Source organism: Schaalia odontolytica (assembly GCF_031191545.1).
GTDB lineage: Bacteria > Actinomycetota > Actinomycetes > Actinomycetales > Actinomycetaceae > Pauljensenia > Pauljensenia odontolytica.
Genome location: NZ_CP133472.1, coordinates 2,361,890 through 2,419,560, shown reverse-complemented (window position 1 = coordinate 2,419,560; position 57,671 = coordinate 2,361,890). Strand labels below are relative to the sequence as shown.

Here is a 57,671-nt window from a genome sequence, read left to right as displayed (position 1 = left end):
CGTGAGCGTGACGTCTCACGCAGCGTCGTGCGCATCCAGGGCATGGCGGGGCCGGACGCGCTGCTGGTGCCGCGCGTGCAGGGAGGATACGATCCGCGTAGCCGTGTCGTGATGGCCAGATGGGGCACTAAGCCCCGCCTGCGTCCGCGTGAGGGAGCGTGGGAGGGTTGCATATCCCAGCCTCCGGCAACGCTTTTCGATGTGCCTGTGCGGGTGAGGATTGTCAGCGCGTCGGGTGCGTTCGACAATGTGCGCGTAGACCAGAGGGGAGCACTGAGCGCGGCTCCCGCCTATCTAGTGGCTGAACATGACTGTTCGCTTTCCTCCTCAAGGAGGGGACGGCGCGTTGCAATCGTCCGTGTGGAGGGCCCCTGGCCGGTGGGGGGACGCTGGTGGGTCGAGGAACGTCCTCGCGCCTACATGAGGGCTTTGCTCGAGGATGGTCGGGACGTTCTCCTTGTCTGGAAGGATGGTGAATGGGCGATGGAAGGGTTGGCCCAGTGAGCCGGTGCCGGGCGACAGGGTGTGCCGTAGACTGAAAGGATGGTATCCCTGTCGCACGCGCTGGCCTCGATGTCGGATGACGACATGATGGCGCTCGTCGGACCAGCGACGTGGGCTAACGGCCTGCGCTTGGCCCGTAGTGGTGCCGTTCGGGAATTCTCTTGGGACGAGGACGGGCAGCAAGCACAGGCGCGCGTCAAGGAAGCCGGGCTGACCTATCGCGTGCGTATCACTGATGGAGCGCTGCGGCCGTCTCTGGCGTGCGGGTGCCCGCTGCGAGGGGACTGCCCACACGCGGTTGCGACCCTCATCGTCGGGCGCGAAGATGCGCGTGAAAAGCGCAGTAGCGTGCCCGAATGGAGTCGCATTCTGGCCCAGATGCTGGGCGCAGACCGCGATCGCATGGGTGAGCCGCTGGCACTCGTGATCGACGCTCATGATCCTGGCGAGGAGCCTTCTCTTATTCCGCTTCGCCGTGGCGTGTCATCTCGGTGGACGACGAAGAGGGCCTCATGGCTCGATCTGACGGCGACCCAGTGGGCGTCCGTGACAGACGGGCTCGATCCGACGCACGTCTCGCTGATGCGCGAGGGGTACCGCTTCTCGCGCGAATCGCGTTCGTGGCATTCGCGCACGGAAGTGACACTCACTTCGCTAGGCGAGCATGCTTACGTGTGGCTGGCGCGCCTCGTTCGGGCAGGTGTCGAACTCTACGCGTCGCCCGAGGCCGACGAGCAGGTGGTGCTGTCGCACGCGACGTGGGACGCAGACATCGATGTTCGCGCCGGTGACGACGGCCTCGAGGTCGGGGTCGTCGCACGCAACGGTGGCGACGTCATCGCGAAGCCTCGAATCGATCGGGACGCGAGCGTTTTGTTGCTGGATGGGGGACGAACGATCGCACGTATCGAGGGGCTTGGCGCTCTTGAGGGCTTTCCGCTGGATCACGGACTCCTTATTCCTGCGGCAGACGTCGCCGAGTTCCGGGGCACGTGGCTCCCGGCGCTACGCAGGCGTTTCTCGATGGCCTCCTGTGATGGGAGTTTTGACGCCGATGCGCGGCCCGAGGTTGGCCTCGTCGCGACGGTGCGCCGCGACAACGAATCGGTTGTGGTGCGATGGTGGGCTGAATATCAGCAGGGAGAGTCGCGCTCGCGCACTCCCGTTTCCCACTGCGCGCAGGACGAGGCCGTGGCAGCCATTGTTCGCCGTGTCGACTCGTGGGGGCGTGCGCGTGACGCGAGCCTGTGGACCGCCCCTCCGCACGCGGGTAGGCTCTCTCCGTGGCTCGTTCCGGCCTTCCTGGACCACTTCGTCGACCGTGAGGTCGTGGACGGCCTCGTGTGGGATGTTGCTCAGGATGTGCGCGGGATCGACGTGAACGATGATGGCTTTGATGTCGACCTGAACGTGGATCTTGCCCAGCGCGACTGGTTCGACTTGAAGATGCGGCTACGCCTCGGTGACGTCACGATCAGCGTTCGTGATGCGCTTGAAGCGATCGCCAACGGGCAAGACTACGTCGAGGTTGGGGGCGTGTGGGTGCGCCTGGATGGAGAACGCGTCCGATCGTTGGCTGTGCTCTTGGAAGAGGCTCGCACCCTGGTGCCTTGGGATGGCGATGGTATTCGACTGACACCCATGCAGGTCGGGATCGTTGATATGCTCGCGAGCGCATCCGACCGGGTGAGCCTGAGCGACGCCTGGCGTTCGCGTATCGCGCCTCTGCGAGGGGGTTCGACCGACACGGGGTTACCTCCCATCGCTTCGTTGAGTTCGATTCTGCGCCCGTACCAGCGTCGAGGACATGCGTGGCTGACGGCGCGTCTGGCGCGCGGTATCGGCGGGATCTTGGCGGACGACATGGGCCTGGGAAAGACCGTTCAGATCCTGTCGGCCGTGGCAGCCTTGCGCGCTGAGAAGTCCGAGGACGCGCGCGCACCGGTTCTCGTCGTCGCGCCGACATCCGTCGTTGGCGTGTGGATCGAACAGGCACGTCATTTCATGCCGGCGCTGAGCGTGCGTGCGGTGACTGAAACGGCCACCCGCCGCGGTACGACGATCGCGCAGGAGGTCATGGGCGCAGATATCGTCGTCACCTCCTACACGCTGGCACGCCTGGAAGCGCAGCAGTGGAACCGGGTGAGCCTCGGTGGCATCGTCATCGACGAGGCGCAGGCGGTGAAGAATCCTCGCACAGCCACCTACCGGGCACTGCGCGATCTCGAAGCACCGTGGAAACTGGCGGTGTCGGGCACCCCGATTGAAAACTCACTGAGCGACCTGTGGTCACTCCTGTCGCTCACCTGCCCGGGACTTCTTCCTCCGTGGGACGTATTCCAGCAGCGGGTGCGCAGGCCCATCGAAAACGGTGTGGACCCGTCGATGCTGGAGCGTCTCAGTGCCTACGTCGCGCCCTTCGTTTTGCGGCGCACGAAAGAGGAGGTCGCCCCCGATCTTCCCGACAAGATCGTCGACGTTGTGCGCGTCGATCTGGGCAAGGAACACCGTCACATCTACGATCAGTACCTCGTCCGCGAGCGCGCGCGGATCCTCGACCTGTTGCGCGACGTGGAAACGAATCGAATGACCGTGCTCGCCTCGATTACGAGGCTGCGGCAGCTGGCACTTGACCCGGCCCTCGTTGAAGAGTCGTTCGCGCACGTCGGCTCGGCGAAGATCGAGTACCTGGCGGACCGCCTGGATGAGATCGTGCCGCTGGGTCACCGGGCGCTGGTCTTCAGCCAGTTCACGTCGTTCCTGGCGCGCATTCGTCACGTGCTGGAGCGGCGCGGCATCTCGGTCGTTCAGCTGGATGGGTCCACGCGCGGCCGAGCCGAGGTCATTGAGAGGTTCCGGGTGGGGCAGGCTCAGGTGTTTTTGATTTCGCTCAAAGCTGGTGGCTCGGGCCTGACGCTGACGGAGGCCGACTACGTCTACGTCATGGATCCGTGGTGGAATCCTGCTGCCGAAGAACAGGCCATTGATCGAGCTCACCGCATCGGTCAGACGAAGAAAGTGAACGTCTATCGCATGGTCGCGTCGGATACAATCGAGGCGAAGGTCGTGGAGTTGCAGGACCGGAAGCGTCAGCTTATCTCGTCGGTCATGAACGGTACCGGAACGGGCGCTCGGCTCAGTGAGGCTGACCTGCGTGGCCTCCTCGACTAGTTGGCTGTTGCACCCTTGGGGCGTACGGCGATCTTGAGGCCTGCGCGCGTTCGCACGGCATCAAGAGCGCTACTGACCTGGGTGAGGGCGTACTCGTGCGTGATGAGCGCCGAGAGGTCAACGCGTCCGCTTGAGAGTGCTTCGACGGCGCCGGCGTAGTCGTCAAGTGTTGCGTTGGCGCTGCCGCTGATGGTCAGCTCGCGGTAGTGAACGAGGTTGGGGTCGATCGAGGCCACCGCGCCGGCGGGGAAGCCAGCGAAGAAGGAGATGTGGCCGCCGATGCGCGCGCACTGGGCCGCGATTGGGACGAGGCCGGGGTCGCCGACAGCGATGATGACGACGTCTGCTCCCATTCCGTTGCTCCACTCCAGGACCTCGTCGACGAGCGTGTCGCCCTGAGCGTCAGTCGTTACCTGCGCGCCCATTGTGCGCGCCGGCTCAAGGCGCGCCGCCCGACCGCACGCCATGACGTGGGCTCCCGCGTCAGCTGCGAGAGCGCAGTGGATCAGGCCGATGGGTCCGGTTCCCAGGATAAGAATGCGCGCATGCGAGTCGATGGGCAGACGGGTCGTGGCGCGCATGCAGCACGAGAGTGGCTCTGCCAGTGCGAGGAGGGGTGGGGCGATCTCGGCAGCGACGGGAGTGATGCATGCGAGGGCCGCTTCCGGCACGAGAATAAGGTCCGCAAGCCCGCCGTCAACTCCCGTTCCAAACAGGCGCATGTTCGCGCACACATTGGAGCGGCCACTGGCGCATGGCTCACAGTGCCCGCAGGCGATCTCCGGCGCGAGGCCGACTTGCGTTCCCGGCGCGGGGACGTCAATGTTCGCGGTAAGCCCGTCTCCCAGGCGCCAGACGCGGGCTGCGATTTCGTGGCCGAGGACGACTCCGCGGCGCACGCCGTTCGTCTTCTGTCCCGTCGCGATACGCAGGTCCGTGCCGCACAGGGTCGTCGCCTCGACGGAGAGGAGAACGTCGCGCGGGCCGAGCTTTGGGATTGGGCGTTCTTCGAGTGTGAGGGCACCGGGGGAGTGAAGAGACGCCGCGAGCATGGAGGTCATGCGTCCAGGATACGGCGTGCGTGTGGCGTGAGGGGTGCATCCTGGCGACGGATGCCCCCGCGAGGGTCGGTCGGGGCAGCGCGCCGCTGATCGAACACATGTTCTATATAATGGGTTGGTGAGCACGGAACGACGCTACGCAGAACTGCATGCGCACAGCGCTTTCACCTTCCTGGACGGGACCGATGAGCCCGCACGGATGGTGGAGGAGGCTGCACGCCTGGGCCTTGATGCCCTCGCGATTCTCGACGTCGATGGCATGTATTCGACGGTCCAGACGACCATGGCAGCTCGCGAGGTTGGGCTGCCGATCGTCTACGGGGCTGAGCTAACGCTCACGCCAGATGCTCTCGGGGGAGTAATCCCGGGCTCCTCTGCTGCTGGATGGGGACTCGAGAACGGATCGGAGTATCCGGGGATGCGCCTGCCCGTCTTGGCTGCCAGCCCCATCGGTTATGCGAACCTGGTGGGATCCATGAGCGAACGAGCGCTGTCCGTGCCGGGAGAGCGCAAACCTCGCCACAGCCTCGTCGATCTGAGCGAGGCCGGAGGGGATCTTGTCGTCCTGACCGGCGGGTGGCGTGGCCCGCTGATGCGCGCGTTACGAGCAGGAGGAACTGAGTCAGCGAGCCGAGTCCTCGACGCACTCGTGGACGCATTCGGGCGCGAGCGCGTCCTCGTCGAATGGCAGGCCGTGCGCGGAGACGATGCTGAGGTCGCAGATTCTCTTGCGGATCTCGCGCGCGCTAGTGGAACCCGGCTAGTGGCAACCACCGGAGCGCGCATGTCCTCGCCCTCGAAGCAAGCTCTCGGAGACATTTTGACGGCCACCCGCCTCGGCCTGTCGTTAGACGAGGCAGAAGCGCACCTCGGTGCTCATCGTTCATTCCTGCGCTCACCCGCCGAGATGACGAGACTGCACGGGGCTCACCCCCAGGCCCTCGACAATTCCTGCGAGGTCGCGGCCTCGTGTGCCTTTGATCTACGCCTTATTGCCCCGCGCCTGCCTCGCACCCGGGTGCCCGAGAGGCACACCCCGGATAGCTGGCTCGCGCATTGCGCATTCGAGGGTGCCCGCGAGCGCTATGGATCGCGCGCGCAACACCCCCGTGCGTGGGAGACGATTGACCGCGAACTGGGGATTATCGAGCGCCTTGGCTTTGCGGGCTACTTCCTCATCGTCAAAGAAATCGTCGACTTTTGCGGCCGCAACGGCATCCTGTGCCAGGGGCGGGGCAGCGCTGCTAACTCGGCGGTGTGCTACTGCCTGGGGATTACGGCAGTGGACGCGGTGCGTCATAATCTCCTATTCGAGCGTTTTCTCTCGGACGCGCGCTCGGGGCCACCTGACATCGACGTCGACATTGAAGTGTGCCGACGCGAAGAAGTCATCCAGTACGTCTATGAGACTTTTGGGAGGGAGCGTGCGGCGCAGGTCGCAAACGTCATCACGTACCGCCCGCGCTCTGCGATCCGTGACGTGGCGCGCGCCCTCGGATACCCGGCCGGCACTGCCACTGCCTGGTCCCAGGGCAGGGGGCAGGCACCCTCCCTCGTTGACGACGCGGCCCGAGCGCTCGCCCGCTTGCCCAGGCACATGGGGATCCACTCGGGAGGCATGGTGCTCACCGATCAACCGGTCTCGCGCATCTGCCCAGTTGGGTGGGCCGCGATGCCCGGGCGCACTGTCCTGCAGTGGGATAAGGAGGACTGCGCGGATGCGGGCCTTGTGAAGTTTGACTTGCTCTCCCTCGGAATCCTAACCGCGCTTCGCGTCGCTTTCGACGAACTTCAGGCGGATGATCCGAGGGTGTGCCTGCAGACGAAGAAACACCTGCGTGGCTGGGCAACACGAGTCGTCCACGGGCGCGGGGATCGCCCCCTGGGCTTGCACACCCTGCCGGAGGATGATCCGCGTGTCTACGACCTGTTGTGCGCAGCCGACACAGTCGGGGTCTTTCAGGTGGAGTCTCGCGCACAGATGAATACTCTCCCAAGGCTCAAGCCGCGCTGCTTCTACGACATCGTCGTGGAGGTGGCTCTGATTCGCCCCGGTCCGATCCAGGGGCGCTCCGTCAATCCGTATTTACGTCGCCGATCGGGACGCGAGGAAGTCACCTACCTGCACCCGCTCCTCGAACCTGCGCTGCGCCAGACGCTCGGCGTGCCGCTCTTTCAAGAGCAGCTCATGCGCATCGCGACGGACGTGGCAGGTTTGTCGGGCGCTCGCGCCGATCAACTGCGTCGCGCGATGGGCGCAAAACGTAGCCCAGAGCGCATGGAAGCCCTCAAGAAAGACCTGATGGAGGGGATGCGCGAGCGAGGAATCGACGCTCCCATCCGCGAGCGGATCTTCGAGCAGCTCAAGGGCTTCGCGGACTTTGGATTCCCGGAATCCCATTCCTTTTCCTTCGCGCACATTGTGTACGCGTCGTCGTGGCTCAAGGTGCATGCCCCCGAGCACTTTTACGCCGCGATTCTGGCATCGCAGCCAATGGGTTTCTACTCTCCGGCGACCCTTGTGCAGGACGCGCGCAGGCACGGGGTGCGCGTGGTGGGTCCTTCGGTGAACGATTCACTCATCGATGCGAGCGTGCAACGAGTGGGGGGTGGGGAAGCGGGGGAAGACTATCGCGAAGGGCGCGCCGACCCGCTTCCATCTCGCGGCGTTGTGCCCCTCGATGTTGATAGCGGACTTGTGGTGCGTATTGGCCTGGCTCAGGTGCGAGGCCTGGGTGCCACCGCTGCGCGCATCGTCGAGGCGAGGCGTGGGGGAGCGTTCACGAGTCAGGCGGACCTTGCTCGGCGAGCCCACGTGAGTGCCTCTGCCATGGAAAAGCTCGCGATGGCTGGTGCCCTCGAGTGCCTCGGCGTGGGGCGGCGCGAGGGGGCGTGGGCGGCCGCTGCACTCGCTCAGCCCAGTGCCAGGGCAGGGCAGTGGCAGCCGTTTCTTCCAGGGACAGAGGTCGGAGCCACTGTGCCCGAGCTGCCGTCGCTGTCGATTGCGGAGCTCATGGGTTCGGATGTTGCATCGACCGGACTGACCCCGGGGGAGCATCCTTTTGCCTACGTGCGCGACGCTTTACCTGAGTCTGTCCTGCGGTCCGGCGATCTGGGACAGCACCTGGCCGGATGCATCGTCGATATCGCCGGTATCGTGACACACCGACAGCGCCCTCACACGGGTGGAGGAATCACCTTTCTAAGCCTCGAAGACGAGACGGGTTTCGTCAACGTCTCCGTCTCGGTGGGGGCGTGGAAGAAATTCCGGCGCGTCTGTCTCGAGTCGAGCGCCCTGCTCGTGCGTGGAACGCTCGAGTGGGGCGACGGTGCGATTAACGTGCAAGCCTTTAGGATTGAGGCCGTCGGGCTGCCCGTTGAGGTAAAGTCCCGAGACTTCCGCTAGCTCCCGCTCTGGGACGCGTGGTGGGCCACCCCGTCGAGAATGAACGCGCGTAGTTCCTCGACCGTCGCGCACACGGCATCAGCATCGTCCAGGCCATCCTCGGTCGCATATCCCCAGCCCACTCCGATGACAGGAATACCGGCTTCCTTGGCTCCGCGCACGTCCCAGACGGAGTCACCAACGATAACGGGGTGGGATATGTCGGCCCCGAGCTCCTCCAGGCGCGCGAGCGCTTCGCGGATGACCGTCGCCTTGCTGGATGCCGGGTCGGGGGTTGCTCCGGCGATGACGTCGAAAATACTGGAGAGGCCCAGATGCTCCATCTGTGCCAGCGCCATCGGAGCCTGCTTCGACGTTGCGGTTGCCAGCGCAATGCCGGCACGGTCAAGGTCGTGAAGGAGATCGATGACGCCGGGGAAGGGCTTGGGATCAAGAAAGTGGGCTTGATATCGGGACCGGTAACCGGTGACGAGGCTGGAGAGCAGCTCACCCTCATATCCCAGGTCGCCGAAGGAATACCAGAGCGGAGGGCCGACATAGGTGCGAAGGCGCTGGTCGTCGGGGATCGGAAGATTGAAGTCTGACAGTGCGCAACGAAATGCGTCCATCACGGCTGGAGCGGAATCGACGATCGTTCCGTCGACGTCAAAAAGGACAACAGAAATAGATAAAGACACGTGGCTCCCCCGCGTTGTTGGTGCTTTCTTAGTCACTATGCCCTATTATCCCGGGAGAGGCATCCGACACGACCACGAAGGGGGAGACATGGAAACACGACCGCGTCTGACGCCAATTGTCCAGGCCAATAGCGCGCGCGCTGCCGCGTGGCGAGTCTTCTTCGAAGCGTCCGGGCGCCTGCAGGGCATTCTCGAGACGCGCCTCAAGCGCACCTACGGCGTCTCCATGCCCGACTACAATATTCTCCTGGCGCTGTGGGAAGCCCCCGCTCATCGCCTGCGCATGGGGGAGCTGGCCGAACGTGTCGTCTATTCGCCCTCGCGCGTGACCTACCTCGTGTCAAATCTGTCGCGCGATGGGTGGGTGGAACGCGTCCCGTCGGAGACAGACCGACGCGGCTATGACGCGTGTTTGACGACTCAGGGGATCGAAACTGTGCTTGCTGCCACAGAGCTGCATCAGCAGACCGTCAGTGAGTATCTCCTGGATGGCATGACGGATGACGATATCGACGCAATTGCAAAGGTTTTTGCGACTCTCGACTCGCGTCTGCGCGGTGGCGGAAAAGACTCCTAGTTTCGATTGGCGCGCATTGCCCGCATCGTGTTAAGCTTCTACTCGCTTGCGGATCGCAACGGTTCGCATCGCTCACCTGCGCGGGTGGCGGAATAGGCAGACGCGCTAGCTTGAGGTGCTAGTCCTCATTTTACGAGGGTGGGGGTTCAAGTCCCCCTCCGCGCACGAGATGCCCCGGGGCCGAAAGGCTCCGGGGTTTTTCATATCACCGACGAGGAGGCGCCGTGCGTATTGATATGTGGCTCGACACCTGCGACCCCTGGAGCTACCTGGGTCTGCGACACCTGCGTGCCGCTCTCGAGCAATTCGAGCACCGTGACGAGGTTGAGGTTTACCTGCACGCGTTTCTTCTCGAACCGGATATGGAAGCGTCTATCGACAAGCCTCGCATCGTCGCCCTGGTCGAGTCCGGTGCCGCAACGCTCGAGGAGGTGCGCGAGGCCGATGAGCGAATGCAGGCACTCGGCGCACGAGAAGGTATCCGTTTCGACTTCGACAGCCTCGTTATCGCACCGACATCGCGCGCGCACCGTGTAATTGCCGCCGCGCATGAAGCCGACATCGACGCAGATACCGTCACCGGCCCATCCTCGCTGCAGCTCAAGGTAGCCGAGGCCATCATGCGCGCTCACTTCGAGATGGGTCTGGACATCTCACACCCGGACGTTCTCATCGGGTGCGCGCAGGACATTGGAATGGAACCCGAACTCGCCGCGCACGCCGTCGGCGACGAAGAATGGGCCTCCCACGTCTATTCTGATTTCCAGGTGGCGATGCACATGGGCGTTGCCGCCGTGCCGACCTACGTCTTCGATGCTCAGTTCCTCGTCGACGGACACCAAACGACAACCGCATTCACCAACATTCTGGCAACCGCCTGGGAGCAGTCTCGAAAGGATCGCGCATGACCGACAAGGACACCACTACGTCGAACGCCGCCGGGGGGCCGCCCAGTCCGATGGAACTCGTGCGGGAGTTCCACCGCACGTACTCCGTGCCGATTCGTTCGTTCGACGATCCGACGCTGTCCTACGATCGCGTTGGGATGCGCATGAGCCTGATCGCCGAAGAGTTCGCCGAGCTTATGGGAGCCGTCTACGGCAAGCGCGCTCGAGCCATCATTGAGGAGGCCACCGCCGAGGCCGTCGCGTCGGACGACGGTGAACGCGACGTCATCGAGGCCGCCGACGCTCTGGCCGATCTCATCTACGTCATCTATGGCATGGCAATCGAGTCGGGCATGGACCTGGACTCCGTGCTTGCTGAGGTGCAGGCCTCGAACCTGTCGAAGCTCATGCCCGACGGCTCCGTCAAGCTCCGTGACGACGGCAAGGTACTCAAGGGGCCGAACTTCTTTCCACCGAATGTTGCCCGCGGCCTGGGAATCGACGAGAAGTAGGAGTTATTCAGCTCGGACTAAAGTCCCTAGCACGCGCGTTTGCGCCCGCTAGGTGACACAATAGACGCGGTCCAGTCATAAGGAGGAAAGACATGGCACGCGTCGCAGTCATTGGCGGAGGATACGGAGGCGTCACGGTCGCCAAGGGGCTCGATCCCCTCGCGGACGTTGTTCTCATCGAACAGAAGGACCAGTTCGTTCACCACGCGGCGGCTTTGCGCGCCGCAGTCGATACGGTCTGGGAGCATGCGATCTTCATGCCCTACACGAATCTCCTGACTCGCGGCGAGGTCGTGCGCGGCACGGTCTCGCGCGTCGATGGCACCACCGTCCACGTCTTCGGGCATGACCCGATCGAAGCCGACTACGTCGTCTTCGCGACCGGCTCCACCTACCCATTCCCCGCCAAGTACTCGTCGTACCGTTCCTCCGTTGCCAAGGCTCGCCTCGAGCAGCTGCACGAGAATCTGGGTCGAGCCCGCTCCGTCATGATTGTCGGTGGCGGCACCGTCGGCATCGAACTGACCGGAGAACTCGCGAACGCATTCCCGGGCCTGGACATCACGATTGTCGAGGCCTCCGACCAGATCCTGGGCACGCCCGGATACACGGACGCCCTCCGCCAGGAGATCGGCGAGCAGCTCAGTTCCCTTGGCGTGCGCGTCGTGACCGGCTCCGAGCTCGCCTACCTGCCTCCGCAGAACGTCGGCGACCTCAGCCACTTCATGGTGCAGACCAAGAAGGGCGACGTCATCGAGGCCGACCTGTGGTTCCAATGCTACGGCGCTCGCGCCAACACCGGTTTCCTCATCGGTAGCGGCTACGAGGCCGTCATGAATCCGAACGGAACCATCCGTGTGGATGACACGATGCAGGTCGTGGACCACCCGAACGTCTACGCCGTCGGAGACCTGACCGACGTGCGCGAATCCAAACGCGCTGACGCGGCGCGCCAGCAGGCGCGCGTCGTGATTGCAAACATCACCGCACAGATCGAGGGCGAAACCCCCGATGCCGTTTACCAGCCCACGAAGGAATGGGTCATCTTGCCCCTCGGCCCGAACATGGGTGCGTCGCAGCTTCTCGACGCGGATGGACACACCCGTATCCTTGGTGCGGATCAGACCGCGGAGATCAAGGGCACGGACCTCATGGTGTCCGTCATTCGTTCGCAGCTCAACCTCCCCTGATAAAGTGTGCCGTCTCACGGTAGGATGCATGCTATGACTGGAGATCCTCGCCGCGCGCTGACGCGCCTGCTCAACGCTTTCGAAAACCACTTCGACATCGCTCGCGATGGAGACGAGGCTGACGACGCCGCGCTCGAAGCAGCCGAGTTGGCGCTGCGCGACGCCTTCTTCACCTACGACGACATTCTTTTCACCCGGCTGGGTGTGGAGTTACCCTTCGATATCCTTGAGGATTCCGATGAGGATGAAGACGAGGACTACGTCGACGACGATGAGAGCGACGAGGACGACGATTTCATAGAAGTCGACGACTGATCGAACTCTCCGGTCGTGAGACTATGACGTGGGGCCCGAACCCTTTGGTTCGGGCCCCACGTCTGTACATGCTGGCTGCTCAACGACACGCCAGCGGCTACGTCGATACCGCCCGGGCAGGGTGTGCGTGTTCGCTAGGCGAAGGCCTACTGCGCGGCGACCTCCGTGAGAACCTGGCGGATCGGGGCGGGAAGCGGCTCCGAAAAATCGAGAAGCATATCGAGCTGGCGCCGGGTACGCGGTCCGATGAGAGCGGCGCTGACGCCCGGGTAATCCCTCACCCAAGCCAACGCGACATCGGCGGTCGAGCGTTCGAGGCCCACTGCTGCACGCGACGCCGCCTCGATGACCGTGCGTGCGTGGCCTTCCAAGTAGGGTTCGACCATGTGACGCAAATGCGGTGACGCGGCGCGCGAATCGGCCGGAGTCGTGTGGCGATACTTACCGGTCAGAGCCCCTCCAGCAAGCGCGGACGCGGCGATCACGCCGATGCCCCGGCTCGACAGCTCTGCGATCGTGTGCGCCGCGGACGCGTTCGCCAAAGAGAAGGGTGCCTCGACAAGCGAAATAGGAGCAGAAGCGCCCAACGCCCCGCGCGTCACGGCCTCTGCGAGCTGCCAGTGGGATGCGCGCGACAAACCGACGTAACGCGCGCGGCCGCTGCGGTAGGCAAGGGTCGCGGCCTCGAGTGTCTCTTCGAGCGGGACTTCCGCTTGGGGTTCGACGAGCCAGACGTCGACGTAGTCTGTGTCGAGCCTGGCGAGAGCGTCGTCGAGGCTCCGCAGGAGATCCCCGCGGCCCGCCGCGCCCACCCAGGTGCTTTCGCCTGCGCGCCGAACAGCACCTCGCCAGGCAAGCGCGACGCGGTGACGGCCGACGGATGCGAGCGCCTCGGACAAGACGTCAACGGCAATCCCGTCGCCGTGCGTGGGAGAACACTCGACGAGGTTTCCACCAGCATCGACAAAAGTCGTGAGCATGTCGTGGGCCTCGGGTCCATCGGTATCGCGACCCCACGTGAGGGTGCCCAATCCGAGAACGGACAGGTAGAGCCCGCTGCGACCACATTGCTTGAGTTCCATGCCTCTAGCCTAGCCGAGTCCGTGCCAGCCACTGCGCGTGTTGCTCCGGCAGCGGGGGAGTGGTCCCACCGAACACCGGGCACAGCGACCGCACACCGCACCAGTTGCACAGAGGGTTCTTGCGCGGCGCAAACGAACCCTGTTCGATGTCTCGCTCGATGCAATCCCAGAGATGATCGATCTGGCGCTCAAAATCACGGATCTCTTCGGTCGTGGGGTCTAGTGTGATCACTTGCCCGGCACGCAGGTAGACCAGCTGCATGCGCGAGGGCAGGACCTGGGTGCGGGCAAGGAGAAGCGCGTAGAAGCGCATCTGATAGAGAGCTTCGCCCACGTATCGCGGACCGGGAGCTTTGCCTGTCTTATAGTCCACGACGCGCAGCCTGCCGTCCGGTGCCCGATCGACACGGTCGATGAAGCCCAGGAGACGCACCCCCCGCTCCGTTGTCGTGGTCACGCGCTGCTCGCGCGCCGCTGGCGCGATCCACTGCGGCGCCTCGATCGCGAAGTATCCGTCGATCAGTGATCGAGCATCGGCGAGCCACGCCTGCAGGTCCGCCTCGTCGGTGAATAGCTTGGTGACCTCGGGATTCTTTGCCGCAAAAGCCTCATACTGTGGGTGCACCTGTGCGCGGGCGTTCTGCGGCGTACGTTCCTGCGGTTCGAGTGCGAACAGCTCCTCGAGCACTGCGTGTACGACAGTTCCCAGGGCTTTCGCGCGAGTCTCCGGCTCCCGGTAGCCGTCGAGGACATGAAGGCGGTACTGGAGCGGGCAACGCTCGTACTCTTTTGCGCGCGACGCGGAAAGCGCGGGCTCCCACGTACGTGCGTTGGGCGAGGGGGCGATCAGGTCTGTCATGAATACCACGCTAACCCCTACCGTCCGCATCTGTGTCCTGCCATGGGCACAGCTAGTGGCAAGCGGTATCCTTTACGTAATGTCTATTCAGCGTAATACTTCGATGTCGGCCAACGATTATGGCCAACCTACCCGCCGAGGTGTCCTCTCCGAGGGGGACCGCGTTCAGGTTCGTGACCCCAAAGGCCGCTTCCACCAGGTGATTCTCGTCAGCAGTGGCCGTTTCCAGTCCAATCGCGGCGGATTCAACCATAACGACGTCATCGGCCGTCCCGACGGCCAAGTTATCGTCACGGAAGAGGGCCGTCAGTTCCAGATTTTGCGTCCCCTCCAGGTCGACTACGTTATGTCGATGCCGCGCGGAGCGGCTGTTGTGTACCCGAAGGATGCGGGCGTCATCACCCACATGGGCGACATCTTCCCGGGCGCGACGGTCGTTGAAGCCGGCGCGGGGTCGGGTGCTCTGTCCATGGCTCTCCTCGACGCAGTCGGTCCGCAGGGCCGGCTTGTCTCCGTCGAGCGACGCCAGGACTTTGCGGACATCGCCGCTGCAAACGTCGACCTGTGGTTCGGTCGTCGTCACCCCGCTTGGGACCTACGCGTCGGCGACGTTGACGAAGTGCTGTGGTCCGCCGAGGAAGGCAGCGTCGACCGCATCGTGCTGGACATGCTGGCACCCTGGGAGAACATCGACGCCATCACTCACGCGCTTATTCCGGGCGGCGTGCTCGTCTGCTACGTTGCCACCGTTACCCAGATGTCGCGACTCGTCGAGGATCTGCGTGCTTGCGAGCGCTTCACCGATCCCGTCGCGTGGGAGGATATGCGCCGCGAGTGGCACCTTGACGGCCTCGCCGTACGTCCCGAGCATCGTATGGTCGCCCATACCGGATTCCTCGTCATCACCCGGCTTCTTGCTCCCGGCGTCACCCCGCAGGAGCGTTCGACGCGTCCGGCGAAGGCCGCCGAAGGCCAAGGCGGCGCCTGGGACGACGTACAGGATTGGTCGCTCGACAAGGTAGGCCAGCGCGTCAACTCCGAGAAGAAGGTTCGCAAGGTGCGCCGCGATGTCGTTGCGCAGGCGGACACGTGGGCGTGCGGCGGGCGCGAGGGACAGAACGATGAGTGAGACCAATGATCGCGCGGCTCTCGAACGTCGGCTCATCTCACTCGAAGAGAAGAACGGTCGTCTCACCGCCGCTCTGACGACAGCTCGCACCGAGCTCATTCGGCTGCAGGGCGAGCTCGCCGACGTGTCCCGCCCGCCCCAGACTCTCGCGACCTTCGTGCGAGCTTTTCCCGCTGCGCGTCAGATCGAGGTCGTCTCTGGCGGTAGGCGCATGCGCGTCGCGGTATCGCCCAAGCTTGATGTGACAGACCTGTCGTATGGCCAGTGGGTGCGCCTCGACGATACCTCGATCGCCGTCGCCAGCGATGATTTTCCGCGTAGCGGTCAGGTCGTATCCGTCCTTGAAGTGGTTGGGACAGATCGGGTCCTTGTCGCCACCGAGGGGGGTGCAGAGACCCTTCTTGAGCTGGCTGGGCCTCTGCGCCACGGTAATCTGCGCCCCGGGGATTCCCTCGTCGTGGATTCCCGTGCGGGAATTGCTTTTGAGAGGATCGTGCGCGAAGACGTCGAGCAGCTGTTGACCCCCGAGGTCCCCGACGTCACGTACGGGGACATCGGAGGCCTCGACGAGCAGATCGCTCAGGTGCGCGACTCCATCGAGATGCCCTTTAACCACCCCGAGCTCTACCGGCAGTTCGGTCTGCGCCCTCCGAAAGGCATTTTGCTCTACGGTCCTCCCGGATCAGGCAAGACCCTTATCGCCAAGGCTGTGGCCAATTCTCTGTCCAAGCGTGGAGGGGCCTCGACGTTCTTCCTATCGATCAAGGGGCCCGAACTTCTCAACAAGTTCGTCGGTGAGACCGAGCGGCAGATTCGTGCGATCTTCGCCCGCGCGCGCACTCTCGCTGCCGGTGACACGCCGGTCGTCATCTTCTTCGATGAGATGGAAGCCCTCTTCCGCACGCGTGGCACGGGGGTCTCCTCGGACGTCGAGACCATGATCGTTCCGCAGCTGCTCGCGGAGATGGACGGCGTCGAATCGCTCGACAACGTCGTGATCATCGGCGCTTCCAACCGCGCGGACATGATTGACCCGGCCGTTTTGCGGCCAGGGCGCCTCGACGTGCGCATTCGCGTGGACCGCCCCGATCGCGCGGGCGCGCTCGACATCTTCTCCAAATACCTCACCCCGCGCGTGCCGATCCACGCCACCGAGATTGAGCGTTTTGGGGGCGTCGCCGAGGCCGTGGCGGGGATGAGCGTTCGCGCGGTTGACGCCCTGTACGCGCGTGATGAGACCACCGCGCTGTTCCTGGCGACACTCGTGAACGGTGACCATAAGCGGATCTATCTGTCCGACCTCGTCTCCGGTGCCCTTATTGCCGGCATCGTCGAGCGCGCCAAGAAGTACGCCATCAAGGACGCCCTCACGGGCGCGTCCTCGGGTCTGAGCATGCAGCACCTACTGCGCGGAGTTCATGAGGAGATGAATGAGTCGCTGGAGCTCGCGGCCACGTCCTCACCCGAGGACTGGGCGCGCACGAGCGGACTCGCTCCGGAGATTGTTAGCGTGAAGCCGATCGGAACGGTGAAATGAGCAGCGAACGCATTATCGGTACCGAGACAGAGTACGGCGTCTACCGTCCCGGCGACGCCTGGGCGAACCCAATTGCGCTGTCGACGAAAGTCGTGACCACCTATGGCGAGATCAGCCGTGTTGGTACGCCCTCCGAGGGGGCAGGCGTCGTGCGATGGGACTATACGGGCGAAGACCCTCTCAACGACCTGCGCGGTATGCGCATGTCGCGTGCGGCCGCGGACCCCTCACTCCTGACAGACGACCCGTATCACCTGGCACCGTCGGGCGGTTCCGAGCGCATCGCCCGTCCGACGCCCGAGGAGCTGGCCCTCCCCGCCGCGACGACGGCCGTCTTGACCAACGGCGCGCGTCTCTACGTCGATCATGCTCACCCCGAGTACTCCGCTCCTGAGACGATCGGTGCCCGTGACACCCTTCTGTGGGATCGTGCCGGGGAGGTGATTGCACAGCGCGCCATGGCTCGTCTCGAAGTGCAGGGCGAAGCGCCCATCGTTCTGGTAAAGAACAACACCGACGGCAAGGGCGCAGCCTATGGCACGCACGAAAACTACCAGATGCCCCGCATCACCGACCTTGATGCGATCGTTCGCGGCCTCACTCCGTTCATGGTGACGCGCCCGGTGATCTGCGGCGCGGGCCGCGTCGGGCGCGGTCAAAAGAGCCAGGTTCCCGGCTTCCAGATGTCTCAGCGCGCCGACTTCGTCGAGAACGAGGTCGGACTGGAGACGACCTTCAACCGACCGATCATCAATACGCGCGATGAGCCTCACGCGAATCCGGCGCAGTTCCGCCGTCTCCACGTGATCGGGGGTGACGGCAACATGTTCGACGTGTCAGCCTTCCTCCGCTTCGGAACGACATCGCTGGTCTTGTGGGCGATCGAGCAGGGCACGGATCTGCGCTGGGATTCCATCGTCATGGACGATCCGGTGCAAGAAACCTGGAACGTCTCCCATCACCCCGATCTCGACTACAAGGTCCCAACGGCGGGCGGCTCCTACACTGCCGCTGAGCTTCAGCAGGTCTACCTCGACCTCGTTCTGGACACCTTCGAGGAGACGGGGACGACCCCGACCGAGGCGGACCGGGAGATCCTTCGCCTGTGGCAGTCTGTTCTGGACCGCATGCGCAACGACTTGTTCTCCGTCGCGTCCGACGTCGAATGGGTGGGAAAGTACCAGCTGGTCAAACGCCAGAAGGAACGCGCCGGGCTGGAGTGGAACGACCCACGTCTGGCGGCCATCGACCTGCAGTGGTCGGACCTGCGTCCCAGCCACGGCCTCGTCTATCGCCTCGCACGGGCCGGTATGGTCACGCGCCTGGTCACCGACGAGGAGGTCGAGCGCGCGGCCGATGTTGCCCCGACCAACACTCGTGCGCACGTGCGTGGGTGGGCGGTCGCCAATCACCCAGACCTCGTCAAGGCGTCGTGGTCATCCCTCGTCTTCGATCCCGGAGAGGGAGATCTTGTCCGCTTCCCGATCGCCGACGCTCGCGACACCTCGACCCGATAACCGACGAATGAAAGTGAAACGAACTATGTCGAATCAGATTTTTGCAGGCGGAGCCAGCCCAATCGACGACGCGCTCGAAAGCGGCGGCCAGGTGCAGGCACGCACCTCATCGATTGACTCTCTCCTCGACGAGATCGACTCCGTCCTCGAAACCAATGCTGAAGCGTTCGTGCAGGGATTCGTCCAGAAGGGCGGCCAGTGAGGTGAGGCGTCGAGTCTTCGGCATCGAGACGGAGTATGGGCTGACGGCCGCGTCCCCCAGCGGTGCCACGCCGATGGATGCCGAGCACGCCGCGCGCCAGCTTTTCGAGCCGCTTCTGCACCAGGGGCGGTCCTCGAATCTCTTTCTGCGCAACGGAGGACGCCTGTACCTTGACGTCGGCGCTCACCCCGAGTATGCGACCGCGGAATGCGATCGCCTCGAGGACCTTCTGGAACAGGACCGCGCCGGCTCCTCCATGCTCGCTGACCTGGCGACACAGGCCGACAACGCGCTCTCGGAGCTCGGTACTGATCTGCGGCTGCACCTCTTCCGTAACAACCTCGATTCGCAGGGCAACTCTTACGGGTGCCACGAGAACTATCTGCTGCATCGGCGCCGAGACTTCCGGCAAGTCGCCGACGCTCTCGTCGCTTTCTTTGTGACCCGTCAGATCTTGGTCGGAAACGGGTGGATCAACACCACCGCGGCCGCGCCGCGCCTGCAGTTCTCCCAGCGTGCCGACCAGATGTGGGATGCCGTTTCATCCGCGACGACCCGTTCGCGGCCTATCATCAACACCCGCGACGAGGCGTTGGCTGACTCCGGCGCATACCGACGCATGCACGTCATCGTCGGCGACACCAACGTCGCTGAACCCACCACTGCCCTGAAGGTCGGCATGACGGAGCTCCTCATCCACGCGATCGAGGACGGGCTTCAGATCGCAGACCTGGCACTCGCCGACCCCATGCGTGCCATTCGTGAAATCAACGCAGACCTGAGCGGTTCCGCCACCATCGAGCTTGCTAACGGCAGGACGACCACCGCGGTGGCGATGCAGCGTGAGATTCGCGAACGCGTCCTCGCGCGGATCGCACTCGCCGACCTCGACCCCATGCGTTCGTACGTCGTCGACCTGTGGGACAGGGGACTGGATGCGATCTCCAGCGGTGACTGGAGCGGGATCGACACCGAGCTCGATATTGCCATCAAACGCAAGCTGCTCACGTCGTACTGTGCGCGTAGCGGCGCTACCCTTGCCGATCCTCGCGTAGCCCGGCTCGAACTGTCTTACTCGGAGATCACGGCCGATGGCCTACGCGAACGGATGGAGCGCGCCGGCCTGATGCGGCGCCTCACAGACGTCGAAGGCGTGCGCCGCGCGCAGGAGGCTCCGCCCACCACGACCCGCGCAGCGTTACGAGGTCGCGTCATCGCCGCCGCCGAGGACGCGCGAGCCGATCTGAGCGTCGACTGGGTGCACGTGCGCCTCGACGAGGGATCGGCGATACCGTTGTCTCTGCAGGATCCTCTCGCCACCACCGACACGCGCGTCGACGCCCTCATCGCGCAGATCGATGCTTCGTCTCCTACGATTCCCGCATGAGCAACGAGTCCTCGACTTCCGATTCGCCCACCGCGCGCCGCGTGAAGGGTTCGTCGCAACGCGCCGCCGCGCGGGCATCGCGCTCGAAGGGGTCTTCGCGCGGTGGTCTCTTTCTGCGGATCGCGTTGGTGCTCGTCATCGTCGCTGCGTGCGGCGGTCTGACCTGGTGGGCGATCAAGCCCGCTGCTGTCGATGAAGCGGCGGTGGCTCCCGAGGCATCAACGCAGTCGACGACCCTTCCGCTCTTTGACCGCGTGGCGGTGTCTGGTCGCGTCGGTGCCACCCCCACGATCGACATTAAGGCACCGCTGGATATCGACGGATTTAAGGCTCGTGTTATCGAAGAGGGTAACGGTCGTGAAATCACGGAGGGCTCTCCCGTGCTCGTCGCGATCACTGCTTTTGACGCCGCCAGCGGGCGCATGCTGTCAGAGTCGGGTCGTCCCCAAATGAGCCTGGGCATCATCGGTTCAGATCAGATCAGCTCGGAGCTCGCCATGCTGGTCACCGGCAAGCGCGAAGGCTCGCGCATCCTGGCATTGCGTACCATCACGACAGGCGACGGCTCTCCCAACGCGATGGAGATCGACGTCGTCGATATTTTGCCGTCGATCGCAACGGGCAGGTCGGTTGACGCCACCGTTGGTCCGATGAGCGTCGAGATGAGCCCGGAGGGGCCGCTTATCAGCCATATCGCAACTCTGCCCGGTGGCGTCACCACCCAGACACTGATCAAGGGCGACGGCGTCCAGGTCCACGAGGACGACCGTGTCGTTGCCCAGTTCACGGTTGTTGGTTGGACGGACGGTGTCGTACGCGTGTCCACCTGGGAGACGGGAGTGCCCGCAGTCGTGAACCTCAATACCGCGATGAAGGGCCTGTCCAACGCGCTCGTCGATCAGAAGGTCGGATCTCGTTTGGCGATCACGATTCCGCCGGATCTTGCCGCGGGCGACGACACGCTCTGCGTTGTCATCGATATTCTCGGTACGGAGCCGGGTACTTCCACGGATGGGAACACCGACCCTCAGTCCTGAGAGTTCATCCCGTGAGAGCCGGCGGGCGACAGCAACATCGCGTGTGGGACACTGGGAGACATGCTGAGATGGATGACGGCTGGAGAGTCGCACGGGCCCGCACTGATTGCCACGATTGAGGGGCTTCCTTCCGGCCTGCAGGTGAGTACCGAGGATTTACGCCGCGGGCTTGCGCGTCGCCGCCTGGGCTATGGCCGTGGGGCGCGCCAGAAATTCGAGGCCGACGAGGTCTCGATCCTTGCAGGTGTGCGTCACGGACTCACAACCGGCGCTCCCGTCGCCATTCGCATCGGTAATTCCGAATGGCCCAAGTGGGAAACCGTTATGAGCGCGGATCCCGTCGATCCTTCTGCCCTGCTCATCGACGCGGGAACGGGGGATGAACGCGAGATCGCACGAAACCGACCGCTGACGCGGCCCCGTCCGGGGCATGCGGATCTTCCCGGAATGCTGTCCTACGATGTGGCGGAGGCGCGCCCCATCCTCGAGCGCGCGAGCGCGCGCGAGACCGCCGCGCGCGTTGCTCTCGGTGTCTTGGCGGAGGCTCTGCTCGATCAGGTGGCAGGCGTTCGTCTCGTTTCCCACGTCGTCTCCGTCGGTGCGGAGCATACCACGGCCTCGTCGCTTCCCACCCCCGCCGATGAGGCCGCGCTGTGCGAGGCGTCGATGCGTACGCTCGACGTGAACGATAATGCCCGTTTTGAGGGTGCCGTCGATGCTGCCAAGCAGGCGGGAGACACGATTGGTGGGGTCGCGGAAGTCGTTGCCTACGACGTTCCGGTGGGCCTGGGGAGCCACGTGACCGCGCGCGAGCGCCTTGACGCTCGCCTGGCTGGTGCCCTGATGTCGATCCAGTCGGTGAAGGGCGTTGAGATCGGCGACGGATTCGCGCAGGCCGCCCTCCTCGGTTCCACGGCTCACGATGAGATCGTGCGCGGCGAGGACGGCCACCTGACCCGAACCTCCAACCACGCTGGTGGCATTGAGGGCGGTACTTCCAACGGTGCTCCGATCGTCACGCGTGCCGCGTTCAAGCCGATTTCGACTGTCCCGCGCGCCCTGCGCAGCGTCGATCTGGCGACCGGTGAGGAAGCCGTGGGCCTGCACCAGCGCTCCGACACGTGCCAGGTCGTTCCCGGAGCGGTGATCGCGCAGGCTGAGGTGGCACTCGTCCTGGCGGACGCCCTGTCGGATCATGCGGGTGGCCGTTCCGTCGGTGAGATGCGCAGGAATCTGGAGGCATACCTCGCAGTGGTGGGGGAGCGAGCATGAGCACTCGGGGGCCGGTCGTCCTCATCGGCCTGCCCGGCGCAGGCAAGTCGAAGGTTGGTCGTCTGTTAGCCGATCGTCTCGGCATCGCACATATCGACACGGATGCGCTCATCGTCGAACGTGCGGGCCGTCCGATCGCAGACATCTTCGCGACCGACGGCGAATGCGCTTTTCGTGCGTTGGAAACCGAGGCGGTCGCGGCCGCACTCAGGGCTGAGGGCGTCGTGTCCCTCGGCGGAGGAGCCGCACAGACCCCCGCCGTTCGCGAGCTCCTGTCCGGGCACACCGTCATCTATATCGATGCGCCTCACGATGAGCTTGTTCGTCGCACCGCTTCGAAGACGCATCGACCGCTGCTGGCACGCGACCCCTCCGGGACCCTCGCGCGCCTGCGCGCCGAGCGTGAGCCCCATTACCGTGCCGTCGCCACCATTATCGTCGAATCCGGGCCTGGCCCCGTTGAGGACGTCGTGTCCGCTATCGCACAGGAGTTGGAGCACTCATGAGCACGTCTATTCACGTCACCGGAGAGCATCCGTCGACCATCACCATCGGGCACGGGCTCGGTTTTGAACCGATCCGCGACGCACTTGACGAGGCCGCCACCAGGGTGCTCATCATTCACGCGAGGCCGCTTGCGCAGCGTGCGCAGTCTCTGGCTGAGTACCTGCGCGAACAGGGGATCGAGGCCTCCACGGCCGACCACCCCGATGCCGAAGCGGGTAAAACGATCGATGTCGTCGCATCACTGTGGGATGAGTGCGGGCGCCTGCAGCTCGGGCGTAAAGATGCAATCGTCGCTATGGGCGGGGGAGCGACCACCGATATGGCGGGTTTCGTCGCCGCCACGTGGCTGCGCGGCATCACCCTCATCAATGTTCCCACGACGCTGCTCGCGATGGTCGACGCAGCAGTCGGGGGAAAGACGGGCATCAACACATCGGTGGGGAAGAACCTGGTCGGTTCGTTCTACCCGGCGGCCTTCGTGATCGCCGACATGGATCTCCTCGACAGTCTGCCCGCCCCTGATCTGGCCGCCGGAGCCGCAGAAGTCATCAAGTGCGGTTTCATCGCGGACCCGGAGATTCTCCGTATCGTCCAGGCAACGGATCCGAAGGAACTCCTGCGCTCCGATAGCCCCCAGCTCGCGGACATCACGACTCGCGCGATCGCCGTGAAGGCCCGCGTCGTCTCCGCGGATCTGACGGAAGGCGGCCTGAGGGAGATTCTCAACTACGGACATACCCTCGCCCACGCGATTGAGCGTGCGAACAATTACACCTGGCGCCATGGCGATGCCGTAGCCGTCGGCTGCTGCTTCGCTGCGCGACTCGCTCGGGGGCGGGGGCAGCTGAGCGCGGACGAGGTCGCTGCGCACGACGAACTCTTCGCTCGTGTTGGCCTGCCGACCCGCTACGCGGGCAGCACCCTGGACGAACTGACACGCATCATGCTCTCTGACAAGAAGGTGCGGCGCGGCATCCTGCGCTTCGTTCTTCTCGATGGCATCGCCCACCCGGGTACCGTTGCCGTGGATCCCGTGGAGTTGTCCGGTCCCGCTCGACAGATCGGAATCGGAGCATGAGCCTGATCGTCCTGATCGGCGTTACTGGTTCGGGTAAGTCGACGGTCGCTCGCCTGTTGTCCCAGCGCTGTGGCCTACCGGTATACGAGACGGACGATGCAGTCGAGGCCCGCCTCGGCACATCGATGCGCACCCTCATCGTCGGGCGCGATCCTCGCCTTGCCGACGCCGCGCGTGACGAAGCCGAGCGCCTCCTCGGCCTCGACGAGGGCATTGTCACGCTCGGTGCCTCCCAACCCCTGGACCCCACTACTGCCTCGGCAATTCGTCGCGCACGCGACAAAGGTGCGCAAGTCATCGAGCTGAGTGCCGATCTTTCCGCGGTATCGCGCCGAGAAGGACTGGGTGCTCCCCGTTCCGTCGGCCTCGGCGCACCACGTGCCATGCTCACTCAGCTGATGAAGCAGGCGCGCGAGGCATACGCCTCCGTGGCCGACACAACAGTGGATACGAGTGACCGCACCCCGCAAGAAGTCGCGGATTTGGTCGCACGCGCGTGTAAACTGACCCCTGATTACTGATTCCTTCTCAAGTGAGGTACCCCTGTGGCAACGACCAATGATCTGAAGAACGGCCTGGTTATGGTGATCGACGGCCAGCTCTGGCAGGTTGTCGAATTCCAGCACGTGAAGCCCGGCAAGGGCCCGGCCTTCGTGCGCACCAAGATCAAGAACGTCCTGTCCGGCAAGACCGTCGACAAGACCTTCAACGCGGGCCTGAAGATCGAGACCGCGACCGTCGACCGTCGCGACATGACGTACCTGTACCAGGATGGCACCGACTACGTCTTCATGGATCAGTCCACCTACGAACAGATCAACGTTCCCGCCGAAACCGTGGGCGACGCCCGCAACTTCATGGTGGAGAACCAGAACGTTATCGTCTCCCAGCACGATGGCACCGTCCTGTTCGTCGAGCTGCCCGCCACCGTCGTTCTGACGATCACGCACACGGAGCCCGGTCTGCAGGGCGATCGTTCTTCCGCCGGCACCAAGCCCGCGACGCTCGAGACCGGCTACGAGATCCAGGTTCCCCTCTTCATGGAGGAAGGCACCCGCGTCAAGGTTGACACCCGCGACGGCTCGTACTCGGGTCGCGTGACCGAGTAATGTCGAAGCAGCACCGCTTCACCTCGCGCACCAAGGCCCGCAAGCGCGCGGCCGACGTCGTCTACGAGGCCGACCAGCGCGGCATGGGATCTAATCCCGACGTGCTGCGCGACCTCCTGCGCGAGCGCCGCGTCATCACCGCGGCTCAGACTCCGCTCCCGGAGTTCTCGATCCAGATCATCGCCGGTGTGGCGGACAATCTGCGCCGCATTGACTCGCTGATCTCGGCGCACGCTCGCGTGCCCGGCCTGGATCGCATTGCCGCCGTCGACCTTGCAGTCATGCGCGTGGCGGTGTGGGAGATGCTCGAGAACGACGAGGTGTCGCCGATCATCGTTATCGACGAGGCGATCTCCATCGTCCGTTCGATCTCCACCGACGCCTCGCCCCGTTTCGTCAACGCGGTGCTCGACGCGATCCGCAAGGACATCGCCTCCTCGTGGGCGCGGCGCGGCGGGGACGACGGGGACTTCGACGAGGCGGGGGCTGGGCAGGCCGATGGCGCGGCTGGCGACGACGGCGCTGGTGCCGGGGACACCGGAGACGCTGGTACGGCAGGCGCTGATCGGCCCAGTGATGGCGCTGCGGACCGTTCTGGCGGCGGGGAAGCCCCCGTCGGCGGGGACGGTGGTGCCGATACTGCCGGAGTCGGCGGGCAGGGGAGTGCCGACCGGACCGGTGGCGCCGACATCGGCACTGATCCCGATTGGGCCAGCGGCGGCCCGAGCGGCAGCGGCGCTGCCCACGTGGACGGCGATATTGTCGGCCCCGATGGCGCCGTCACCGGCTTGGACGCCGCCGAGGGCAGCGGTCCCCACAGCGCCGATCCGGGCGCACCGGTGGCGGACCGCCTCGAGGATCTGCCTGCTCCGACCCGCGCCCTGCCCGAGGGCGCCGAGCCCGTCGAGTCCGCGGAGTTGGTCGACGACGAGCTGGACGAACTGCTCGAGGAGTACTGACCACTCGGCGACCAGTGCTGTGACTGCATGCCCGCCCTTGTTGATCGTTGATCATAAGGCGTAGCCGCCGCACTGGTCGGCGAGCGCGCGCGAAGATATACTCGCAGCGGAAGGCCTGGCCACCGGAGTTCCGCATTGTTCTCGACACGCGGTGCCAGGTATTCGTCAACTCGGCTCGCGCTGGTCTTCGATCGCGCGGAAAGGCATCCGAACGCTAATGGTGAGGAACATCCGTGAGCGCATTGGTTCTCTGCTGCCAGCGACGGTGACGAGCTCCGAACTGGTGTCGGACACCGTTCCAGTCATCCACGCCGGAGCCATGGGGCTTCAGATTTGGGGCGCTTTCGTGGGGCAGAGCGCGGGCGAGGCGATGTGGGACGAGATGGACCCCCAGGACCTCGCCGTCCGCTTGAAAGCATTCGAGATGAACCGTCTGCTGGCGGTGGACGGCGGCCCGGGCTGGTTGCACCTCGATTTCACGAACGGCTGGATCCGCGTCGTGGCGGACACGTGGGAGCCGTGGTCGATCATCCTGCCTGGAATCTGGTGGACCGGAGATATATGAGGGCATCAACCCAGAACCACTGAGGCCGAGCAATGAATGACACCAATTTAGAACAGCGGTGCCGTGTGCTGCTGGCCAGTAGACCGAGTTGCGCCTGGTTGATCTGCCGCAGCAAATGCGCAAAGCCTGGTTCGACGAGAACTCCCGTGGTGAGAACGGCGCCCTTCGTGAGCTCGCGCTCGACGACGCCCTCTGGGACCAGTTCAACCGGGACTACGACGCCTGGTACGCCGAGCGCCCCCGGCCCGGTGCGCCCGGGCGCCTCCAGCCGTGAGATGGCGGGCGCACGGCGGCGGCAGGGAGCCGACGCGCCCCGCGAGGGCCGGGCGCCGGCTCCGCGCGGCGGCTACTATCGGTGGGGAGAGGTGCTGGACCATGCCGAGGCAGGAAGTATGAGACGGTTCGCAAGAACGGATTTGCTCGCGGAGGCGGGGCCCGTCGAGGAGTTCTCCGCTGAGAGCGCTCCCGAGGCGGTCGCCGACGGGATCACCGAGGTGCTCACCGCGCCCAGGTGCTTCGACGGCTCGCACATGTACGCGATGGTCGTGTGGGAGCTGCCCCCCGGCGCCGAGCGCCCCGAGGACGTGGCAGCCGACGACCCCGCGCGTTCGACGTACATCCAGTGCGCGGGCTCCACCGGGGTGATGACGGTCGAGATCCGCGTCACCGGCCAGGACGGCTCGTACAAGCATTACGTCGTCGCCCGCGAGCCGGTCGCAGATCCTGAGAGCTGGATGGGCATCGAGTGGGACCCCGGCGAGGGCGGGCCCGCCGCCGTCCGCGTCCACCCCGAGGAGGTCTTCACCGGGGAGCAGGCCGCCCCCGTGTTCCGCGCCTACGTGGTCGACGGGCGCCTGCCCGCGCCCGAACTGCTGCGCCCGCTTGACATCTGAGCGCTGGTCGTGGTCCCAGGGAGTGCGCGATTCCCTGAGTCTCCACACCATTCTCAAGGAAAGGGTGCATATTTTACTGTACTCATGGTCAGAATTGAAATATGACTCATATGAGTAGTGGGATGATTTGAAATAATTTGAGGTCAAATGATTTGAATTACTAAGATGAACGTGTTCCGTTTCATATATTCTGTCACACAATTCGATCGTTGGGCCTGGTAGCCTTGAGGTAGCTCTAGTTGTCAGATTAGGGTTACCGGAGGGCGAAGGGGAACTCCGATGTCACACACACGCACATTCAAAGTCGTCCGTGCGCTACTGGTTCAGTGTCTGGTGTGTTCGACATTCTTCATGCCGACGCTAGCCAATGCTGCTACAGAGCACGACTCTGAATTCGATGAACTCTTGGCGCTGAATCCAGGAGTGTCCGCCTCTGAGCTCGCGAGCGCACTCGATGCCGAATCCTCGGAGAAGGGGATGTCTGTTCAAGAGTACGCGCGAAGCGTCCTGGCTGAACAGCGCGCTGCGAAGGAGAAATACGAGTCCGAAATGCAAGATATGCAGATCGGAGGAGGGGGCGCGGACCTGGCCTCTATCGACGGAACAGCGGGTGCGACGTATTTGCTTCCGAAATCAGACTACGTCGGTGATGTCTACTGGAGTCCTGGGGTTCCACATTACGGTCATGTTGGGATATTCTCCGGACGTGATTGGATTGTTGAGGCGGCTGGAAAACCTGGAGGGTCGAACTGGGACTGGGTGTGGAATGTAACAGTTCCCTCGGGAACCGTCCTTTTTTACTTCCACACCTCTCAGGCGACCCAAGACGCTGCGGCGGCTTACGCCTACAACCATCTGCTCCACTACCCCTACAACTGGCGTTTCTGGTCGAACAAGGAGTACAATATTAAAAGTCTGAATTGCTCGCAGTTGGTGTGGTACGCCTACTACTATGGTGCAGGCCTTGATGTTGATGGCGATGGGGGCAATGCTGTTTTCCCGTCGGACATCCGCGATAGTTCGCTCTCGTACATCTACAGGCGACTCTGATCGAGGCGGTGCGGCATGGAACACGGCATTCGCCGTATCAGTAATGCGCTGTGCGCATCTGCGAGCGCGGCCGCATTGGTCGTCTGCTGTGTTTCATGCGCGCACTCGACAACGGAGGACGTGGGGTACCTGGAGGGGTTCACGACCTCGGGCGCGTTCCTGGTCGTCAGGCTGAGCAGTCAGGGGATCAGGAACGGGCTGCCCCCGGATACCGCGAACGGGTACCTGGTCGCCTTCCAGCAGGACGGCAGCATGAGCGCCGCGTGGACCCAGGGGCTCCTCAGCTCGGAAATGACTTGGAACGGGCCGGTGCTCAGTGTCGGCGACTCGGCGTACGAGTACCTGATCACTGACGACGGCGCCTCGGCGTTCCCCCGCACCGTGGACGGCGGGCACGAGGTGGGGCGCTTCGTCTCGAGCACTGACGGCAGCGTCCTCAGTTTCTACGTCGAGGGCCCCGTGCAACGGGCGTACAACATCGACAGTGGGGGAATCAGGGATCGGTCTGAGAACCAAGAGTTCTATCTGACAAACGGGGAGTGCGGGGGGAGGGTGCTCTCGTCCACGTCCACGAGGATCACTCCCATCCTTCAGGAAAGCGCATCCGAGTTCGCCGCCTCCCGCCCGCCGAGCGCAGCGGAGTCGGACGGCGCGCAATCGGACTCCGCGGAGTCGGGAGCGCCCGACGGCTACGACATACTCGCTCAGGTCTACCCCCACGATGGGGACCTGCCCCCGGTGCTCGCGGTGGCTCCCAGGGAAACACGGATCGAAGTGTTCCGCACGGATCTGTGGTGTGCGGACGATGTCTTCTACCACCTCATGTATTTGGACTCACCTGAGTTCGTCACACGCGATTCGGATGGCGACGAGGGGAGGACGACCATTTTCCTCAACGAATGGGACCTGGGAACGGGGGAGCGCCGCATCCGGATGGTGACGGACGAAGAGGGGGCTCCTTTCGCTGTGGGTTATCAAGAAACTGCTTTCTTCGGCCAGTACGATGAGCAGTTCTACACGTTCGCGACGCCCTACGGCCATGTGTTCAAGCTCGACGCCCAGTCGGCACGGGTCACGCAATTGGCGACGCTGCCCTTGGCGAAGCCCGAGCTGAGGAGTGCGCGATTCTACGTGCGCGACGGCTACGCCTACGCGATCGAACCGAGTGAGGACGGGGAGGCGCCCCCTCAGTTCAGCGCGTGCCGTCTTTCCGACGGGCGGTGCTCGACGCCGAAACCGCTGGAAGGGCTCGAGAAGAAGATGCGCGGCAGTCTGCTGGGAGGGGAACAAGTTCTCCAATCCTTCGCCGTGCGCCCCGGCTACATCCCCGACATCGACTCGTGACGCCCGGAGACGCTATGGCGTGAAGGGGGAGCCGTGTCCCCCGACAGCCGACGGGCACCGCCCCGAACCCGCTCCGGCACGGGCGCGCCGAATGGACCCAGCCGCGCGCCGGAGCGGGGGACGGCGGCTCACAGCGCGGTGCGCGTCGCCTTCACGTCCCAGTGCTCGGGCCCGTCGGTGAGGACCTCGAAGGCCCACTGGCCGGGCAGCTGTGCGATCTGAGCAAGCAGCGGACGAGGCAGGTGGGGAGCGCGAATGATGAAGGATTCACCGGCGTTCATCGACTGGGCTGCGCCGAGGACAGCTGCGTGACGGAGACGGTGGGGGATAGCGGTCGCATCAATGGTCGGTTCGGCGACGTTGTGCTCGCCGCAGCCACAGCCGCCACCGTGGACCTCGGGGTGGGGAAGCTGTTCGATCGTCATGGTGTGGCCTTTCTATAGAGAAGCATCTGAGGCGCCGTCGGCGCTCATTGAATTTTACCGGCTTTGCCCCTTTCATCGCAGCGCCAACAGGACTACGTATCGCTCACGAAGCCGAGATACCCGGTAGGGGTATACCAAGATACCCCTACCGGGTATAATTCGCCGTCACACGGTGACAGGCTTACGTCACTGACAAGCGGGCCGAGGAGTATTCGACACGCATCGCCCTCAATACCAACCAAATGCTCATACATTGAGCCGTTTGACACCAGTTCATAACCGACGCCTTTCATGCGCACGCGACTCTTGACACTGAATGTAAGCGTTTGTATTCTAGTGGCGTGACGCCGATGACACCGTCGCCATCATCGCCCGCGTACACCAACAACACTGGAGAGACAGCAATGACGCATCTATCCCACATTTTCGATATTCGTACGTCTCCACCCACGTCCCTGACGCTCGAGCAGCAACGTAAAAAGTGGCTCATGGAGTTCCTCAAGACGTACGCCGTGCTCGTCATCGTGTATGGCGGCTTCTACCTGCTACGTACGAACTTCAAGTCCGCGCAGCCTTTCCTCGTTGAACAGGTCGGGCTAACGACGACTCAACTCGGCACGATCGGCTTCGCCTTCTCGCTAACCTACGGCTTCGGCGGACTCATTCTCGGGTTCTTCATTGATGGCAAGAACACCAAGAAGGTCATCTCCGCACTGCTGCTCGCCTCGGGTGTCACGTCGATCCTCATCGGCCTCGTGCTCGCATGGTTCCACAGCCCATACGGCTGGATGATCCTCCTGTGGTCACTCAATGGCCTCTTCCAGGCTCCCGGCGGCCCCTGCTGCAACTCGACGATGAACCGATGGACGCCCCGTGCCCTGCGCGGTCGCTTCATCGGCTGGTGGAATGCCTCGCACAACGTTGGCGCGATGGTGGCGGGCGTTCTCGCTCTCTGGGGCGCGAACACGCTGTTCAACGGATCTGTCATCGGCATGTTTATCGTCCCCGCCGTCATCTGCATCCCAATCGGCATATGGGGCTGGTTCTTCGGTAAGGACGATCCCAAGGAGCACGGTTGGAACACGCCCGAGGCGATCTTCGGTGAACCCGAGTCGAAGGCTGATGCGGTTACAAGCTCCGTCTCCAAGGGCCGGATCCTGCTCGATTACGTTGTCAAGAATCCTGCCGTCTGGTTCCTGTGCATCGCTAATGTGGCCGCGTACTGCGTGCGCATTGGCATCGACAACTGGAACGTGCTCTACACACGTCAGGAGCTTGGTTTCTCCGATTACCTCGCGGTGAACACGACCATCGCGCTGGAACTCGGCGGCCTCGCCGGCTCTCTTCTGTGGGGATACTTCTCAGACAAGATGGGCGGTCGGCGCGCCCTGAGCGCCGCTATCGGGATGGGCGCTGTGGTCATCCCGCTCTTCGTCTACGCGCATGCGACGACAGCTCCTGTCGTCTACGGAGCTCTCTTCATGATCGGCTTCCTTATCTTCGGCCCCGTCACCTTGATTGGCATCTGCGTCATCGGTTTTGCCCGAAGACCGCGACCGTGGTCGTCAACGCAGTTCCTCGAGCATTCGGCTACGTCTTTGGCGATTCGATGGCCAAGGTTCTTCTCGGCCGCATTGCAGACCCGACGAAGGACGGCGTGACGGTCCTCGGATGGCACCTCCACGGCTGGTCATCGACATTCACCGTACTGTTTGTATCCGCAGCGGTTGGCCTCGCCTGCCTGATCATGGTCGCATTCTTTGAGGAGCGTAACCTCCGCGCTGACCGTGAATTCAGCGAAGCGAAGGAGGAATCGTGAGCATGACGGTTGATATGGAGCATTTGCTCAACGCGGCTATTGAGGCTGTTCGCAGGGGGATGAACATTGCTCTTCACCCACCCGTCGAGCTTGACGTTCACACGAAAGCAAATCGTAACGACCTCGTCACGGCCGTCGATAAAGCGATCGAAGCGGATATTGCCTCCCATCTTCACGCGGTGACAGGCTTACCACTGCTGGGGGAGGAGGGGCACGCCGTTGACTCTTTCGCCGGACTCGTCTGGGTCCTTGATCCGATCGACGGCACGATGAACTACGTGGAAACCCACCGCGATTATGCGGTGTCCTTAGCCTTGTGCGAGGACGGAACTCCGGTCCTTGGCGTGGTCGCCGACGTTGTCGCCGGACGCATTTATCACGCGATCCGAGGCCAAGGAGCGTGGGTCGATGGGGTTCCTCTCACGCAGGCAACGGATGTGTCAACGTATCGTGACGCCATTATCATCACCGACATCAAAGAGATCCTCGCGCTGCCTCGGCTTGCCCGCGCGCTTCAGGACAGCCGTGGCCATCGGCGCTACGGCTCCGCAGCGCTCGAGTGCGTGGAAGTTGCTGTCGGCCGGGCTGGAGCATTCGTCCACATGTGGGTCTCACCGTGGGACATCGCCGCAGCGACGCTCATCGCCACCGAGTGCGGTGCGCTCGCGACGCGCTTGGACGGAACTCCGCTCGACGTGCGCTACAAGGGATCGATTCTCCTCGGCACACCCAACGTGCATGCCACGCTCGTTGAGTGCCTGATGTCCTCAGTGCAGTAAGCGCGGACGGTCGCGCGGGCCGGGCTCACGGGCAGTTCGTTCCGCGCGGCTATCCCGTGCTCGCCCGCACGACGAGTTCCGTGTCAACACGCTGACGAGCCGGGCTGCCACCGTCGCTGAGCGCTCGTGCGATCGCCTGATCGACAGCGAGGCTCGCGACACGTGACGGCGCACGATCTATCGACGTCAGAGAGAGGGCGCGCGACGAAGCGATCGCCGAGTTATCGCAGCCCACAACCAACATATCGCGCCCCGGAACGAGGCCGTCCCCGAGGAGAGCAAGAATGGCACCGTGCGCGCACTGGTCGTTGTAGCAAACGAGTGCATCAACTCCGGCAGGGAGACCCGCTCGGACAGCGAGGAAGCCAGCGTCGACGTTGTCACCGCCCGGCACAGTGAGCGCATCGACCTCGTGAGTGATGCACGCCTGCGTAAAAGCCGCTTTGCGCGCTCGTGCGGAGGGACCGGGAGGCCCTTCAAGGAAGGCAATGCGTCGGCTGCCACGTTGGGCGAGAAGAGCAATCGCTTGCCCCATACCGCGTTCGTTGGAGCTCGTCACAAGATCAATGTCTCGACGAGGCGCGCGCTGACCAATGAGGACGGCCGGAGTATTCGGAAAGCGCGTTGAGATGCAGGTCGAGTCGACAGCAATGACGGCCTGAGCGCGCAGTTGCAGAACGGACTCCCACGCTCGGTCAACGTCACGCGATGTGTCGATTGACTCCACGATGACACGAAAGCCACGATCCTCAGCGTGTCGGAGGGCCTCAGCGCGGTAGCGAACATGCAGTTCTTGACTGAGGGAACAGACGAGGCCAAGGATCTGCGGCCGAGACGAAGCGAGGAGCGACGCCGCAATGTTTGCCCGGTAGCCGAGTTCCTCGGCGACCTTTTCGATTTTCTCGCGTGTTGGGGTGGCAACGCGCGGAGATCCCCCAAGGGCGCGTGACACAGTTGCGATCGATGTGCCGGCAGCAAGAGCAATATCGTCGAGCGTCACGCTGTGTCCCGACACCGGGCGGTCGTGCGCCATCGGATTCACACCGGTCCTTTGTCCGGGATTGGACTGCTTCAACTCCTGGCTCATTCTTGCAGTCTAACGCCACTCACGTGGCCTTTCACACGTGGAGGCGTCACACCGGCTTCAGGCGAGGAGCGTAGGATAGACGTACCAAGGATCCTTTAATGACCGTCCCGTGAGGCGGGGAAGGAGTAAGCGTGGCCGAAGTGCACGCAGATCGCGCATTGCGCGGCAAAGAAGTATTGGGAGTTGGCGACGTCGCACGCTCTCTGACACGCATCGCCTACGAGATCATCGAACGTAACGGCGGCAGCGAGAACCTCGTTATCGCGGGCATTCCCACGCGCGGCGCTACCCTCGCTCGTCGGCTCGTTAACAGGATCAAAGAGGTCTGCGGTACCTACGCCGAACTGGCAATCATCGACACCACGATGTATCGCGACGACCTGGCCTCTCAGCCCCTGAGGGCACCGAAAGAAACACTGGTTCCTCGGACCGGAATCAACGGTAAGACTATCGTCCTCGTCGATGACGTCCTGTACACCGGTCGCACCATCAAGGCTGCGCTCGATGCTCTTACTCGTATCGGCCGCCCCGCGGCTGTTCAGCTCGCCGTCCTCGTCGACCGAGGCCATCGTGAGCTTCCTATTCGCCCGGATTACGTCGGTAAGAACCTACCGACTTCCCGCGATGAAACCGTCACTATCCTGCTCGATGAAACAGACGGGCGCGACGGCGTCCTTCTCGGGAAAGGCCTGTAAACGATGAGCCTGAGCCATCTCATTTCGATCCGCGACTTGACGCGCGAGGAGGCGATTCTGATCCTCGACACGGCGGAGCAGATGGCCGCCACTCAGCGCCACGGCGTGAAGAAGCTTCCGACCCTTCAGGGAAAGACCGTCGTCAACCTCTTCTTCGAGGACTCGACGCGTACCCGCATCTCCTTTGAGACAGCCGCAAAGCGCCTGAGCGCCGACGTCATCAACTTCCAGTCGCGCGGTTCCTCTGTGTCCAAGGGCGAGTCCCTCAAGGACACCGCGCTCACCCTGGAGGCGATGGGCGCAGACGCGGTCGTCGTTCGACACTCGTCTTCGGGTGCGGCACACCGGCTTGCACACGCCGGCTGGATGAATCTGCCGGTGCTCAACGCGGGCGACGGCACTCACCAGCATCCGACACAGGCCCTCCTTGACGCCATGACCCTGCGGCGCCATTACGCACCTTCACGCGCCGAAGATGGAAATCCCGCCCCGGGCTCCGGCCTTGACGGGGCGCACGTCGTTATCGTCGGAGATGTCCTGCACTCGCGCGTGGCACGCTCCAACGTGGATCTTCTGACCCTCCTGGGAGCCCGAGTCACTCTCGTCGCACCCCCAACGCTCCTGCCGATCGGCGTGGACACCTGGAACTGCGAGACCTCCTACAACTTCGATGAGGCTCTGGGAAACGGACCCGACGCGGTGATGATGCTGCGCGTCCAGCGCGAGCGCATGTCAAGCGCCGGCGGTGGCTTCTTCCCGTCACCCGGTGCATACCACGCAGAATACGGCCTGACGCCGGCTCGTTTTTCCACGCTGCCCCCCAGCGCCGTCGTCATGCATCCCGGCCCGATGAACCGAGGCCTCGAAATCTGCGCTGAGGCAGCTGACTCAGACCAGTCTGTCATCGTTGAACAGGTCTCCAACGGCGTATGCATCCGCATGGCAGCCCTCTACCTGCTCCTCGCATCGGAAGGACACAGCAATGACTAAACAGACCCGCGACATTCTCATCACCGGTGCCTCGCTGCTCGGCGGGGAGCCCTCCGAGATCGCGCTGTCCCGGGGCACGATCGTGGCGATTGGCGCCGATGCTCGCAACGCTGTGCGAGACCCGCGTGTGATCGAGGCTGAGGGGCTCATTGCTCTGCCCGGCCTCGTCGATATCCACACGCACCTGCGCCAGCCCGGCGGAGAGGACGCCGAGACGGTCTTTACCGGTACTCGTGCTGCCGCAGTCGGCGGCTACACGGCCGTTCACGCCATGGCCAACACGACACCGACACAAGACACGGCCGCCATCGTTGACCAGGTGCTGCGCCTGGGCGAGGAAGCCGACTGGGTCGAGGTGCGTCCCGTCGGCGCTGTCACCAAGGGACTGGAAGGCAAGCAGCTTGCTTCCCTTGGCTCGATGGCACGCTCACGCTCGAAGGTCCGCGTTTTCTCCGACGACGGCAAGTGCGTGTCCGATCCCGTCCTCATGCGCCGCGCCCTCGAATACGTCAAGGGTTTCGGCGGCGTGATCGCCCAGCACAGCCAGGATCCCGCTCTGACCGAGGGCGCCCAGATGAACGAGTCAACTCTCTCCGGTGAGCTTGGCCTGGCCGGTTGGCCAGCCGTCGCCGAAGAGGCGATTATCGCTCGCGATATCCTGCTCGCCAAGCATGTCGGCTCGCGCCTGCACGTGTGTCACCTGTCGACAGCGGGTTCGGTTGACCTCGTGCGCTGGGGTAAGGCACAGGGCGTGGATATCACGGCCGAGGCTACGCCTCACCACCTGCTCCTCACCGAGCAGCTCGCAGCTACCTACGACCCGCTCTACAAGGTGAACCCGCCGCTGCGCCGGGCCGAGGACGTCGAGGCCGTGCGCGAAGGCCTGGCCGACGGCACGATCGATTGCATCGGCACGGACCACGCTCCGCATCCGCTCGAGATGAAGGACTGCGAGTGGCAGGCCGGCGCGTTCGGCATGACCGGCCTGGAGACAGCGCTGCCGATCATCATCGAGACGATGGTGAACACGGGCCGCATGGACTGGGCGGATGTCGCCCGCGTCATGTCGACCGTCCCCGCACAGATCGGCCGCGTGGACTCGCAGGGCCAGGGCCTCGTCGTCGGTGCCCCCGCACACGTCACTCTCGTGGACGCCACCGTGCGCGTCACGGTCGACCCTGCCAAGCAGTGGACTCGCTCCACGAACTGCCCCTTCCGCGGCATGGAGCTGCCCGGACAGGTGCGCTACACGATCTATGGCGGCGTCCCCACGGTCGTCGACGCCACCCCGGTTGCCAAGGAGGACCGATGACCACGTCCGACATCGCACTGCTCGTCCTGGAGGACGGCACAGTCTTCAAGGGCCGCGCATGGGGCGCGAACGGACGCACGCTCGGCGAGATCGTGTTCTCGACCGGCATGACCGGCTACCAGGAGACACTCACCGACCCGTCCTACCACCGCCAGATTGTCGTCATGACGGCACCGCACATCGGTAACACCGGCGTCAACGACGAGGATCCCGAGTCGTCGCGCATCTGGGTCGCTGGCTTCGTCGTGCGCGACGCCGCACGCCGCGCCTCCAACTGGCGCTCGCGGCGCGAGCTGGAGGATGAGCTGATCGCCCAGGGCATCGTCGGCATCGCGAACGTCGACACGCGCGCGATCACGCGCCACATCCGCGAACGCGGAGCCATGCGCGCCGGAATCTTTTCGGGCGACGCGCTGCCCGTGGGCGCGCAGTACCTGGGTGACGAGGCCGTGGCCTCCCTCGTGCGCATCGTCTCCGAGTCGCCCGCAATGAGCGGACAGGCGCTGGCCGCCGAGGTATCGACAGACGCGACCTACGTTGTTGAGCCTCTTGGCGAATTTGAGGGCAAGGAGCCCATCGCGCGCGTCGTCGCCCTCGACCTCGGCATTAAGTCGCGTACGCCCTACCACCTGGCGGCCCGAGGCGTGCGCGTCTACGTGGTGCCCTCGAGCGCATCCTTCGCCGATATCGAGGCACTCAAGCCGGACGGCGTGTTCTTCTCCAACGGCCCCGGTGACCCGTCGACTGCCGACCGAGAAATCGGCGTGCTGCGTGCCGTCCTGGACGCGGGCATCCCGTACTTCGGCATCTGCTTCGGTCACCAGCTTTTCGGCCGTGCGCTCGGCTACGGCACCTACAAGCTGGACTACGGTCACCGCGGTATCAACCAGCCCGTGAAGGACGTGGCGACGGGCCGCGTCGAGATCACCGCCCACAACCACGGCTTCGCCGTGGATGCCCCGGTGGGGCAGCCCTCGGTCGCTCCCTTCGACTCGGGTCGATACGGTCGCGTCGAGGTCTCGCACGTCGGGCTCAACGATGGTGTCGTTGAGGGCCTGCGTGCCCTGGACATTCCCGCGTTCTCCGTCCAGTACCACCCCGAGGCAGCCGCGGGCCCGCACGACGGCGAGCTGCTCTTCGATCGCTTTATTTCCCTGATGACACACGCTAAGGAGACCCACTGATGCCTCGTAGGAACGATCTGTCGTCCGTCCTCGTCATCGGATCGGGCCCCATCGTCATCGGGCAGGCGTGCGAGTTCGACTACTCGGGCACGCAGGCATGCCGCGTGTTGAAGGAGGAAGGCCTGCGCGTCATCCTCGTGAATTCCAATCCGGCCACGATCATGACCGACCCGGGTATCGCTGACGCCACCTACGTCGAGCCGATCACCCCGGAAGTCGTGGCCTCGATCATCGAGAAGGAGCGCCCCGATGCCCTTCTGCCCACGCTCGGCGGCCAGACGGCCCTGAATACTGCCGTCGCGCTGTCCGAAATGGGTGTTCTGGAGCGCTTCAACGTCGAGCTGATCGGCGCGTCGATCGACGCGATCCACGCGGGTGAGGACCGTGAGGAGTTCAAGGAGATCGTCGAGCGTTCCGGTGCCCAGGTCGCGCGCTCGTTCATCGCCCACACGATGGAGGAGTGCCACGCGGCAGCGGCCGAGCTGGGATACCCCCTCGTCGTTCGTCCCTCTTTCACGATGGGCGGCCTCGGCTCTGGTTTTGCTTACACCCCAGAGGATCTCGAGCGCATCGCCGGACAGGGCCTATCCGCATCCATCACGACCGAAGTCCTTCTTGAGGAGTCGATCCTCGGCTGGAAGGAGTACGAGCTCGAGCTCATGCGCGACAAGGCGGACAACGTCGTCGTGGTGTGTTCGATCGAGAACGTCGATCCGGTCGGCGTCCACACGGGCGACTCAATCACGGTCGCTCCGGCGCTGACCCTCACCGACCGCGAGATGCAGCGCCTGCGCGACATCGGCATCGCCGTCATCCGCGAGGTGGGCGTGGATACGGGTGGCTGTAATATTCAATTCGCGATCCACCCCGAAACCGGCCGCATCATCGTCATCGAAATGAACCCGCGCGTGTCGCGTTCCTCCGCCCTCGCTTCGAAGGCGACGGGCTTTCCCATCGCCAAGATCGCTGCGCGTCTGGCCACCGGCTACACCCTGGACGAGATTCCGAACGACATCACGGGCTCGACCCCCGCCTCGTTCGAGCCGACGCTTGACTACGTCGTGGTGAAGGTTCCGCGATTCACCTTCGAGAAGTTCCCTGCCGCCGACCCGACGCTCACCACCTCGATGAAAGCCGTCGGCGAAGCTATGGCAATCGGACGCTCCTACACGGAAGCCCTGCAAAAGGCGCTGCGTTCGATCGACAAGGGCGGTGTGCAGTTCCACTGGGACGGCCCTACCCCCACCGCCGATGAGACTCGAGCGCTCGTGGAGGCCGCAGCCGTCGGTACGGAGGGCCGTCTAGTCCAGGTCCAGCAGGCAATTCGCGGTGGAGCAACGCTCGAGGAACTATTCGAGTCGACCAAGATCGACCCCTGGTTCCTCGATCAGATGTTCCTCCTCGACGAGGTCGCCACGCGCATTCAACAGGCCGAGGCGCTCACGGGCGACGTGCTGGCCGAGGCTAAGCGCCACGGGTTCTCTGACCGACAGATCGCCGCCATGCGAGGCCTGTCCGAGGACACGGTGCGCGAGGTGCGCGGCGCCTTCGGTATCCGCCCCGTCTTCAAGACGGTGGACACCTGCGCGGCAGAGTTCGCGGCCCGCACTCCCTATCACTACTCGACGTACGACCAGGAGAACGAGGTACGTCCGCGCGAACGCGAGGCCGTCATCATCCTGGGTGCAGGTCCCAATCGCATCGGCCAGGGCATCGAGTTTGACTACTCGTGCGTACACGCGGCTATGTCACTGCGCGAGCACTACGAGACCATCATGGTTAACTGCAACCCGGAGACAGTGTCGACGGACTACGATATCTCCGATCGACTCTACTTCGAGCCCCTCACCCTTGAGGACGTCCTCGAGATCTATCGAGCCGAGTGCGCGGTCGGCCCCGTCAAGGGCATGATCGTCCAGCTCGGCGGTCAGACCCCGCTGTCGTTGGCTGCCGACCTCGAGCGCGCCGGCGTGCCGATCCTGGGCACCAGCCCGCGCGCCATCGCCCTGGCCGAGGATCGCGAGGAGTTCGGGAAGGTTCTCGAGGCCGCGCAGTGCCCGGCACCCGCACACGATACGGCCAACACGCCCGAGCAAGTCATCGCTGTCGCTGAGCAGGTCGGCTACCCAGTCCTTGTTCGTCCTTCCTTTGTCCTGGGTGGGCGCGGCATGGCGATCATCAACGACGAGCCGGCTCTGCGCGAGTACCTCGCGAGCCACGACTCCGAGCTGCTGTTCTCGCGTGGTCCGCTGCTCATCGACCGCTTCCTTGACGCGGCGATCGAGATCGATGTGGATGCCCTCTACGACGGCGAAGAGCTGTTCATGGGCGCGATCATGGAGCACATCGAAGAGGCGGGCATCCACTCGGGTGACTCCTCGTGCGTGCTGCCTCCCATGACGCTGTCTGCGCGTGAGCTCGAGCGCATTACGGCCTCGACCGAGGCTATCGCCCGCGGCGTCGGCGTGCGCGGCCTTATCAACATTCAGTTCGCGCTTCTGTCCGACACCCTCTATGTCATCGAGGCAAACCCGCGAGCGTCGCGTACCGTACCCTTCGCTTCGAAGGCAACCGGCGTGCAGCTTGCGAAGGCTGCCGCGCTCATCCAGGTAGGCGAATCGATCGCATCCCTGCGCGAGCAGGACGTGCTGCCCGCTCGCGACGCCCGCCAAATTACCGACGGGGGGTCCATCGCTGTCAAGGCCGCGGTGCTGCCGTTCAAACGCTTCCGTACGGACAAGGGCGAGATTGTCGACACTGTTCTCGGTCCTGAGATGCGCTCGACCGGCGAGGTTATGGGCATCGACCGTGACTTCCCGACGGCGTTCGCCAAGTCGCAGCTCGGGGCCTCGACCGACATGCCGACGTCGGGTACGGTTTTCATCTCCATCGCGGACACTGACAAGCGCGCCATCGTCCTGCCTGCCGCCCGTATGCACGAGATGGGATTCAAGATTCTTGCGACCTCCGGTACGGCGTCCGTGCTGCGTCGCAATGGCATCGAGGCCGAGGCCGTACGCAAGTCTTCCGAGGGACGTGGAGATGGGGGAGAGCCGACGGTCGTCGACCTCATTAACGAGGGTGCGATCGACATGGTCGTGAACACGCCTCAGCGTAGTGCCCCGCGTAACGATGGCTACCAGATTCGCGCGGCTGCCGCCTCGCAGGACCGCCCGGCTGTTACCACCCTTCAGGCTTTCAACGCGATGGTGCAGGCCATCGAGGTTCGTATGCGCGGAGCCTATTCCGTGCGTTCCCTCCAGGAATGGGACGCCGACAGATCGGAGGAGACCCGATGAACATTGCTACGCCTGCCGCCACCTCCCGCGTCTGCTTCGGCGACCGCATCTACGCGGCGATGCGAGCCCATGGTCCAGTCTGCGTGGGCATCGATCCGCACGCTGGGCTTCTGCACGAATGGGGACTTGACGACGACGCGAACGGTGTGCGAGAGTTTTCCCTTCGCGTCATCGAGGCCCTCGGCGGTCGGGTCGGTGCTTTCAAGCCTCAGGCCGCATTCTTTGAGCGGCACGGGTCTCGCGGCGTTGCCGTTCTCGAAGAGGTTATAGCGGTGTGCCGCGAAGTCGGCTCGCTGTGTATCGTCGACGCGAAACGTGGTGACATCGGCTCGACAATGGACGGTTATGCGCACGCTTTCCTCTCGGATTCGTCGCCACTCGCCGGCGACGCCGTGACACTTTCTCCATATCTCGGCGTTCGCTCACTCATGCCGGCGCTCGAGCTGGCGCGCGACACGGGCAGGGGAGTATTCGTCCTCGCTCTGACGTCGAATCCCGAGGGGGCCTCTGTTCAGCATGCTCGCGGTGAGGATGGAATGAGCGTCGCGGGACACATTGTGTCCCAACTGGCGGACTTCAACAGGCGGTGTGAGCAACAGCACCTCGGCCCTGTGGGCATCGTCGTTGGTGCCACCGTGGGCGACGCCGTCAAGCGTTTGGGCATCGATCTCGCCTCCCTCAATGGCGCATTTTTGGCTCCAGGAGTAGGTGCGCAGGGCGCTGGCCCAGCGCAGGTCAGGGAGGTTTTCGCAGGAGCGCAGGACGCAGTTCTTGCGTCATCGTCCCGGGCAATTCTGCGTTCTGGGCCGAGCGTTAAGGGCCTGCGAGACGCCTACCGTGCGACGGTCGATTCACTGCAATAGCCTGCTGTGTTACACAAGAATCAGCGTTTTGGTCTAGCACTAGTGCTGGGAAAGGTGACATAGTTTATTTACCGAAGATCCCAACGGAGGAGATGATCAGAATGGCACTACCTGATCTCACGCCGGAACAGAGGGCACAGGCCCTCGAGAAGGCAACTCAGGCACGTCGGCGTCGAGCCGAAGTGAAGAACGCCCTGAAGGTGCGCTCGATGAACCTGTCGGAGGTTTTGGAACTCGCCGACTCCGACGAGGCGGTGGCGAAGATGAAGGTCGTTTCGCTGCTGGAGTCGCTGCCGCGCGTCGGCACGAACACGGCTGCCGTCCTGATGGACGAGTACAAGATCGCCCAGAGCAGGCGTGTACGCGGCCTTGGCCCCGTCCAGCGCAAGGCACTCGTCGAGCGTTTCGGCTGACGGCGCTCAGCGTGGCACACTGGAGTCATGACTAAGGCTCAACTGACTGTCCTTGCTGGCCCCACAGCTGTGGGAAAGGGAACCGTTGTCACTGCCCTGACCAAGCGCTACCCGACACTGAAGGTGTCGGTTTCGGCAACGACTCGCGATCCTCGGCCCGGTGAACTGAACGGCGTCCACTACTACTTCGTTTCCCCCCAAGACTTCGATGCAATGATCGAAAGGGGAGACATGTTGGAGTGGGCGCTTGTTCATGGCAACAACAAGTACGGCACGCCGCGTGGCCCCGTCGACGAAGCCCTCAACGCCGGCACGCCCGTCCTCCTGGAGATCGACCTGGCGGGCGCGCGTCAAGTGCGGGCCAAACGGCCCGACGCGCAGTTCATCTTCCTCTCGCCCCCTTCATGGGAGGAGCTTGAACGCCGCCTTATCGGTCGCGGCACAGAGGGAGCAGAGGAACAGGCTCGTCGTCTCGCCACGGCACGAGTCGAGCTGGACGCCGCATCCGAGTTTGATCACGTTGTGATCAACGACGATGTCGAGCGCGCGGTGGATGAGCTGGCTCGGCTCATTGGCCTGGAGTAGTATCTATCTGAATCCGCCACTGAGAGGAATACACGCATGTCCGGAATTGTTGCCCAGCCCGTGGGTATCACGTCCCCGCCCATTGACGATCTGCTGGAGCACGTCGATTCCAAGTACGCGCTGGTTATCTTCGCTGCGAAGCGTGCGCGCCAGATCAACTCCTACAACCTGCAGCTTCAGCAGAACATGATCCAGTTCGTGGGTCCGGTTGTTGATGTGCAGCCCGACGAGAAGCCCCTGGCGGTTTCCCTGCGTGAGATCAACGAAGGCCTCCTGTCTCTCGAAGCTAACCCCGAGGCCTGACGTGGCAACGATTGTCGTCGGAGTGACCGGCGGCGTCGCAGCCTTCAAAGCACCCATCGTGGTCCGCGAGTGTCAACGCGCGGGCCACGACGTGTATGTCGCTGCGACGCAGGCGTCATTGGATTTCGTCGGCCGATCGACCTGGGAGGGAATCACGTCCAGACCGGTCGTCGTGGACATCGCGGGGGAGGGGCGCGCCGAACACGTTGAACTCGCTCGCATCGCCGACCTCATCATCGTCGTACCCGCGACCGCGAACTCTCTGGCGCACCTCGCCGCGGGCTTTGCCGACGACATGGTGTCTCTCACCGTGCTTGCATCGGATGCGCCCGTGGTCGTCGCACCTGCGATGCACTCCAACATGTGGCTGGCACCCGCCACACAGGCGAACGTACGCACGCTTCGCGAGCGTGGCGTCCACGTCATAGATCCAACGTCAGGAGCGCTCGGTTCCGGAGATAGTGGCGTTGGGCGCCTGCCTGAGCCCGAGCTGATTGCACGCCAGGCCCTCGCGGTCTTGGCCGAGCATCAGCAGGCCTCGTGCGCACTCGCTGGCCGCAGGCTCGTCGTCACCGCCGGCGGCACACGCGAGCCGATCGATCCGGTGCGCTTCCTCGGCAACCGGTCGTCGGGGCGGCAGGGCCTCGCGATCGCTTCGGCCGCTGCACACGCCGGCGGATCGGTTCAGGTGATCGCGGCCAACATTGAGTCGGCTCTTCTTTCTGCGCTCCCGGCAGGTGTGCAGGTGACGCGCGTGGGCAGTGCCCTACAGATGCGCGACGCCACCATCGCCGCGGTTGCACGCGCCGATGCTCTTGTCATGACGGCCGCCGTCGCCGACTTCCGGCCCGAGGTCGCCTCGGTATCCAAGATGAAGAAGGACCCGACGAACGAGGACGTGCCGACGATTCGCCTGATCCGTAATCCCGACATTCTCGCCGAAATCGGGCACAGTGAGCAGCGCCCGCCCCTCGTCGTTGGTTTTGCTGCGGAGACGGGAACCGACGAGGAGATTCTCGCTTACGGTGCAGACAAGGCTGCGCGTAAGGGAGCGGATTTCATTTGCCTCAATAGGGTGGGTGAAAGCGTCGGTTTCGGCGATGTTCCTAACGACATTCGCCTCCTCGATGCAAGCGGGCGCATCGTCGGCCGTTACGTCGGCTCAAAGGACGAGGTGGCCACCGGTCTTGTCGGCCATATGGCCTCATTCCTTGATAGTCTAAAGCGGTGAGTCAACAGCTTTTTTCTTCCGAGTCCGTCACCGAAGGTCACCCCGATAAGGTCTGTGACCGTATCTCCGATGCGATCCTCGACGCGCTGCTCGCAGCCGATCCTCGCTCCCGCGTCGCCGTCGAGACGATGGCTGCCACCGGTCTGATCCACATCGCCGGTGAGGTGACAACCGAGGCATACGTCGAGATCCCAGAGATCGTGCGTCGCGAGATCCTCTCGATCGGATACGACTCGTCGCGCGTTGGCTTCGATGGTGCGTCCTGTGGCATATCGCTGTCGCTGGACGGGCAGAGTCCCGACATCGCCGGCGGCGTGGACGAGGCGCTCGAGGTGCGCGGCACCACAAGCTGCGACCCGCGTGATCGACTGGGTGCAGGCGATCAGGGCATCATGTTTGGTTACGCGTCCTCAGACACGCCCGACCTCATGCCTGCCCCCATTTGGCTGGCTCACCGACTTGCCAAGCGCCTGACCGACGTGCGTCAGCAGGGCATTGTTGAGGGACTGCGTCCCGATGGTAAGACCCAGGTGACCCTCGCCTATGAGAACGGCCGCCCGGTAGGCATCGACACGATCGTCGTGTCCACGCAGCACGACGAGGCCCTCTCTCAGGCGGCAATCGCCGACGCAGTGCGCGACTACGTCATTGCTCCCGTCATCGCGGAGTCCGGCCTCGAGCTGGCGACAGGCACTATGAATACTCTCATCAACCCCTCGGGTCGCTTCGTCCTCGGTGGCCCCGCGGCGGACGCCGGGCTGACCGGACGCAAGATCATCGTCGACACATACGGTGGCATGGCCCGCCATGGCGGCGGTGCCTTCTCCGGGAAGGACCCGTCGAAGGTTGACCGCTCCGCGACGTACGCCGCCCGCTGGGTCGCCAAGAACGTCGTCGCCGCCGACATCGCCCAGCGTTGCGAGATTCAGCTCGCCTACGCGATTGGGCGCGCCCGTCCGATTGGCCTCTACGTCGACACCTTCGGCACGGCACGCGTCCCCGAGGAGTGTATTGCGGATGCCATCCGCGAGGTCTTCGACCTGCGTCCACTTGGAATGATCGAGGACCTCGACCTGCTGCGTCCGATCTACCGCGAAACAGCTGCCTACGGCCATTTCGGTCGCGACCAGTTCCCGTGGGAGGAAACCAACCGCATCGAACAGCTCAAGGCTGCGCTCGCATGAGCGAGGCTGTGGACACTGAGGAGTTCCTACCCGCGTACGAGACTGAGTCGGCGCGCCGCGCGTGGCGCAGGCGCACGAGCCTGGAGATGATCGTTTCCGGTCTCATCGGCCTCGTCACGTCTTTCGTGCTGTCGATCGAGGCGTGGCAACTCGCCGCGGATTCATCGGCCCGCTTCGGCTGCGATATTTCCTCCGTGCTGTCGTGTTCAGCGGTCGCGCAGACGTGGCAGGCCCGTATCCTCGGCTTTCCCAACGCCTTCCTCGGCATCTTTTTCGAGGCCGTCGTTCTCGCGATATCCGTTGCGATATTCGCGGGTGTGAGGTTTCCGCGTTGGTACATGCTGGGCACGAACCTCCTGTACACGATCGCTTTGTTCTTCGCGTTCTGGCTCTTTGGGCAGTCCTATTTCATTATTCAGGTTCTATGCCCGTGGTGTTTGCTTATCACGCTCACGACGACGCTCGTGTTTGGGGGTATTACCCGCATCAATATTCGTGACGGCGTGATTCCTGTGCCCGCCATCCTTCGTCGAAGCGTCGCACAGGGGCTCGACTGGGCCCTGTGGGGCCTTATCGTCTTTGTCGTCTTGGCCATGGTGATCGCGAAGTACGGCCTGAAGCTTCTCGGCTGAGAACGCGACGCAGATGGCGACGCACCGTGATTCACTAGGATCATGACTTCCCAACAGGGCATGCTTGACGGTTTCGATCCGCCGCGTTCGCGCAGCGCGCAGATCGCACGTGTGCTCGTGGATGTCGACCTACCACACATGGATCGGCCACTCGACTACGTCGTCCCAGACAACCTTATCGACGAGGCCTTGGTTGGGCACCTGGTTCGCGTGCGCTTTTCTGGCGCACGAGTCGACGGATGGATTGTTGAACGCACGCGCCGCGACGTACTCGACGAGACCGCCCACATTGAGTCCGTTGTCTCCTCAATTCCGGTGCTCACACCCGCTCTGTACGAGACTGCTCGCCGCATCGCCACACGTTTTCTCGCCACAACATCCCAGGTTCTTTCTCTTGCGATTCCTCCCCGGCACGCCCGAGGAGAACGGCAGGTGCTGGAGCAGGAAGCGCCGTCCTGGCCCTCGCTCGATACTCCGTCCCACTCACGACACTGGGGCTCGTACGCCGCCGGGCAGGCTCTACTGAACCGACTGTCCGCAGGAGAATCGCCGCGCGCGGTCACAACCGCACTGCGTCCTTCGATGCATGGATGCGTGACCGACGCCGTCGCTGCGACCGTGTCGTCTGGTCGTAGCGTTATTATCGTCGCCGCAACCGGCGAGGAGGCCGCGCAGATCGCGCGCGTGCTCGAAGAGGACCTCGGTGTTTCCGTCGCTCTCACAGGCGGCGAAGCAACACCCGAGGAACGTTACCGCGTGCACGCTGCCGCGACTTTGGGGCACGTTCCGATCGTCGTCGGGACGCGTTCGGCCGTGTGGGTCCCGTGCGCGAAGCTCGGCCTCATCGTGATATGTGATGACGGCGATGACCGCCTGCGCGAGCGTAGGTTCCCCCGCTGCGACGTTCTTGACGTGGCCGTCCAGCGGTGTGCGGTCGAGGGGGCCGGTCTTCTCGTTGCGTCGTACGCGCGGTCGGTGAAGGCACAGGCTCTCGTCCGTTCCGGATGGGCGGCGAGTCTTGATCCTTCGCCCAGTGCGCTGCGCGACGCAACTCCTCGCGTGCATATGCACGGAGCGACGGAAGCAGAGCGTGAGGGAGCCAGCGGCCACATGCGCATTCCCCAGGCGGCGTTGCGGATGATCCGCCAGGGGCTGCGCGAAGGACCTGTGCTCATCCAGGTCGCGGCCTCAGGATATTGGCCCACGGTCGTGTGTCGTCGCTGCGGGGAGCGCGCTCGCTGTCGTCATTGCTCCGGACCTCTCGCCGCAGGCGGTGGGGGAGAGGTGACCTGCACGTGGTGTGCGCGCGCGACACAGACATGGCGATGCCCGCACTGCAGCGGCACCGAGCTCCGCGCCGCCCGCGTTGGCTCCACACGCACCGCTGAGGAGATCGCGCGCAACCTTCCGGATGCCTCGGTCCTGGAGTCTTCGGCGGCCCACAGGATTAGCCGCCAACTGCCGTCGCGTCCAACGGTCGTCGTGGCTACCTCTGGTGCGGAGCCGAGCGTCGACGGCGGCTACGCCGCCGGGATCATTCTCGACGCTCACGCGCTTGCCGGGCGAGCCGAACTGTGGGCACCCGAGGAGGCCGCGAGGCGATGGATCAACGCGCTATCCCTCGTTCGCCCGGGCCGCCCCAGCCTCGTCGTGGGGACGATTCCCGAGGCGCTCGGTCAGGCGCTCGTGCGGTGGTCTCTGACCGACTACGCCGATCGTCTTCTCGACGAGCGCGAAGCCCTCGGTTTTTTCCCGGCGACGACGATGGTCGCCCTCGACGGACCCGCTGCGCAGGTGCGTCAAGTCGCCGAACAGGTCATGCGGGAAGGCGGCGCGGAGCTGGTGGGCACCGTCGTGCGACCGGCAACACGCGAGGGAGAAGAGAACGAGGTGCGCACGCTCGTGAGAACGCCGCTGGCGGGAGCGTCCTCGATGCTCGCGGTTCTGGCCGACATTCGGCGTTCCCGCAGCGCTCGCAAGGTTCCGCTGGTCAAAATGAGCGTGAACCCACCCGAGCTCTTCTGAGTCAGCGTCAGCCCAGTGCCGTAAACTGGCGGCCGTGCGCATTATTTTTGCTGGTACCCCCGAGGCCGCAGTTCCTACACTGCGCGCCCTACTGTCGTCATCTCACGAGGTCGCTCTCGTTATCACGCGTCCGCCCGCCCGGCGCGGTCGCGGAAAGACCATGTACCCGTCCCCAGTGGCGGAAGTAGCAGCGGAGGCCGGCGTGGAGCTCCTGGAGACTACGACCCTCAAGACCCCCGAGAGCGCGCAGCGCATCGACGATGTCAAGGCAGATCTCGGCGTGGTTGTTGCTTACGGTGGCCTCGTGCCGCCAGACGTGCTCGCCATGCCCAGCCGCGGCTGGGTGAATCTGCACTTTTCGGACCTACCGAGGTGGCGTGGTGCCGCCCCCGTCCAGTGGGCGATTCGCGAGGGGGACGAGGCGACGGCGTCGTGCGTGTTCAAGCTCGAGGAAGGCCTGGATACGGGTGACATCTACTCGCGCGTCGCGGTTCCGATTGGCCACGAGAGCGCGGGCGATCTGCTCACGTCGATGGCCGAGGCCGGAGCGCACCAGGTGCTCGGCGTCGTGGATGCGCTCGCCGATGACAGCGCGTTCGCGGTCGCTCAGGCCCCTGAGGGCGTGTCGCATGCGCGTCGTCTCGAACATATCGACGGCTACGTGTCGTTCACCCACGATGCCACACATGAGGATCGCATCATTCGATCCGTCACCCCGAATCCCGGTGCCTACACGGTGTTGCCGGGCGGAGGCCGCATGAAGCTCGGGGTGGCAACCCCGGTTGATCGCGACGATCTCGCACCCGGCCAGCTTGAGGTCACGAAGAAACAGGTGACGGTCGGATGCGCGAGCGGCGCGCTCGTGCTCGGCCAGGTCGCGCCTGCCGGTAAGTCTTGGATGGACGGTGCCGCCTGGGCCAGGGGAGCGCGTCCTTCGGACGAGTTGCGTCTCGGCGGAGAGGCGGAGGACTGACGATGAGCGAACGTCGCTACGCAGACGGATACCGCAAGCTGCGCAAGGCCGATGAGCCTCGCCGCATCGCCTACGAGGTTCTCCACGAGGTCGCCACGCAGGGCGCTTTCGCGAACATCATCTTGCCCAAGGCGCTGCGTCAGGCACGCCGCGACGGCCATTTCTCCGATCGCGATGCTGCTTTCACCTCAGAGCTCGTTCATGGCACGCTGCGCGCGATCGGACGACTTGACTGGGTGATCGCGCGTCACATTGATCGTCCCCTAGCTGATCTCGATCCGCGCGCGCTCGTCGTTTTGCGGATGGGTGCGCACCAGCTTCTCGACATGCGTGTACCCGACCATGCCGCTGTGTCTGCGACGGTCGATGTCGCCCGCGAGCACCTCACGGACGGCCCCGTTCGCTTCGTCAACGCTGTCCTGCGTTCAATCACACGCGAGGATCCGTCCGAGCGCGAGACTGACATGGACGCCATCGAGGACGCCGATGAAGCCCTCGGCGTGCGTTACTCGCACCCTTCCTGGATGGTCGCGGCGTTCCGTGATGCCCTGACGGCACACGGGTACCCGCAGGAGGAGCTGCTCGACGTCCTTGAGGCCGATAACGAGGTTCCCACGGTCACCCTGGTCGCGCGTCCGTCCCTGATGAGTGTGGACGAGCTGGCCGACGAGGCCGAGGACATTCTCGACACGCGCGTCGCGCTCGGTGCCGTCTCACCCGTCGCGGTCCTCCTCGAATCCGGTGACCCCGCACGACTGCCGTCGATCCGCGACGGACGTGCGGGGGCACAGGACGAGGGTTCGCAGCTCGCCGCTCTCATCGCAGCATCCGCACCCGTTGAGGGGGGAGCCGACGAGTGTTGGCTCGACCTGTGTGCCGGTCCCGGTGGGAAAGCCGCCCTGTTGGCCGGTCTTGCAGCGCGCGTGGGCGCGCGAGTCACCGCTAACGAGGTGCACCCCCACCGCGCCCGCCTCGTCGAACGAACGACCCGACAGTTTGACTCCATCGAGGTTGTCAGCGGCGACGGTCGCACCTTCGGCGGGGGACGGAGTGCGTGGCCGCTCGCCTCTTTCGACCGCGTCGTCGTCGATGCGCCCTGCTCGGGCATGGGCTCGATGCGTCGGCGCCCGGAATCGCGCTGGAACCGCAAGCCCGAGGATGTCGAGGAGCTGACTGTTCTCCAGCGCGAGCTACTCGACCGCGCCGTCGCCCTGACGCGCACCGGGGGGGTGCTCACCTACATCACGTGTTCGCCGCACGCGGCCGAGACTCGTGAACAGGTGGAGCGTCTGCTCGACGCTGGTGGTGTCGAGCTACTCGACACCGTCGCACTCGCGAACGAGTGTGCGCCCGAGGCGCTTGATGTGCCCGCCTCGGCCGGAGTCATCGCCGGCCATACGGGGCGCACGCTACAGCTGTGGGACCACCGTTTCGGTACGGATCTTATGTTTGTGGCCTGCCTACGCAAGCGCTAGCATATGCGTTATGAACGCCACAATTAGCCCGTCGATCCTCAACTGCGACATCGCCGACCTGCGCGGCGAGCTGACCAAGATCTCTGGTGCGGATATCGCTCACGTCGACGTCATGGACAACCACTTCGTTCCGAATCTCTCGTGGGGCCTTCCCGTCGCGGAAGCTGTCGTCAAGTCAGGCATTCTGCCGGTCGACGCGCACCTCATGATCGAGGACCCGGATCGCTGGGCCCCGCAGTACGCGGAGGTCGGCTGCGAGTCCGTCACCTTCCACGCGGAGGCTGCGGCCGCTCCGCTGCGTCTTGCTCGCGAGCTGCACCGAATCGGAGCGCGCGCTGGCCTGGCTCTCAAGCCCGCAACGGACATCGCTCCTTTCGTGGATATCCTCAACGAGTTCGACATGATTCTCATCATGACCGTCGAGCCCGGATTCGGTGGCCAGTCCTTCATCGAGCAGATGATTCCCAAGATCGAGCGTACTCGCGCCGCTATCGATGCTGCCGGACTGCAGGTGTCAATCCAGGTCGACGGAGGCATTTCGCGTACCACGATCGAGCGGGCCGCCGAGGCCGGTGCGGATAACTTCGTCGCGGGTTCCGCGGTCTTCCGGGCGGAAGACGCGCACCGCGAGGTCGAAGCACTGCGTGAGCTTGCAAACGCTCATACGCACGCGCACTGACCTATTTCTCATCGGCGGCCGACGGGGAACTTCTCCCTTTTCGGCCGTCGACTTTCTTTTATGGCGGATACGCCTCGCGGTGCGTGCCGGACGATGGCACAATGGCAGATGAGTACTCCGGGGTCGGTGAAAGTCCGAACCGGCGGTGATAGTCCGCGACCCGCCCTCACAGAACGAGGGCGGTTGAGCCGGTGAAATTCCGGCACCGACGGTTAAAGTCCGGATGGGAGGAGTGCATGAGGCGCATCCGTGCGTCTGCTGTGCTGCGCGTACCCCCGGTGTCGGAAAGTAAGTCGTGGCACTTCGGAACAAGCCTCGCGGTGCGCTCACCGTCGCGGCACCGATCATTTTCCTCGCCGTGCTGTTGGCGGGGTGGTGGCTGTCGACCACGCTGACCGGCATCGAGGCCTGGCGCCTACCTAACCCCATGTCCGTCATCTCCAAGGGATCGGTGATCCTGGCGCTTCCGTCAACCTGGCACAAGGTCCAGGTGACGGGTGTCGAGGCCGTCGCTGGGTGTCTGCTCGGCTCGGTCGTCGCGTTGCCGTCCGCGTATGTAATCTACCGGTCGCGTATTTTGGCTGCTGCGGTAGAGCCCTTTCTCGGGGCAACCCAAGCATTGCCAGCAATCGCTATTGCACCAATTCTTGTGCTGTGGGTTGGCTACGGATTCATATCCATCGTCGTCCTGTGCGCCCTGATGGTGTTCTTTCCGATTCTTGTCTCGACGGTCGTCGGCTTGCGCCATATTGACCGCGAGCTTCTCGAAGCTGCTGCATTGGACGGGGCGACGGGATGGACGATGGCACTCTACATGGAGCTCCCGCTGGCCGCTCCCGCGATTTTGGGCGGCCTGCGTAACGGGTTCGCCCTGTCGGTGACGGGCGCAGTCGTGGGGGAGATGGTGATGGGTGGCTCCGGGCTCGGGCAGGTACTCACTCAGATGAGAAACAACGTGGACACCGCCGGAATGTTCGTCATCATTATCATTTTGTGCACGATGGCGACTCTTCTCTACACGATCGTGTACAGGATCGAGCGGTCGAAGCGTTATGAGATCACGCAGTGAAGGAGAATCTCTTGAAGCTTTCCACAATCGTTCGCGCCGCAGTCGTCGGCGCATGCGCTTCGTTGGTCCTGGCGGCGTGCACGTCGGGAGACAAGGCCGCTCAGTCGGGAACGGACGGCAATTCGGAGGTCACGATCGGCCTGACGTACATCCCCAACATTCAGTTCTCGCCCGTTTACGTTGCGGACGCGCAGGGAACGTACACGGATAACGGTATCGTCCCAACAATTCGGCACCACGGGTCGCACGAGGGCTTTTTTACGGCGCTTCTGGCAGGTGAGGAGGATGTCGTCATCGCGTCGGGAGACGAGGCGGCGGTCGCTGCCTCGCAGGGCCTCGATATCGTGTCGATTGGCCAGTATTACGCCTCCTACCCAGGCGCAGTGATCGTTCCAGAGAGTTCCGACATCCACTCTCTTGCTGACCTCAAGGGCAAGACGGTGGGCATTCCGGGTGAGCACGGTGCGAACTACTATGCGACGCGCGCCGCCATGCAGGAAGCTGGTCTTAGCGAGTCGGACGTGACGATCTCTCCGATCGGATACACGCAGCAGGCTGCACTCGCGTCTGGTCAGGTCGACGCAGTCGTCGGTTTTACCAACAACGACGCCGTGCAGATGCGACTGGCCGGCCTTCAGATCCGCGAAATCACGCTGAACCCCACATCGACACCGCTGGTAAGCGCGTCCTTTATCACCACTCACAAGTGGGCGCAGGAGCACCCGGAACAGGCGCGCGCAGTTGTCGCGGCCACGACCAAGGCCATGAACGATATCGCTGCGGCCCCCCAGATCGCCCTCGACGCGACGAAGCAGTGGGATACCTCGTTGACCGACGAGGCGACGTTGTCCGCGGCGAACGCTGTTCTTGCCGCAACGGTTCCTCTCTGGCTGGGCGACACCGGGACTGCAACGGGGGCGCAAGACCTGGCTACCTGGGCGCAGATGGTCACCTTCCTCGATTCTCTCGGGGAGCTTGAGGGGTCGGTGGATGCGACGACACTCGTGACCAACGACTACGCGGGCGCCGCTGATACTGCGTCTTCTCAGTCCTAACGGTGCGCCGTATGCTCGGGACGCGCACGCTTCGCGTAGGGTGGTTGGGTGAGTACCGCCGTCAACGCTAACGTGCGCGTCCTTGAGCTTTTTGTGGAGCTCCTGGGCGCGCGTCCCGGCCGCACCAAGACCCAGCTGCGCGCTCTGCCCGGATACCGCGGACTCGCCGACGATGCGTTTGAGACCCAGTTCCAGCGCGACAAGGACGCATTGCGCGATGCGGGTGCCCACATGACGATTCATTCGGGCGAGCGCTACAGCATCGCCTGGGATTCTTTTGCCCGCGACATTGAGGTCACTAGCGCTGATCGCGCTCTCATGTCGCTGGCCGCACGCGCGTGGGATAGCAATGAATTTTTCGCGGACGCCATCGACGCGAAGGCCGCTGCCGCTTCCCCTGACGACGTTAGCGCACCGACGATCCGACTCGGCTTGACCGGGGTGGGGGCTGCCGCTTCGTTGGCACAGGCCATCCGAGAGCGCACGGTGGTGTGTTTTGAGTACCCGGGGTCAGGCGAGCTGACCGAGCGTTCCGTCGATCCGTGGGCGCTATCGGTCCAGGGACGTGCGCTCTACCTGTGGGGGTGGGATCTCGACCGCCGCGCCGAACGCACCTTCCGCGTCTCCAGGATACGTTCGCGGGTGTCATTGTTGGGAGAGCCGGGAGACGCATCAACTCCTCCCGAGGCAGGGGCACCTCCCCGCGTGTCCTCGCTGGTCTCGCCCGTCGTCGACGTGCGTGACGTCTCAACGGCGCGCACTCTTCTTCACGGCTACGAGGCCGGGCAGGCCTCGGCCGCTTCCGGCTCGCCTCGGCCGGGGTGGGATCGCGTCGCCCTCGAAGGCGGCGACATGGGGACGTGGATTGGCCGCCTTCTTGCCCTTGCCTCGGACGTGGTCGTCGTATCGCCCGAGTCACTGCGAGAGGCGATGCTCACGCGCCTACGCGCGGCCTGTGCGTGGGGTGAGCACAATGCCTGAGAACGTCCAGCTGGCAGTTGTTCGTCTCGCATCGATGGTTGCCTGGATGAGTGAGCACCCGGGTTCGACCGTCGACGAGATTGCCACCCACTTCCACCGCACCAGGCGACAGGTGCGCCGCGATGTCGAGTACCTTGCATCCGTTGGAGATTCGCTCCCCGGTGCCTCCTTCGAGGTCGATTGGGAGCTCTACGAGCAAGAGCAGCGCGTGTCACTTCGCTCGACGCTGGGTGCTTCGGCACCGCTGCGCCTGTCCACGCTCGAGGCTCAGGCCCTTCTCATCGGCCTGTCCGCGATCACCCCTCTGCTCGGCGCAGACCTCGCCGCACACGTCCCGCACGCAGCCCTCGTCGTGTGCGCTCTGGGCGGCCTGAAAGCCACCGACGCCGATCAGCACGTGGAGGCGCTGCCATCCCCGGCCTCGTCCGGCGCAAGCCTCGAAGCTTTGCGCGATGCACTCGTGCGCGAAGAACGCGTGTCGTTTACGTACGTGTCCGCCACCGGTGTTCAGACGCGGCGCCTCGTCGACCCGTGGTCGCTTGAAGCGAGTGCCGGCGGATGGCTCCTGCGCGGCTGGTGTACGCGCGCTGGCGAGGCGCGCAGCTTCGCTGTCGCTTCGATCCGCGATGTCCGCTGGGAGGGTCCGCGCATCGAGGAGCCGCGCCGCGTCCGTCACGATGCGCCGACGTGGGTACTTGATGTCGATCGTGACGCTCGGTGGATCGCGGACGAATACGACGGCCGCGTCACCCATGAACTCCACAGCGGGGGAGCGCGCATCACGCTGCCCGTGTGGAATGAGCAGTGGGGTCTTAGTCTTCTTATCGACATCGCTCCGCACCTTCGCGCGGTGGTCCCAGACATGCGGGAGGCTGCTGCGAGGCGAGCACGAACTATCTTGTCAAACTGGACCCAAGAGGACGAATCGTGAGCCCCAAGCGACGCCGACACCGCACCCGCGGGAGTCAGCATGAGGAACGCCAGGAGGAAGTCGGCCTGGGGGTCGGGAGCGCCGCGCAGCGCTACGCCGCGTACAAGGCCGAGGCTCAGGCAGCTGCTTCGCTGCGCGCCCGATGGGTTTCCACGCTGAGCTTCACCCCGGACCCATTCCAGATCCAGGCCCTCGATGCCGTCGAGGCCGGCAACTCGGTTCTGGTCGCAGCGCCCACCGGAGCCGGTAAGACCATCGTCGGGCACTTCGGTGCCTACGTTGCCCTCAACCAGGCGATGCGAGCTTTTTACACGACGCCAATCAAGGCACTGTCGAACCAGAAGTACCTGGAGCTGTGCGACCTGTACGGTGCGGACAACGTCGGACTGGCGACCGGAGATACCTCCGTCAACTCGAGCGCGCCTATCGTCGTCATGACAACCGAAGTGTTGCGCAACATGATCTACGCGGGCGTATCCCTTGATGACCTAGGCGTCGTTATCCTCGACGAGGTCCACTACCTGGCCGATAAGATGCGGGGGCCGGTGTGGGAGGAAGTCATCATCCATCTGCCCGCGCACGTCGCGATCATCGCCCTGTCGGCCACCGTGTCCAACGCCGAAGAGTTCGGTGCCTGGATCCGGGAGGTGCGCTCCAGCTGCGAGATCATCGTCTCGGAGAAGCGTCCCGTGCCGCTCTACCAGCACATGATCGTCGGCGAAGACATTTTTGACCTGTATGCACCGACCGGCAAGGCAAAGCTCAACCCCGAACTCGTGGCTGCGACGCGCGACTCCGGAATGCGCGGGGGACGCGGGTCACGCTCGTGGAACCGCGAGGTGCGGGTGCGTCGCGAATCGCGCCCTTCGACGCTCATTTCGCTCGATCGGGCCGGTCTGTTGCCCGCGATCACCTTCATTTTTTCGCGCGCGGGGTGCGAGGACGCCGTCCGTCAGATTCTGTCCACGCGCATCACGCTGACGACGCGCTCGGAGGCAGCCGAGATTGAGAGCTACGTCGACGAGGTCATCTCCCTACTGGCGCCCGAGGACGCCATCGTTCTGGGTGCCCAGGCCTGGAAGCGCGGTCTGATGCGCGGCATCGCGGCCCACCACGCAGGCATGCTCCCCCTCATGAAGGAGAGCGTCGAACACCTGTTTTCGCGTGGCCTCGTCAAGATGGTGTACGCGACCGAGACGCTGGCGCTCGGTATCAATATGCCCGCACGCACGGTCGTCATCGAGTCGCTCACCAAGTGGAATGGCTCTGCGCACGTGGCGCTGTCGGCGGGGGAGTACACACAGCTTTCCGGACGCGCAGGGCGTCGTGGCATCGACACCGAGGGGCACGCGGTCGTGTCGCATCGCGGGGGAGTGGCCCCCGAGGAAGTCGCAGCCCTGGCATCAAAGCGCACCTATCCGCTGATTTCCGCATTCACTCCGACGTACAACATGGTCGTCAATCTGCTCGCACGCTCCACGCGCGCCCAGACCCGCAAGGTGTTGGAGTCGTCTTTCGCGCAGTACCAGGCCGACTCAGCCGTCGTCGAGCTCGCGTCGCGCCTGACGGATGTGCAGGCGCAGTGCGACTCGACGATCGCTGAGCTGTCATGCTCGCGCGGCGACGTGCGCGAATATCTTTCGTTGCGCGATCAACTGGGACAGGCGGAGAAATCCGGCGCCCGGGCGCGCAAACGTGTGGCCCGAGAGGAGTCCCGGCGCGTGCTCTCCAGCGTGCGCCCCGGTGATGTCCTTGCGCTCACACGCGGGCGCAAGACTCGACTGTGCGTCGTCGGCGCAAAAGCCACCAGCGCCTCAGGCCGCGTCGAGGTGTCAGTGATCGGGCAGGACGCCAC

General features: G+C 64.2%; 54 protein-coding genes, 1 tRNA gene and 1 riboswitch (2 of these 56 running past the window's edge). Of the genes, 49 read left to right on the top strand and 6 right to left on the bottom strand.

The features are described 5' to 3' along the window. Together RDV55_RS10335 and RDV55_RS10330 are read left to right on the top strand one after the other, a co-directional pair. On the top strand, positions 1–504 hold the 3' end of the coding sequence (locus RDV55_RS10335; RefSeq protein ID WP_111824259.1) for a DNA polymerase Y family protein. Its footprint begins 1,050 nt before the window's first position; 504 of the gene's 1,554 nt are visible here — the last part of the coding sequence; its start codon lies beyond the left edge, outside the window; its stop codon occupies positions 502–504. A gap of 39 nt (positions 505–543) precedes the next feature. After that, complete coding sequence (locus tag RDV55_RS10330) at positions 544–3,675, top strand: DEAD/DEAH box helicase (protein WP_111824208.1); 3,132 nt, start codon at positions 544–546, stop codon at positions 3,673–3,675. On the opposite strand, the gene RDV55_RS10325 is transcribed toward RDV55_RS10330, so the two are convergent. After that, on the bottom strand, positions 3,672–4,727 hold the full coding sequence (locus RDV55_RS10325; protein ID WP_165835867.1) for an alcohol dehydrogenase catalytic domain-containing protein: 1,056 nt from the start codon (positions 4,725–4,727) through the stop codon (positions 3,672–3,674). The two genes, RDV55_RS10330 and RDV55_RS10325, sit on opposite strands and share 4 nt — an antisense overlap. A gap of 127 nt (positions 4,728–4,854) precedes the next feature. On the opposite strand from RDV55_RS10325, the gene RDV55_RS10320 reads away from it, so the two are divergent. Continuing rightward, positions 4,855–8,142, top strand: coding sequence for an error-prone DNA polymerase (locus RDV55_RS10320; RefSeq protein ID WP_111824210.1), 3,288 nt, complete (start codon positions 4,855–4,857; stop codon positions 8,140–8,142). On the opposite strand, the gene RDV55_RS10315 is transcribed toward RDV55_RS10320, so the two are convergent. Beyond that, complete coding sequence (locus RDV55_RS10315) at positions 8,139–8,819, bottom strand: HAD family hydrolase (protein ID WP_111824211.1); 681 nt, start codon at positions 8,817–8,819, stop codon at positions 8,139–8,141. The two genes, RDV55_RS10320 and RDV55_RS10315, sit on opposite strands and share 4 nt — an antisense overlap. 88 nt (positions 8,820–8,907) lie before the next feature. On the opposite strand from RDV55_RS10315, the gene RDV55_RS10310 reads away from it, so the two are divergent. The 6 genes from RDV55_RS10310 (at position 8,908) to RDV55_RS10285 (ending at position 12,300) form a co-directional block, all read left to right on the top strand. After that, positions 8,908–9,396 carry a MarR family winged helix-turn-helix transcriptional regulator gene (locus tag RDV55_RS10310; RefSeq protein WP_174703836.1) on the top strand — a complete coding sequence of 163 codons (489 nt, stop codon included), beginning with the start codon at positions 8,908–8,910 and terminating at the stop codon, positions 9,394–9,396. A gap of 78 nt (positions 9,397–9,474) precedes the next feature. After that, positions 9,475–9,561 (top strand) — tRNA-Leu (locus RDV55_RS10305). 71 nt (positions 9,562–9,632) lie between these two features. Continuing rightward, on the top strand, positions 9,633–10,304 hold the full coding sequence (locus tag RDV55_RS10300; RefSeq protein ID WP_111824261.1) for a DsbA family oxidoreductase: 672 nt from the start codon (positions 9,633–9,635) through the stop codon (positions 10,302–10,304). After that, positions 10,301–10,795, top strand: a complete 495-nt coding sequence (locus RDV55_RS10295; RefSeq protein ID WP_111824212.1) for a pyrophosphohydrolase domain-containing protein — start codon at positions 10,301–10,303, stop codon at positions 10,793–10,795. The genes RDV55_RS10300 and RDV55_RS10295 overlap by 4 nt, the downstream gene beginning before the upstream one ends. A gap of 92 nt (positions 10,796–10,887) precedes the next feature. Then, positions 10,888–11,985, top strand: a complete 1,098-nt coding sequence (locus RDV55_RS10290; protein ID WP_111824213.1) for an NAD(P)/FAD-dependent oxidoreductase — start codon at positions 10,888–10,890, stop codon at positions 11,983–11,985. Positions 11,986–12,018: 33 nt separating this feature from the next. Continuing rightward, positions 12,019–12,300: a DNA primase gene (locus RDV55_RS10285; RefSeq protein WP_165835865.1), complete on the top strand. Its 282-nt coding sequence runs from the start codon at positions 12,019–12,021 to the stop codon at positions 12,298–12,300. A 146-nt stretch (positions 12,301–12,446) separates the two neighbouring features. Here RDV55_RS10285 and RDV55_RS10280 read toward each other — a convergent pair whose 3' ends face one another. Continuing rightward, positions 12,447–13,382 (bottom strand): aldo/keto reductase, encoded by a 936-nt coding sequence (locus RDV55_RS10280; protein WP_111824215.1) that lies wholly within the window; start codon positions 13,380–13,382, stop codon positions 12,447–12,449. A gap of 4 nt (positions 13,383–13,386) precedes the next feature. Then, positions 13,387–14,241 (bottom strand): RecB family exonuclease, encoded by an 855-nt coding sequence (locus RDV55_RS10275; protein ID WP_111824262.1) that lies wholly within the window; start codon positions 14,239–14,241, stop codon positions 13,387–13,389. Between the two features lie 79 nt (positions 14,242–14,320). Between RDV55_RS10275 and RDV55_RS10270 the strand changes: the two genes are divergently transcribed. From RDV55_RS10270 to RDV55_RS10190, 17 genes are all read left to right on the top strand, one after another. Next, positions 14,321–15,370, top strand: a complete 1,050-nt coding sequence (locus tag RDV55_RS10270; RefSeq protein ID WP_245907759.1) for a tRNA (adenine-N1)-methyltransferase — start codon at positions 14,321–14,323, stop codon at positions 15,368–15,370. After that, positions 15,363–16,907 (top strand): proteasome ATPase, encoded by a 1,545-nt coding sequence (gene arc, locus RDV55_RS10265; RefSeq protein WP_111824216.1) that lies wholly within the window; start codon positions 15,363–15,365, stop codon positions 16,905–16,907. The genes RDV55_RS10270 and arc overlap by 8 nt, the downstream gene beginning before the upstream one ends. Then, on the top strand, positions 16,904–18,424 hold the full coding sequence (gene dop, locus RDV55_RS10260; protein WP_111824217.1) for a depupylase/deamidase Dop: 1,521 nt from the start codon (positions 16,904–16,906) through the stop codon (positions 18,422–18,424). The genes arc and dop overlap by 4 nt, the downstream gene beginning before the upstream one ends. 25 nt (positions 18,425–18,449) lie before the next feature. Then, positions 18,450–18,626 (top strand): ubiquitin-like protein Pup, encoded by a 177-nt coding sequence (locus tag RDV55_RS10255; RefSeq protein WP_111824218.1) that lies wholly within the window; start codon positions 18,450–18,452, stop codon positions 18,624–18,626. Position 18,627: 1 nt separating this feature from the next. Further along, positions 18,628–20,013 (top strand): Pup--protein ligase, encoded by a 1,386-nt coding sequence (gene pafA / locus RDV55_RS10250; RefSeq protein WP_111824219.1) that lies wholly within the window; start codon positions 18,628–18,630, stop codon positions 20,011–20,013. After that, positions 20,010–21,050, top strand: a complete 1,041-nt coding sequence (locus RDV55_RS10245; RefSeq protein ID WP_111824220.1) for an FKBP-type peptidyl-prolyl cis-trans isomerase — start codon at positions 20,010–20,012, stop codon at positions 21,048–21,050. Before pafA ends, RDV55_RS10245 begins: the two co-directional genes overlap by 4 nt. 60 nt (positions 21,051–21,110) lie before the next feature. Then, positions 21,111–22,322 carry a chorismate synthase gene (gene aroC, locus RDV55_RS10240; RefSeq protein ID WP_111824221.1) on the top strand — a complete coding sequence of 404 codons (1,212 nt, stop codon included), beginning with the start codon at positions 21,111–21,113 and terminating at the stop codon, positions 22,320–22,322. Then, positions 22,319–22,828 (top strand): shikimate kinase, encoded by a 510-nt coding sequence (locus RDV55_RS10235; RefSeq protein WP_111824222.1) that lies wholly within the window; start codon positions 22,319–22,321, stop codon positions 22,826–22,828. Before aroC ends, RDV55_RS10235 begins: the two co-directional genes overlap by 4 nt. Beyond that, positions 22,825–23,907: a 3-dehydroquinate synthase gene (aroB, locus tag RDV55_RS10230; protein ID WP_111824223.1), complete on the top strand. Its 1,083-nt coding sequence runs from the start codon at positions 22,825–22,827 to the stop codon at positions 23,905–23,907. Before RDV55_RS10235 ends, aroB begins: the two co-directional genes overlap by 4 nt. Next, complete coding sequence (locus RDV55_RS10225; protein WP_111824224.1) at positions 23,904–24,428, top strand: shikimate kinase; 525 nt, start codon at positions 23,904–23,906, stop codon at positions 24,426–24,428. The genes aroB and RDV55_RS10225 overlap by 4 nt, the downstream gene beginning before the upstream one ends. Before the next feature lie 24 nt (positions 24,429–24,452). Next, positions 24,453–25,016: an elongation factor P gene (gene efp, locus RDV55_RS10220; RefSeq protein WP_007589238.1), complete on the top strand. Its 564-nt coding sequence runs from the start codon at positions 24,453–24,455 to the stop codon at positions 25,014–25,016. After that, positions 25,016–25,975, top strand: coding sequence for a transcription antitermination factor NusB (gene nusB, locus RDV55_RS10570; protein WP_111824225.1), 960 nt, complete (start codon positions 25,016–25,018; stop codon positions 25,973–25,975). The genes efp and nusB overlap by 1 nt, the downstream gene beginning before the upstream one ends. A gap of 217 nt (positions 25,976–26,192) precedes the next feature. Continuing rightward, a complete protein-coding gene (locus RDV55_RS10210; RefSeq protein ID WP_003792381.1) occupies positions 26,193–26,540 on the top strand; it encodes a hypothetical protein in 348 nt (115 codons plus the stop codon). A gap of 88 nt (positions 26,541–26,628) precedes the next feature. Then, positions 26,629–26,814 carry a modification methylase BabI gene (locus RDV55_RS10205; RefSeq protein WP_231125980.1) on the top strand — a complete coding sequence of 62 codons (186 nt, stop codon included), beginning with the start codon at positions 26,629–26,631 and terminating at the stop codon, positions 26,812–26,814. 118 nt (positions 26,815–26,932) lie between these two features. Continuing rightward, positions 26,933–27,433, top strand: coding sequence for an NTP pyrophosphohydrolase (locus RDV55_RS10200; RefSeq protein WP_165835866.1), 501 nt, complete (start codon positions 26,933–26,935; stop codon positions 27,431–27,433). Positions 27,434–27,784: 351 nt separating this feature from the next. Continuing rightward, positions 27,785–28,483 (top strand): hypothetical protein, encoded by a 699-nt coding sequence (locus RDV55_RS10195; protein WP_003792384.1) that lies wholly within the window; start codon positions 27,785–27,787, stop codon positions 28,481–28,483. A gap of 15 nt (positions 28,484–28,498) precedes the next feature. Further along, complete coding sequence (locus RDV55_RS10190) at positions 28,499–29,827, top strand: hypothetical protein (RefSeq protein ID WP_003792385.1); 1,329 nt, start codon at positions 28,499–28,501, stop codon at positions 29,825–29,827. Positions 29,828–29,955: 128 nt separating this feature from the next. Here the strand turns inward: RDV55_RS10190 and RDV55_RS10185 are convergent, their stop codons facing one another. Beyond that, on the bottom strand, positions 29,956–30,252 hold the full coding sequence (locus RDV55_RS10185) for a DUF2249 domain-containing protein (RefSeq protein WP_111824228.1): 297 nt from the start codon (positions 30,250–30,252) through the stop codon (positions 29,956–29,958). Between the two features lie 404 nt (positions 30,253–30,656). On the opposite strand from RDV55_RS10185, the gene uhpT reads away from it, so the two are divergent. After that, positions 30,657–31,913: a hexose-6-phosphate:phosphate antiporter UhpT gene (uhpT, locus tag RDV55_RS10180; RefSeq protein WP_245907760.1), complete on the top strand. Its 1,257-nt coding sequence runs from the start codon at positions 30,657–30,659 to the stop codon at positions 31,911–31,913. A 160-nt stretch (positions 31,914–32,073) separates the two neighbouring features. Beyond that, complete coding sequence (locus RDV55_RS10175; protein ID WP_003792388.1) at positions 32,074–32,850, top strand: inositol monophosphatase family protein; 777 nt, start codon at positions 32,074–32,076, stop codon at positions 32,848–32,850. 49 nt (positions 32,851–32,899) lie between these two features. Here the strand turns inward: RDV55_RS10175 and RDV55_RS10170 are convergent, their stop codons facing one another. Continuing rightward, positions 32,900–33,937: a LacI family DNA-binding transcriptional regulator gene (locus RDV55_RS10170; RefSeq protein ID WP_111824229.1), complete on the bottom strand. Its 1,038-nt coding sequence runs from the start codon at positions 33,935–33,937 to the stop codon at positions 32,900–32,902. Between the two features lie 131 nt (positions 33,938–34,068). On the opposite strand from RDV55_RS10170, the gene pyrR reads away from it, so the two are divergent. The 21 genes from pyrR to RDV55_RS10065 form a co-directional block, all read left to right on the top strand. Beyond that, complete coding sequence (gene pyrR / locus RDV55_RS10165) at positions 34,069–34,632, top strand: bifunctional pyr operon transcriptional regulator/uracil phosphoribosyltransferase PyrR (protein WP_111824230.1); 564 nt, start codon at positions 34,069–34,071, stop codon at positions 34,630–34,632. A 3-nt stretch (positions 34,633–34,635) separates the two neighbouring features. After that, positions 34,636–35,622 (top strand): aspartate carbamoyltransferase catalytic subunit, encoded by a 987-nt coding sequence (locus tag RDV55_RS10160; RefSeq protein WP_111824231.1) that lies wholly within the window; start codon positions 34,636–34,638, stop codon positions 35,620–35,622. After that, the gene (locus RDV55_RS10155) at positions 35,615–36,934 is read left to right on the top strand and encodes a dihydroorotase (protein ID WP_111824232.1); all 1,320 of its coding nucleotides are present in this window, start codon (positions 35,615–35,617) and stop codon (positions 36,932–36,934) included. The genes RDV55_RS10160 and RDV55_RS10155 overlap by 8 nt, the downstream gene beginning before the upstream one ends. Beyond that, complete coding sequence (gene carA / locus RDV55_RS10150) at positions 36,931–38,118, top strand: glutamine-hydrolyzing carbamoyl-phosphate synthase small subunit (RefSeq protein WP_111824233.1); 1,188 nt, start codon at positions 36,931–36,933, stop codon at positions 38,116–38,118. The genes RDV55_RS10155 and carA overlap by 4 nt, the downstream gene beginning before the upstream one ends. After that, on the top strand, positions 38,118–41,417 hold the full coding sequence (gene carB / locus RDV55_RS10145; RefSeq protein WP_111824234.1) for a carbamoyl-phosphate synthase large subunit: 3,300 nt from the start codon (positions 38,118–38,120) through the stop codon (positions 41,415–41,417). The genes carA and carB overlap by 1 nt, the downstream gene beginning before the upstream one ends. Beyond that, a complete protein-coding gene (gene pyrF, locus RDV55_RS10140) occupies positions 41,414–42,280 on the top strand; it encodes an orotidine-5'-phosphate decarboxylase (RefSeq protein WP_111824235.1) in 867 nt (288 codons plus the stop codon). Before carB ends, pyrF begins: the two co-directional genes overlap by 4 nt. 101 nt (positions 42,281–42,381) lie before the next feature. Next, positions 42,382–42,693, top strand: a complete 312-nt coding sequence (gene mihF, locus RDV55_RS10135) for an integration host factor, actinobacterial type (RefSeq protein ID WP_111824236.1) — start codon at positions 42,382–42,384, stop codon at positions 42,691–42,693. A gap of 27 nt (positions 42,694–42,720) precedes the next feature. Next, a complete protein-coding gene (gmk, locus tag RDV55_RS10130) occupies positions 42,721–43,278 on the top strand; it encodes a guanylate kinase (protein WP_111824237.1) in 558 nt (185 codons plus the stop codon). Between the two features lie 36 nt (positions 43,279–43,314). Continuing rightward, complete coding sequence (rpoZ, locus tag RDV55_RS10125) at positions 43,315–43,581, top strand: DNA-directed RNA polymerase subunit omega (protein WP_003792400.1); 267 nt, start codon at positions 43,315–43,317, stop codon at positions 43,579–43,581. 1 nt (position 43,582) lies between these two features. After that, positions 43,583–44,812: a bifunctional phosphopantothenoylcysteine decarboxylase/phosphopantothenate--cysteine ligase CoaBC gene (coaBC, locus tag RDV55_RS10120; RefSeq protein ID WP_111824238.1), complete on the top strand. Its 1,230-nt coding sequence runs from the start codon at positions 43,583–43,585 to the stop codon at positions 44,810–44,812. Continuing rightward, entirely contained in the window at positions 44,809–45,996 is a 1,188-nt protein-coding gene (gene metK, locus RDV55_RS10115; protein ID WP_111824239.1) for a methionine adenosyltransferase, read from the top strand. The genes coaBC and metK overlap by 4 nt, the downstream gene beginning before the upstream one ends. Then, positions 45,993–46,628 (top strand): vitamin K epoxide reductase family protein, encoded by a 636-nt coding sequence (locus RDV55_RS10110; RefSeq protein WP_111824240.1) that lies wholly within the window; start codon positions 45,993–45,995, stop codon positions 46,626–46,628. Before metK ends, RDV55_RS10110 begins: the two co-directional genes overlap by 4 nt. Before the next feature lie 42 nt (positions 46,629–46,670). Then, on the top strand, positions 46,671–48,653 hold the full coding sequence (locus RDV55_RS10105) for a primosomal protein N' family DNA-binding protein (RefSeq protein ID WP_111824241.1): 1,983 nt from the start codon (positions 46,671–46,673) through the stop codon (positions 48,651–48,653). A gap of 34 nt (positions 48,654–48,687) precedes the next feature. Then, positions 48,688–49,626 (top strand): methionyl-tRNA formyltransferase, encoded by a 939-nt coding sequence (locus RDV55_RS10100; RefSeq protein ID WP_111824242.1) that lies wholly within the window; start codon positions 48,688–48,690, stop codon positions 49,624–49,626. 2 nt (positions 49,627–49,628) lie between these two features. Next, complete coding sequence (locus RDV55_RS10095) at positions 49,629–51,101, top strand: transcription antitermination factor NusB (RefSeq protein ID WP_111824243.1); 1,473 nt, start codon at positions 49,629–49,631, stop codon at positions 51,099–51,101. A 10-nt stretch (positions 51,102–51,111) separates the two neighbouring features. After that, entirely contained in the window at positions 51,112–51,780 is a 669-nt protein-coding gene (gene rpe / locus RDV55_RS10090) for a ribulose-phosphate 3-epimerase (protein WP_111824244.1), read from the top strand. A gap of 109 nt (positions 51,781–51,889) precedes the next feature. Then, positions 51,890–52,019: riboswitch (FMN riboswitch) on the top strand. Between the two features lie 56 nt (positions 52,020–52,075). Continuing rightward, positions 52,076–52,849: an ABC transporter permease gene (locus RDV55_RS10085; RefSeq protein ID WP_111824245.1), complete on the top strand. Its 774-nt coding sequence runs from the start codon at positions 52,076–52,078 to the stop codon at positions 52,847–52,849. Positions 52,850–52,860: 11 nt separating this feature from the next. After that, complete coding sequence (locus RDV55_RS10080) at positions 52,861–53,904, top strand: ABC transporter substrate-binding protein (protein WP_373462876.1); 1,044 nt, start codon at positions 52,861–52,863, stop codon at positions 53,902–53,904. A gap of 48 nt (positions 53,905–53,952) precedes the next feature. After that, positions 53,953–54,885 carry a helix-turn-helix transcriptional regulator gene (locus tag RDV55_RS10075; RefSeq protein ID WP_111824247.1) on the top strand — a complete coding sequence of 311 codons (933 nt, stop codon included), beginning with the start codon at positions 53,953–53,955 and terminating at the stop codon, positions 54,883–54,885. Next, positions 54,878–55,816 carry a helix-turn-helix transcriptional regulator gene (locus tag RDV55_RS10070; protein WP_111824248.1) on the top strand — a complete coding sequence of 313 codons (939 nt, stop codon included), beginning with the start codon at positions 54,878–54,880 and terminating at the stop codon, positions 55,814–55,816. The genes RDV55_RS10075 and RDV55_RS10070 overlap by 8 nt, the downstream gene beginning before the upstream one ends. Next, positions 55,813–57,671, top strand: partial view of a DEAD/DEAH box helicase gene (locus RDV55_RS10065; RefSeq protein WP_111824249.1) — the 5' portion only. It continues 907 nt past the right edge of the window; the window shows 1,859 of its 2,766 coding nt (coding positions 1–1,859); it begins with the start codon at positions 55,813–55,815; its stop codon lies beyond the right edge, outside the window. Before RDV55_RS10070 ends, RDV55_RS10065 begins: the two co-directional genes overlap by 4 nt.

Excerpts from the sequence above, each read along its gene's own strand:
- RDV55_RS10330 (WP_111824208.1), top strand. The coding sequence starts at position 544 with ATGGTATCCCTGTCGCACGCGCTGGCCTCGATGTCGGATGACGACATG.
- RDV55_RS10325 (WP_165835867.1), bottom strand. The coding sequence starts at position 4,727 with ATGCTCGCGGCGTCTCTTCACTCCCCCGGTGCCCTCACACTCGAAGAA.
- RDV55_RS10310 (WP_174703836.1), top strand. The coding sequence starts at position 8,908 with ATGGAAACACGACCGCGTCTGACGCCAATTGTCCAGGCCAATAGCGCG.
- RDV55_RS10300 (WP_111824261.1), top strand. The coding sequence starts at position 9,633 with ATGTGGCTCGACACCTGCGACCCCTGGAGCTACCTGGGTCTGCGACAC.
- RDV55_RS10295 (WP_111824212.1), top strand. The coding sequence starts at position 10,301 with ATGACCGACAAGGACACCACTACGTCGAACGCCGCCGGGGGGCCGCCC.
- RDV55_RS10290 (WP_111824213.1), top strand. The coding sequence starts at position 10,888 with ATGGCACGCGTCGCAGTCATTGGCGGAGGATACGGAGGCGTCACGGTC.
- RDV55_RS10285 (WP_165835865.1), top strand. The coding sequence starts at position 12,019 with ATGACTGGAGATCCTCGCCGCGCGCTGACGCGCCTGCTCAACGCTTTC.
- RDV55_RS10280 (WP_111824215.1), bottom strand. The coding sequence starts at position 13,382 with ATGGAACTCAAGCAATGTGGTCGCAGCGGGCTCTACCTGTCCGTTCTC.
- RDV55_RS10275 (WP_111824262.1), bottom strand. The coding sequence starts at position 14,241 with ATGACAGACCTGATCGCCCCCTCGCCCAACGCACGTACGTGGGAGCCC.
- RDV55_RS10270 (WP_245907759.1), top strand. The coding sequence starts at position 14,321 with ATGTCTATTCAGCGTAATACTTCGATGTCGGCCAACGATTATGGCCAA.
- arc (WP_111824216.1), top strand. The coding sequence starts at position 15,363 with ATGAGTGAGACCAATGATCGCGCGGCTCTCGAACGTCGGCTCATCTCA.
- dop (WP_111824217.1), top strand. The coding sequence starts at position 16,904 with ATGAGCAGCGAACGCATTATCGGTACCGAGACAGAGTACGGCGTCTAC.
- RDV55_RS10255 (WP_111824218.1), top strand. The coding sequence starts at position 18,450 with ATGTCGAATCAGATTTTTGCAGGCGGAGCCAGCCCAATCGACGACGCG.
- RDV55_RS10245 (WP_111824220.1), top strand. The coding sequence starts at position 20,010 with ATGAGCAACGAGTCCTCGACTTCCGATTCGCCCACCGCGCGCCGCGTG.
- aroC (WP_111824221.1), top strand. The coding sequence starts at position 21,111 with ATGCTGAGATGGATGACGGCTGGAGAGTCGCACGGGCCCGCACTGATT.
- RDV55_RS10235 (WP_111824222.1), top strand. The coding sequence starts at position 22,319 with ATGAGCACTCGGGGGCCGGTCGTCCTCATCGGCCTGCCCGGCGCAGGC.
- aroB (WP_111824223.1), top strand. The coding sequence starts at position 22,825 with ATGAGCACGTCTATTCACGTCACCGGAGAGCATCCGTCGACCATCACC.
- RDV55_RS10225 (WP_111824224.1), top strand. The coding sequence starts at position 23,904 with ATGAGCCTGATCGTCCTGATCGGCGTTACTGGTTCGGGTAAGTCGACG.
- nusB (WP_111824225.1), top strand. The coding sequence starts at position 25,016 with ATGTCGAAGCAGCACCGCTTCACCTCGCGCACCAAGGCCCGCAAGCGC.
- RDV55_RS10210 (WP_003792381.1), top strand. The coding sequence starts at position 26,193 with ATGGTGAGGAACATCCGTGAGCGCATTGGTTCTCTGCTGCCAGCGACG.
- RDV55_RS10200 (WP_165835866.1), top strand. The coding sequence starts at position 26,933 with ATGAGACGGTTCGCAAGAACGGATTTGCTCGCGGAGGCGGGGCCCGTC.
- RDV55_RS10195 (WP_003792384.1), top strand. The coding sequence starts at position 27,785 with ATGCCGACGCTAGCCAATGCTGCTACAGAGCACGACTCTGAATTCGAT.
- RDV55_RS10190 (WP_003792385.1), top strand. The coding sequence starts at position 28,499 with ATGGAACACGGCATTCGCCGTATCAGTAATGCGCTGTGCGCATCTGCG.
- RDV55_RS10185 (WP_111824228.1), bottom strand. The coding sequence starts at position 30,252 with ATGACGATCGAACAGCTTCCCCACCCCGAGGTCCACGGTGGCGGCTGT.
- uhpT (WP_245907760.1), top strand. The coding sequence starts at position 30,657 with ATGACGCATCTATCCCACATTTTCGATATTCGTACGTCTCCACCCACG.
- RDV55_RS10175 (WP_003792388.1), top strand. The coding sequence starts at position 32,074 with ATGACGGTTGATATGGAGCATTTGCTCAACGCGGCTATTGAGGCTGTT.
- RDV55_RS10170 (WP_111824229.1), bottom strand. The coding sequence starts at position 33,937 with ATGAGCCAGGAGTTGAAGCAGTCCAATCCCGGACAAAGGACCGGTGTG.
- RDV55_RS10160 (WP_111824231.1), top strand. The coding sequence starts at position 34,636 with ATGAGCCTGAGCCATCTCATTTCGATCCGCGACTTGACGCGCGAGGAG.
- RDV55_RS10155 (WP_111824232.1), top strand. The coding sequence starts at position 35,615 with ATGACTAAACAGACCCGCGACATTCTCATCACCGGTGCCTCGCTGCTC.
- carA (WP_111824233.1), top strand. The coding sequence starts at position 36,931 with ATGACCACGTCCGACATCGCACTGCTCGTCCTGGAGGACGGCACAGTC.
- carB (WP_111824234.1), top strand. The coding sequence starts at position 38,118 with ATGCCTCGTAGGAACGATCTGTCGTCCGTCCTCGTCATCGGATCGGGC.
- pyrF (WP_111824235.1), top strand. The coding sequence starts at position 41,414 with ATGAACATTGCTACGCCTGCCGCCACCTCCCGCGTCTGCTTCGGCGAC.
- mihF (WP_111824236.1), top strand. The coding sequence starts at position 42,382 with ATGGCACTACCTGATCTCACGCCGGAACAGAGGGCACAGGCCCTCGAG.
- gmk (WP_111824237.1), top strand. The coding sequence starts at position 42,721 with ATGACTAAGGCTCAACTGACTGTCCTTGCTGGCCCCACAGCTGTGGGA.
- rpoZ (WP_003792400.1), top strand. The coding sequence starts at position 43,315 with ATGTCCGGAATTGTTGCCCAGCCCGTGGGTATCACGTCCCCGCCCATT.
- RDV55_RS10110 (WP_111824240.1), top strand. The coding sequence starts at position 45,993 with ATGAGCGAGGCTGTGGACACTGAGGAGTTCCTACCCGCGTACGAGACT.
- RDV55_RS10105 (WP_111824241.1), top strand. The coding sequence starts at position 46,671 with ATGACTTCCCAACAGGGCATGCTTGACGGTTTCGATCCGCCGCGTTCG.
- RDV55_RS10095 (WP_111824243.1), top strand. The coding sequence starts at position 49,629 with ATGAGCGAACGTCGCTACGCAGACGGATACCGCAAGCTGCGCAAGGCC.
- rpe (WP_111824244.1), top strand. The coding sequence starts at position 51,112 with ATGAACGCCACAATTAGCCCGTCGATCCTCAACTGCGACATCGCCGAC.
- RDV55_RS10070 (WP_111824248.1), top strand. The coding sequence starts at position 54,878 with ATGCCTGAGAACGTCCAGCTGGCAGTTGTTCGTCTCGCATCGATGGTT.